At 64.2% G+C, this 54,458-nt stretch carries 58 protein-coding genes, 2 tRNA genes and 1 pseudogene (2 of these 61 cut by a window edge); 31 read left to right on the top strand and 30 right to left on the bottom strand.

The window, feature by feature from the left end; genetic code table 11:
* On the top strand, positions 1-240 hold the 3' end of the coding sequence (locus tag XH91_RS13595; protein WP_164938287.1) for a tetratricopeptide repeat protein. The gene continues 1,692 nt to the left of window position 1, outside the view; the window shows 240 of its 1,932 coding nt (coding positions 1,693-1,932); its start codon lies off the left edge, out of view; the stop codon is at positions 238-240.
* A 137-nt stretch (positions 241-377) separates the two neighbouring features.
* Here the strand turns inward: XH91_RS13595 and XH91_RS13600 are convergent, their stop codons facing one another.
* The 3 genes from XH91_RS13600 to XH91_RS13610 all read right to left on the bottom strand — a co-directional run bounded on the left by XH91_RS13600 (position 378) and on the right by XH91_RS13610 (position 3,332).
* The gene (locus XH91_RS13600; protein WP_164934200.1) at positions 378-1,004 is read right to left on the bottom strand and encodes a transglutaminase-like cysteine peptidase; all 627 of its coding nucleotides are present in this window, start codon (positions 1,002-1,004) and stop codon (positions 378-380) included.
* A gap of 330 nt (positions 1,005-1,334) precedes the next feature.
* Positions 1,335-1,946 (bottom strand): PilZ domain-containing protein, encoded by a 612-nt coding sequence (locus XH91_RS13605; RefSeq protein WP_094895511.1) that lies wholly within the window; start codon positions 1,944-1,946, stop codon positions 1,335-1,337.
* Positions 1,947-2,141: 195 nt separating this feature from the next.
* Positions 2,142-3,332 (bottom strand): MFS transporter, encoded by a 1,191-nt coding sequence (locus XH91_RS13610; protein ID WP_164938330.1) that lies wholly within the window; start codon positions 3,330-3,332, stop codon positions 2,142-2,144.
* A 184-nt stretch (positions 3,333-3,516) separates the two neighbouring features.
* Between XH91_RS13610 and XH91_RS13615 the strand changes: the two genes are divergently transcribed.
* Entirely contained in the window at positions 3,517-4,668 is a 1,152-nt protein-coding gene (locus XH91_RS13615; RefSeq protein WP_128951069.1) for a zinc-binding dehydrogenase, read from the top strand.
* A gap of 122 nt (positions 4,669-4,790) precedes the next feature.
* Complete coding sequence (locus tag XH91_RS13620; RefSeq protein ID WP_128951070.1) at positions 4,791-5,303, top strand: hypothetical protein; 513 nt, start codon at positions 4,791-4,793, stop codon at positions 5,301-5,303.
* Between the two features lie 11 nt (positions 5,304-5,314).
* Here XH91_RS13620 and XH91_RS13625 read toward each other — a convergent pair whose 3' ends face one another.
* Entirely contained in the window at positions 5,315-5,668 is a 354-nt protein-coding gene (locus XH91_RS13625) for a cupin domain-containing protein (RefSeq protein WP_128951071.1), read from the bottom strand.
* A 382-nt stretch (positions 5,669-6,050) separates the two neighbouring features.
* On the opposite strand from XH91_RS13625, the gene XH91_RS13630 reads away from it, so the two are divergent.
* Positions 6,051-8,087: a DEAD/DEAH box helicase gene (locus XH91_RS13630; RefSeq protein WP_128951072.1), complete on the top strand. Its 2,037-nt coding sequence runs from the start codon at positions 6,051-6,053 to the stop codon at positions 8,085-8,087.
* 12 nt (positions 8,088-8,099) lie between these two features.
* Here XH91_RS13630 and XH91_RS13635 read toward each other — a convergent pair whose 3' ends face one another.
* Complete coding sequence (locus tag XH91_RS13635; protein ID WP_128951073.1) at positions 8,100-8,603, bottom strand: GNAT family N-acetyltransferase; 504 nt, start codon at positions 8,601-8,603, stop codon at positions 8,100-8,102.
* 143 nt (positions 8,604-8,746) lie between these two features.
* On the opposite strand from XH91_RS13635, the gene XH91_RS13640 reads away from it, so the two are divergent.
* Positions 8,747-9,136 (top strand): COG4315 family predicted lipoprotein, encoded by a 390-nt coding sequence (locus XH91_RS13640; protein ID WP_128951074.1) that lies wholly within the window; start codon positions 8,747-8,749, stop codon positions 9,134-9,136.
* 159 nt (positions 9,137-9,295) lie between these two features.
* Here XH91_RS13640 and XH91_RS13645 read toward each other — a convergent pair whose 3' ends face one another.
* Positions 9,296-9,850, bottom strand: a complete 555-nt coding sequence (locus tag XH91_RS13645) for a PAS domain-containing protein (protein ID WP_128951075.1) — start codon at positions 9,848-9,850, stop codon at positions 9,296-9,298.
* A 466-nt stretch (positions 9,851-10,316) separates the two neighbouring features.
* Between XH91_RS13645 and XH91_RS13650 the strand changes: the two genes are divergently transcribed.
* Both XH91_RS13650 and XH91_RS13655 read left to right on the top strand, forming a co-directional pair.
* Positions 10,317-11,126: a rhomboid family intramembrane serine protease gene (locus XH91_RS13650; RefSeq protein ID WP_128951076.1), complete on the top strand. Its 810-nt coding sequence runs from the start codon at positions 10,317-10,319 to the stop codon at positions 11,124-11,126.
* Between the two features lie 188 nt (positions 11,127-11,314).
* Positions 11,315-11,743 (top strand): CBS domain-containing protein, encoded by a 429-nt coding sequence (locus XH91_RS13655; RefSeq protein ID WP_128951077.1) that lies wholly within the window; start codon positions 11,315-11,317, stop codon positions 11,741-11,743.
* A 7-nt stretch (positions 11,744-11,750) separates the two neighbouring features.
* Here XH91_RS13655 and XH91_RS13660 read toward each other — a convergent pair whose 3' ends face one another.
* Positions 11,751-12,767, bottom strand: coding sequence for a patatin-like phospholipase family protein (locus tag XH91_RS13660; RefSeq protein WP_128951078.1), 1,017 nt, complete (start codon positions 12,765-12,767; stop codon positions 11,751-11,753).
* A 232-nt stretch (positions 12,768-12,999) separates the two neighbouring features.
* On the opposite strand from XH91_RS13660, the gene XH91_RS13665 reads away from it, so the two are divergent.
* Complete coding sequence (locus XH91_RS13665) at positions 13,000-14,085, top strand: hypothetical protein (RefSeq protein WP_128951079.1); 1,086 nt, start codon at positions 13,000-13,002, stop codon at positions 14,083-14,085.
* Positions 14,086-14,511: 426 nt separating this feature from the next.
* A complete protein-coding gene (locus XH91_RS13670; protein WP_128951080.1) occupies positions 14,512-14,706 on the top strand; it encodes a hypothetical protein in 195 nt (64 codons plus the stop codon).
* Between the two features lie 16 nt (positions 14,707-14,722).
* On the opposite strand, the gene XH91_RS13675 is transcribed toward XH91_RS13670, so the two are convergent.
* Positions 14,723-15,715, bottom strand: coding sequence for a zinc-dependent alcohol dehydrogenase family protein (locus XH91_RS13675; protein ID WP_245470750.1), 993 nt, complete (start codon positions 15,713-15,715; stop codon positions 14,723-14,725).
* Positions 15,716-15,820: 105 nt separating this feature from the next.
* Here XH91_RS13675 and XH91_RS13680 point away from each other — a divergent pair, with 105 nt between their 5' ends.
* Together XH91_RS13680 and XH91_RS13690 are read left to right on the top strand one after the other, a co-directional pair.
* Positions 15,821-16,681, top strand: coding sequence for a LysR family transcriptional regulator (locus XH91_RS13680; RefSeq protein ID WP_128951081.1), 861 nt, complete (start codon positions 15,821-15,823; stop codon positions 16,679-16,681).
* A gap of 913 nt (positions 16,682-17,594) precedes the next feature.
* Entirely contained in the window at positions 17,595-20,057 is a 2,463-nt protein-coding gene (locus XH91_RS13690) for a putative bifunctional diguanylate cyclase/phosphodiesterase (RefSeq protein ID WP_128951082.1), read from the top strand.
* A gap of 58 nt (positions 20,058-20,115) precedes the next feature.
* Here the strand turns inward: XH91_RS13690 and XH91_RS13695 are convergent, their stop codons facing one another.
* The 5 genes from XH91_RS13695 to XH91_RS13715 form a co-directional block, all read right to left on the bottom strand.
* Complete coding sequence (locus XH91_RS13695; protein ID WP_128951083.1) at positions 20,116-21,372, bottom strand: serine hydrolase domain-containing protein; 1,257 nt, start codon at positions 21,370-21,372, stop codon at positions 20,116-20,118.
* A gap of 63 nt (positions 21,373-21,435) precedes the next feature.
* A complete protein-coding gene (locus tag XH91_RS13700; protein ID WP_128951084.1) occupies positions 21,436-21,999 on the bottom strand; it encodes a nitroreductase family protein in 564 nt (187 codons plus the stop codon).
* Between the two features lie 93 nt (positions 22,000-22,092).
* The gene (gene thrS, locus XH91_RS13705) at positions 22,093-24,135 is read right to left on the bottom strand and encodes a threonine--tRNA ligase (protein WP_128951085.1); all 2,043 of its coding nucleotides are present in this window, start codon (positions 24,133-24,135) and stop codon (positions 22,093-22,095) included.
* 161 nt (positions 24,136-24,296) lie between these two features.
* The gene (locus XH91_RS13710) at positions 24,297-24,542 is read right to left on the bottom strand and encodes a hypothetical protein (protein ID WP_128951086.1); all 246 of its coding nucleotides are present in this window, start codon (positions 24,540-24,542) and stop codon (positions 24,297-24,299) included.
* A 41-nt stretch (positions 24,543-24,583) separates the two neighbouring features.
* On the bottom strand, positions 24,584-26,209 hold the full coding sequence (locus tag XH91_RS13715) for a S8 family peptidase (protein WP_128951087.1): 1,626 nt from the start codon (positions 26,207-26,209) through the stop codon (positions 24,584-24,586).
* Positions 26,210-26,355: 146 nt separating this feature from the next.
* Here XH91_RS13715 and XH91_RS13720 point away from each other — a divergent pair, with 146 nt between their 5' ends.
* The gene (locus XH91_RS13720) at positions 26,356-27,543 is read left to right on the top strand and encodes an MFS transporter (protein WP_245477325.1); all 1,188 of its coding nucleotides are present in this window, start codon (positions 26,356-26,358) and stop codon (positions 27,541-27,543) included.
* 90 nt (positions 27,544-27,633) lie between these two features.
* Positions 27,634-28,032 carry a hypothetical protein gene (locus XH91_RS13725; protein ID WP_128951088.1) on the top strand — a complete coding sequence of 133 codons (399 nt, stop codon included), beginning with the start codon at positions 27,634-27,636 and terminating at the stop codon, positions 28,030-28,032.
* An 18-nt stretch (positions 28,033-28,050) separates the two neighbouring features.
* Here the strand turns inward: XH91_RS13725 and XH91_RS13730 are convergent, their stop codons facing one another.
* Positions 28,051-28,377, bottom strand: a complete 327-nt coding sequence (locus XH91_RS13730; protein WP_128951089.1) for a GrlR family regulatory protein — start codon at positions 28,375-28,377, stop codon at positions 28,051-28,053.
* Between the two features lie 168 nt (positions 28,378-28,545).
* Complete coding sequence (locus tag XH91_RS13735) at positions 28,546-29,850, bottom strand: alpha/beta hydrolase (protein ID WP_164938288.1); 1,305 nt, start codon at positions 29,848-29,850, stop codon at positions 28,546-28,548.
* 379 nt (positions 29,851-30,229) lie between these two features.
* On the opposite strand from XH91_RS13735, the gene XH91_RS13740 reads away from it, so the two are divergent.
* On the top strand, positions 30,230-31,594 hold the full coding sequence (locus XH91_RS13740) for an APC family permease (protein WP_128951091.1): 1,365 nt from the start codon (positions 30,230-30,232) through the stop codon (positions 31,592-31,594).
* A 2-nt stretch (positions 31,595-31,596) separates the two neighbouring features.
* Positions 31,597-32,811, top strand: coding sequence for a hypothetical protein (locus tag XH91_RS13745; protein WP_128951092.1), 1,215 nt, complete (start codon positions 31,597-31,599; stop codon positions 32,809-32,811).
* Here the strand turns inward: XH91_RS13745 and XH91_RS13750 are convergent, their stop codons facing one another.
* Both XH91_RS13750 and yidD read right to left on the bottom strand, forming a co-directional pair.
* Positions 32,812-33,024, bottom strand: coding sequence for a hypothetical protein (locus tag XH91_RS13750; RefSeq protein WP_128951093.1), 213 nt, complete (start codon positions 33,022-33,024; stop codon positions 32,812-32,814).
* Positions 33,025-33,115: 91 nt separating this feature from the next.
* Positions 33,116-33,454: a membrane protein insertion efficiency factor YidD gene (gene yidD / locus XH91_RS13755; RefSeq protein ID WP_128951094.1), complete on the bottom strand. Its 339-nt coding sequence runs from the start codon at positions 33,452-33,454 to the stop codon at positions 33,116-33,118.
* 229 nt (positions 33,455-33,683) lie between these two features.
* Here yidD and XH91_RS13760 point away from each other — a divergent pair, with 229 nt between their 5' ends.
* Positions 33,684-34,586, top strand: coding sequence for a COG3904 family protein (locus XH91_RS13760; RefSeq protein WP_164938290.1), 903 nt, complete (start codon positions 33,684-33,686; stop codon positions 34,584-34,586).
* 11 nt (positions 34,587-34,597) lie between these two features.
* Here the strand turns inward: XH91_RS13760 and XH91_RS13765 are convergent, their stop codons facing one another.
* Complete coding sequence (locus XH91_RS13765; protein ID WP_128951095.1) at positions 34,598-35,053, bottom strand: iron-sulfur cluster assembly scaffold protein; 456 nt, start codon at positions 35,051-35,053, stop codon at positions 34,598-34,600.
* A 242-nt stretch (positions 35,054-35,295) separates the two neighbouring features.
* Between XH91_RS13765 and folE the strand changes: the two genes are divergently transcribed.
* The 4 genes and pseudogenes from folE (at position 35,296) to XH91_RS13785 (ending at position 39,072) form a co-directional block, all read left to right on the top strand.
* A complete protein-coding gene (folE, locus tag XH91_RS13770; protein ID WP_128951096.1) occupies positions 35,296-35,988 on the top strand; it encodes a GTP cyclohydrolase I FolE in 693 nt (230 codons plus the stop codon).
* A 27-nt stretch (positions 35,989-36,015) separates the two neighbouring features.
* Positions 36,016-36,438, top strand: coding sequence for a phosphoribosyl-AMP cyclohydrolase (gene hisI, locus XH91_RS13775; RefSeq protein WP_128951097.1), 423 nt, complete (start codon positions 36,016-36,018; stop codon positions 36,436-36,438).
* 117 nt (positions 36,439-36,555) lie between these two features.
* A pseudogene (locus tag XH91_RS13780) lies at positions 36,556-37,606 on the top strand (lytic transglycosylase domain-containing protein).
* 290 nt (positions 37,607-37,896) lie between these two features.
* On the top strand, positions 37,897-39,072 hold the full coding sequence (locus XH91_RS13785) for a DUF2336 domain-containing protein (protein WP_128951099.1): 1,176 nt from the start codon (positions 37,897-37,899) through the stop codon (positions 39,070-39,072).
* Positions 39,073-39,192: 120 nt separating this feature from the next.
* Here XH91_RS13785 and XH91_RS13790 read toward each other — a convergent pair whose 3' ends face one another.
* The 3 genes from XH91_RS13790 to XH91_RS13800 all read right to left on the bottom strand — a co-directional run bounded on the left by XH91_RS13790 (position 39,193) and on the right by XH91_RS13800 (position 41,226).
* Positions 39,193-39,771: an Hpt domain-containing protein gene (locus XH91_RS13790; protein WP_128951100.1), complete on the bottom strand. Its 579-nt coding sequence runs from the start codon at positions 39,769-39,771 to the stop codon at positions 39,193-39,195.
* 30 nt (positions 39,772-39,801) lie between these two features.
* Complete coding sequence (locus XH91_RS13795) at positions 39,802-40,347, bottom strand: response regulator (protein ID WP_008133731.1); 546 nt, start codon at positions 40,345-40,347, stop codon at positions 39,802-39,804.
* Between the two features lie 99 nt (positions 40,348-40,446).
* Positions 40,447-41,226, bottom strand: a complete 780-nt coding sequence (locus XH91_RS13800; RefSeq protein WP_128951101.1) for an NAD kinase — start codon at positions 41,224-41,226, stop codon at positions 40,447-40,449.
* 245 nt (positions 41,227-41,471) lie between these two features.
* Between XH91_RS13800 and XH91_RS13805 the strand changes: the two genes are divergently transcribed.
* A complete protein-coding gene (locus XH91_RS13805; RefSeq protein ID WP_128951102.1) occupies positions 41,472-43,028 on the top strand; it encodes a S10 family peptidase in 1,557 nt (518 codons plus the stop codon).
* Here XH91_RS13805 and XH91_RS13810 read toward each other — a convergent pair.
* Positions 43,015-44,403, bottom strand: a complete 1,389-nt coding sequence (locus XH91_RS13810) for a serine hydrolase domain-containing protein (protein ID WP_128951103.1) — start codon at positions 44,401-44,403, stop codon at positions 43,015-43,017. The two genes, XH91_RS13805 and XH91_RS13810, sit on opposite strands and share 14 nt — an antisense overlap.
* Before the next feature lie 111 nt (positions 44,404-44,514).
* Positions 44,515-45,057, bottom strand: coding sequence for a tetratricopeptide repeat protein (locus tag XH91_RS13815; protein WP_128951104.1), 543 nt, complete (start codon positions 45,055-45,057; stop codon positions 44,515-44,517).
* A 252-nt stretch (positions 45,058-45,309) separates the two neighbouring features.
* Here XH91_RS13815 and XH91_RS13820 point away from each other — a divergent pair, with 252 nt between their 5' ends.
* The 4 genes from XH91_RS13820 (at position 45,310) to XH91_RS39985 (ending at position 47,938) form a co-directional block, all read left to right on the top strand.
* Positions 45,310-45,684 (top strand): His-rich protein BRANT, encoded by a 375-nt coding sequence (locus XH91_RS13820; protein ID WP_128951105.1) that lies wholly within the window; start codon positions 45,310-45,312, stop codon positions 45,682-45,684.
* A gap of 329 nt (positions 45,685-46,013) precedes the next feature.
* Complete coding sequence (locus tag XH91_RS13825; RefSeq protein ID WP_245470814.1) at positions 46,014-46,448, top strand: hypothetical protein; 435 nt, start codon at positions 46,014-46,016, stop codon at positions 46,446-46,448.
* Positions 46,449-46,735: 287 nt separating this feature from the next.
* On the top strand, positions 46,736-47,443 hold the full coding sequence (locus XH91_RS13830) for an outer membrane protein (protein ID WP_164934291.1): 708 nt from the start codon (positions 46,736-46,738) through the stop codon (positions 47,441-47,443).
* Positions 47,444-47,695: 252 nt separating this feature from the next.
* Positions 47,696-47,938: a DUF6719 family protein gene (locus tag XH91_RS39985; RefSeq protein ID WP_128951107.1), complete on the top strand. Its 243-nt coding sequence runs from the start codon at positions 47,696-47,698 to the stop codon at positions 47,936-47,938.
* A gap of 60 nt (positions 47,939-47,998) precedes the next feature.
* On the opposite strand, the gene XH91_RS13840 is transcribed toward XH91_RS39985, so the two are convergent.
* The gene (locus XH91_RS13840) at positions 47,999-48,253 is read right to left on the bottom strand and encodes a hypothetical protein (RefSeq protein WP_128951108.1); all 255 of its coding nucleotides are present in this window, start codon (positions 48,251-48,253) and stop codon (positions 47,999-48,001) included.
* 310 nt (positions 48,254-48,563) lie between these two features.
* Positions 48,564-48,965, bottom strand: coding sequence for a hypothetical protein (locus XH91_RS13845; RefSeq protein WP_128951109.1), 402 nt, complete (start codon positions 48,963-48,965; stop codon positions 48,564-48,566).
* A gap of 106 nt (positions 48,966-49,071) precedes the next feature.
* Here XH91_RS13845 and XH91_RS38820 point away from each other — a divergent pair, with 106 nt between their 5' ends.
* Complete coding sequence (locus tag XH91_RS38820; RefSeq protein ID WP_164935601.1) at positions 49,072-49,239, top strand: hypothetical protein; 168 nt, start codon at positions 49,072-49,074, stop codon at positions 49,237-49,239.
* Here the strand turns inward: XH91_RS38820 and XH91_RS13850 are convergent.
* Positions 49,236-49,427 (bottom strand): hypothetical protein, encoded by a 192-nt coding sequence (locus XH91_RS13850; RefSeq protein WP_164938291.1) that lies wholly within the window; start codon positions 49,425-49,427, stop codon positions 49,236-49,238. The two genes, XH91_RS38820 and XH91_RS13850, sit on opposite strands and share 4 nt — an antisense overlap.
* A gap of 410 nt (positions 49,428-49,837) precedes the next feature.
* Between XH91_RS13850 and XH91_RS13855 the strand changes: the two genes are divergently transcribed.
* Together XH91_RS13855 and XH91_RS13860 are read left to right on the top strand one after the other, a co-directional pair.
* Complete coding sequence (locus XH91_RS13855) at positions 49,838-50,542, top strand: class I SAM-dependent methyltransferase (RefSeq protein ID WP_128951111.1); 705 nt, start codon at positions 49,838-49,840, stop codon at positions 50,540-50,542.
* Between the two features lie 67 nt (positions 50,543-50,609).
* Positions 50,610-51,029 carry a GFA family protein gene (locus XH91_RS13860; protein WP_164938292.1) on the top strand — a complete coding sequence of 140 codons (420 nt, stop codon included), beginning with the start codon at positions 50,610-50,612 and terminating at the stop codon, positions 51,027-51,029.
* Positions 51,030-51,046: 17 nt separating this feature from the next.
* On the opposite strand, the gene XH91_RS13865 is transcribed toward XH91_RS13860, so the two are convergent.
* Positions 51,047-51,121 (bottom strand) — tRNA-Thr (locus tag XH91_RS13865).
* A gap of 168 nt (positions 51,122-51,289) precedes the next feature.
* Positions 51,290-51,742: a hypothetical protein gene (locus XH91_RS13870; protein ID WP_128951113.1), complete on the bottom strand. Its 453-nt coding sequence runs from the start codon at positions 51,740-51,742 to the stop codon at positions 51,290-51,292.
* A gap of 302 nt (positions 51,743-52,044) precedes the next feature.
* On the opposite strand from XH91_RS13870, the gene XH91_RS13875 reads away from it, so the two are divergent.
* Positions 52,045-52,530, top strand: coding sequence for a hypothetical protein (locus XH91_RS13875; RefSeq protein ID WP_128951114.1), 486 nt, complete (start codon positions 52,045-52,047; stop codon positions 52,528-52,530).
* Between the two features lie 44 nt (positions 52,531-52,574).
* The gene (locus XH91_RS13880; protein WP_128951115.1) at positions 52,575-53,069 is read left to right on the top strand and encodes a hypothetical protein; all 495 of its coding nucleotides are present in this window, start codon (positions 52,575-52,577) and stop codon (positions 53,067-53,069) included.
* A 122-nt stretch (positions 53,070-53,191) separates the two neighbouring features.
* Here the strand turns inward: XH91_RS13880 and rlmB are convergent, their stop codons facing one another.
* Positions 53,192-54,022, bottom strand: coding sequence for a 23S rRNA (guanosine(2251)-2'-O)-methyltransferase RlmB (gene rlmB / locus XH91_RS13885; protein WP_164933690.1), 831 nt, complete (start codon positions 54,020-54,022; stop codon positions 53,192-53,194).
* Between the two features lie 207 nt (positions 54,023-54,229).
* On the opposite strand from rlmB, the gene XH91_RS13890 reads away from it, so the two are divergent.
* Positions 54,230-54,315, top strand: a tRNA-Tyr gene (locus tag XH91_RS13890).
* 127 nt (positions 54,316-54,442) lie between these two features.
* Here the strand turns inward: XH91_RS13890 and XH91_RS13895 are convergent.
* On the bottom strand, positions 54,443-54,458 hold the 3' end of the coding sequence (locus tag XH91_RS13895) for a GNAT family N-acetyltransferase (protein WP_128951117.1). Its footprint extends 515 nt past the window's final position; only the last 16 of its 531 coding nucleotides appear in the window; the start codon falls outside the window, past its right edge; its stop codon occupies positions 54,443-54,445.

Here is a 54,458-nt window from a genome sequence, read left to right on the forward strand (position 1 = left end):
ATCGCGCTGTTCAAACGTTCGGTCGCGCTCAACCCGCGCTATCCGCGAGGCTGGGCCGGACTGACCGCGGCCTATGCGCTGGAAGGGGACGTGGAGGAGGCTCACCGGATGGCGGAGCGGCTCAGGATGTTCGCGCCGACGCTGGACAACAATGGCCTCGCCACGCAATTCGGCCGCCATCCCGGTTCGGCCTTGCGCGCGGGCCTGCAACTCGCTCTCGCCGCTCCGGCAGATCGCTAGAGCTTGCAACAACAAGCCTCAAAAAAGTTGCGGCCAGGCTTTGGGGGAAGCCTGGCCGCGCGCGAACCGGTCTGGGACGGGGAGGGGTGGGGATGTGACCGGGTCGCGTAACTCGTTTGTTGTCTCTGCTGGTCGAACTACTGATCTTTTGCGCTGGCGGTCGAGACCGCCGGCTTGGTATCGCCGAGCGAGACCCAGACGTTGGGATCGCTCTGCGACTGGCGCTTGACGAAGCGGTAGCCGGTCTCCGTCCAGGCAACGACGCTCTCGTTCTGATTGTCGAGAACGAACTCGCCCTTGTCGGTTTTCACCGTCAGCACCGCGTGTCCTTCGCCCTTCTTGTCGCGCACGACCGTGATGAGCAGCGCCTCGCGCGGCCAACCGGCATCCATCAGCATCTTGCGCTTCAACAGCACGTAGTCTTCACAGTCGCCGTAGCCGTCCGTCGGCAACGACCATTTCTCGACGACGCCCCAGTGCTCCTGGTCGGTCAAAGGCTTGATCGTCTCGTTGACCCAGCGATTGACCTTGGTCAGGTCGCGCCACGCGGCCTGCGACATCACGATGTCGCGCGGCTGCGTCGGTCCGCCCTGACACTGAGCGGCGTTCTCTGCACAAAACTCGACCCAGCCGATCGGCGCGCGCGTGGTGTCGCCGAGGCTTGCGTAGAGCAGACGGCCCTCGCCGGCCTGCACTGACGCGCTCATTCCGAACAGCATGGCGGCGAGCGCCAGTGCTTTCCCTTGTCCCCTGAAATCCAACATTGCGGCCCCCGTTTCTTGTTGGGACCACATTTCGCACGGAGCTTTTGAGTTGCCGCTAAGTCGGCCAAGTCAAGTCGAGACGAATGCAAGTAAAACTGGAGACAAATTCGATCTATACTTGAATAGATATCGAATAAAATTTGAGAATACTGCAATTGATTCAAATTGTAGCGATTAACGCGGAAACGCTGGCGGAACCGTTGGTTGGGTGGGTGAACAGGCCACGCGTTAACCCGCCCGCAGCCGCGGCGAGATGCGAAAAAGGCGGCGTCTGCATCGCAGAGGCCGCCTCCAGGGCTGGAAAAACAGTGGTTTTGGCGCCGTCGCGCTTTACCGCGCGGTAACGCTCTCTTCGAGAGTCTCGATCGGCTGCGCGTGCACGAACTCGAGCGCGAAGCCGTCTTCGAGGTTTCGGACCACCCGGCCCTGGACGCGGCCGAGCAGAACGGTCGATTTCAGCGGCGGGCGGTTCTCGGCGGCAATGGCCGCGCCCGACAGCGACAGGTCGATGATCCGGCAGGTCATCTTGGTGCCGTCCTCGAGCGTCAGCACCGCGATCGGGTTGCGCGGCACGATACGGTCGTGGCGGCGGTCTTCCGGCAGGTTGAGGATGTCGCGGTTGGCGAGCCAGGTCAGCTGGGCTGCCAGCTTGTCGCGCTTGCGCGGGGTGGCGCCCACCGTCATGGCGAAGCCGTTGTCGATGATCCTCGTGATCTTGCCCTCGACCCGGCCGATATGGTCGAGATAGGCGACCACGCGGTCGCCGACATTGCCGATGCCGGGGGCGAGCAGCGCGAGGCCCCCCGGCGACATGTTGATCACCTGGCAGGGGAATTCACGGCGATCCGGCAGCATGTAACGGCCGAGCAGGTGTACCTTCACCCGCTGGAAACGCCGACGCTCCTCGGCGGCCGGAAGAAATTTTTTGTTCGCCAACGCCATCTTCACTACCCGACCCCCCGCCCGGGCGGAGTCCGACACGACCCTAAGGCGCACAGGGTTAATGCCGCGTTATGATTTGGCGCGGTGGTGACGGACGGGCACGATGCGTTCAAAAAGCCACATCGGCGGCGGGCAATATCCCGGTCTTCCCCAATCGGGGGACCGCAGCCGTCCCGGCTTGCGACCGGGGCGCCGCTAGGCTTTCCTGGTCGCGCGCCCGTAAAGCAGGCACAGCAGTGCCAGCAGCACGGCGGCCGAGAGCCCCAGCGACCAGTGAATCCCGATCACGGCACCAAAGACGCCGACGGTGATGCCGCTGAATGCCCTCATGCCAAGTCCCGCCATATTATAGAGACCGACGACGCGGCCGCGGATGTCGGCCGGCGCATTCAGCTGCACCAGCGCCTGGGCCATGGTGTTGAACGACAGCTCGAAGAAGCCCGCGCAGAACAGCAGCACGATCGCGACGGGGTAGATCCGCACCGATGCAAAGCCGAGCAGCGCGACACTCCAGAGCATCGCGAGCGTGATCGCCGTGCGCGCCGTGCCCTTCAACCGCCCCCAGGATTCCAGCGCGATGCCGGCCAGCAGTGCGCCGGCGGCATCTGCGGCGAGCAGCACGCTGTAGGACACGCCGGGATCGCCATGGCCGAGATCGCCGGCAAAGCCCGGCATCTGCGCGTGATAGGCGTTGCCGATCATGAAGGAGGTGAGGCCGGCAAGCCATGTCATCGCCGTCAGCACCGGCTGGGTGCCGATGGCGCGCATCGTCAGCAGGATGTCGGCAAAGCCGCGCACGGCGTAGCGCCGCACGGCAACGCTCTTGTCGCGCAGCGGGGCCCGGAACAGCCACAGCAGCATCGGCAGATAGAACAGCGTGTTGAAGATGATGCCGCGCGATGGGCCGAGCGTCAGCATGGTCACGCCGCCCACCGCAGGCCCCACCAGGATGCCGAGATAGCGCGCCATTGCATTCAGCCGCACCGCGCTCGGAAGATCCGCAGGACCGACGAGATCGTAGAGCAGCAGCTGGTTCGGCGTCTGCCACAGCACGCCGGCACAGCCATGAATCACCAGCAGCAGCATCGCGTGCCACATCTGGATCGTGTCGGTGATGAAGAAGAACCCCCATCCCGTCGAGGCGACGATGAATAGCAGCATGCCGCACTGGATGATGCGGCGCGGATCGAGCCGGTCGGCGAGCCCGCCGACCACGACCGAGAACAGCAGGAACGGCAGCCAGTGCGACAGCACGGCAAAGCCGCCCAGCGTCGGCGAGTGGAATTTCTGGAACACCACCCAATAGCTGATCACGTGCTCGATATTGTCAGCCATCATCGCCAGCACATAGGCGATGAACTGCAGCCGGTACGGCACGGACTTCATCGCCGCGAACGAGCCGGACGCGGCCACGGGATTTTGCGGAATTTGGTTCAAACGATCACCTTGGCAGGACTGCGCCCGAGGCACCTATGATCGTTGCCGCGGTTGGCATCTCGCCGAACCTCACATACGCTCTGCCGGAGCCCGCGCCATCATTCAACACAAGACGGGCCACGAGGAAACAGCCATGGATTCAATCCGCGTATGCACCCATGCCGGACCGGGCAGCGAACCCGTGATCAAGACCGTGCCGTGGCCGAAGGTCGGCCGCAAGGGTGCGCTGATCAAGATCGGTGCGTGCGGCGTCTGCGGCACCGATCTGCACATCTTGAAAGGACATTGGCCGAAGCCGCTGCCCTGGCCGTTCACGCTCGGCCACGAGCTCGGCGGCGTCATCGTCGAATGCGGCGATGAATTCACGGAAGATTTCATGAGCAAGCCGCTCGAGGTCGGATCGAAAGTCATGATCCCGCCGCTGATGCCTTGCGGTCGCTGCTACTACTGCATTCACTATCCGCAGACCGCCAACAAATGCCTGACGCCGGTGTATTACGGTCGCTATCTCGGCTTCGACAAGGCGCCGCACATGTGGGGCGGCTGGGCCGAATATGTCTATGTCGATCTCGACATGCTGCCGGGCACCAAGATCTACAAGCTGCCCGACGACATGTCGCTGCGCCTTGGCGCTCTGTCGGAGCCGCTGACGTCGTGCATCCGCGCCTTCAAGCGCGCAAGCCGCGCCGGCGGCTTTACCTGGGGCGATACGGTGGTGATCCAGGGTTCGGGCCCAATCGGCATTTTGGCGGTCGCGGCGGCAAAAGAGATGGGAGCAGGGCGCGTCATCTGCGTCGGCGCGCCCGAGGAGCCGCGCTTAAAACTCGCGCGCGAGTTCGGCGCGGAAGCCACTGTGGACATCGAGGAGATCACATCGCCGCAACAGCGTATCGCGCGTGTCCGCGAGATCGTCGGCGGCTTTGGCGCTGATCTCGTGATGGATTGCTCGGGCCACCCCTCCGCGGGCCCCGAGGGCATCGAGATGCTGCGCGACGGCGGCACCTATGTCGAGATGGGCCAGTTCACCGATGCCGGCTCGATCGAGACCTCCTGGCACCGCATCTGCACCAAGGACCTCAACGTGCTCGGCTCCTGGGGTTTTACCGGCAACGATCTCCCGCTGGGCGTCGACATGCTCTACCGCACGGCCGGAAAATATCCCTGGCTGAAGATGCAGACGATCTACCCGTTCACGGAGGAGGGCGTCTCGCGGGCCGTGAAGGATGCGATGGCGATGAAGACGGTGAAATCGACCATCGTGCCGTGGCCGGATCTGGTGGAGTGAGAGCCTTATAAGAGCCTGAGGCCGAGCGGCGCCCCAAAAGTTCCGTCTGAAATCCCCGAGTTATTCACTCCGGGGTGAAACTTAGGCCCCAGTTCCGGCTTTCAGTTCACGGGAGAGGTACCGTGAAGCGAATCCTGAAACCCGTCACCTACGTCCTGGCGGCCGTCTACTTCCTGGTGGATGCGGTGTTCATGGCCGTGGCGCGGCCGATCTCGGCCTGGCTTGCCCGGTACTTCGAGTTCAAGCGGCTGCGCGCCTGGATCAGATCGCTGCCCCCTTATCCCTCGCTGGCGCTGTTCTCCGTGCCCGTGCTCGTTCTGGAGCCGATCAAGCCGGTGGCGGCGTACCTCGTTGCAACCGGTCAGTTTCTCAGCGGTATGGCGGCGTTCGTCGGCTGCGAGCTGCTCAAGCTCGTGCTGGTCGAGCGCCTGTTTCACCTGACGCGCGACAAGCTGATGCGGATCCCGGCCTTCGCGTGGGCCTACGGGAAATTCACCGAGATGAGGGCATGGCTGGAGGCCACCGAAGCCTGGCGCGCCATCCGCGCCTTAAGTCGCACAGCGAAGGACTTTGTCGCGCGCACGAGGGCAAGGCTCGCCGGCAGCTTCGACAGGCCGGTGACATCAAGGGATTAGAGCCGGGTTTGCTATGCGAACTTGCGTGGTGCGGCCGTGGCCTTGTCGCCTGAGTTCGGCGTGCCGGTCGGCTCGATCAGCAGCAGATGAACCTCCTCACGGGCCACCGGACGGTGCTCGACGCCTTTGGGCACGACGTAGAGCTGGCCCGGCCCGAGCGTCACGGTGCGGTCCCGCAACTCGATGTCGAGCGTGCCCTTGAGGACGAGAAAGAAATCGTCGGTGTCGTCGTGCTTGTGCCAGGTGAATTCGCCCTTCACCTTCACCACCATCACGTCGCAATCGTTGAAGGTCGTGACTGTGCGCGGCGACCAGTAATCATTGAAGGTCGCGAGCTTGTCGGCAAGCGCTATGCTGTCGGCCATGATTCACCTGTGTTTTGCTCTCTCGTGAGGCAGGATTTGGGGTGAAATGTCCGGCGCGGCAAGGCGTCCATTCGTCATTGTCCGACGGGACTTGAGGCGGTATTGAGTTCATCCACCTTGGTCGAGCCCACCATCTTTGACCGCAAAAGTCCGCCATTCCGGCCTAAAATCTCGCTCAGGGCAGGACCGAGCCTCCCAAACCCGTTCACCCTGTCGCCAATGCCATGCATCAAAGCCATGGTGATTTGGCGGCTTCTGGCGTAAAGAGCGTCCAAATCAAAATCATCATGGGTGTGAGCGTGCCTTCTGCAGCGATTGCAGCGTCAAGGCCCCTCGGCTCTTTCCGTTCCGCGCCCCCGGACCAACCAAGGTTTTCCATTCCGTGTCCTTTCCGGCCCTGACCCCGCCGCTCGCCCGTGCCCTGGCTGAGCGCAATTACGATTCTCCGACACCGGTTCAGCTCGCCGTGCTCGGCGAGGAGGCTGTCGATCGCGACCTCCTGGTGTCGGCTCAGACCGGCTCGGGCAAGACCGTTGCGTACGGGCTGGCCATGGCCAGGGACCTTCTGGGTGATACCGAGCGGTTCGCGCGTGCCGCAGCACCTCTGGCGCTGATCGTCGCGCCGACCCGCGAGCTCGCCTTGCAGGTCCAGCGCGAGCTCACCTGGCTGTATGAGCACGCCGGGGCGCGCGTCGTCTCCTGCGTCGGTGGCATGGACCCGCGCCGCGAGCAGCGCGAGCTCACCGCGGGGGCCCATATCGTCGTCGGCACGCCCGGCCGCCTGTGCGATCATCTCAGGCGCAATCGCCTCGACACCTCGGAACTGAAGGTCGTCGTGCTCGACGAGGCCGACGAGATGCTCAATCTCGGCTTTCGCGAGGACATGGAATTCATCCTCGAGACTACGCCGGAGACGCGCCGCACCCTGCTGTTCTCGGCGACCTTTCCGCGCGGCATCGTGGCACTGGCAAAACAGTACCAGCAGGATGCGTTTCGCATCGAGGTGGCAGGCGACGAGGGCGGTCACGCCGACATCGAGTATCGCGCCATCCGGGTTGCTCCCGGCGATGTCGAGCATGCGGCCGTCAATATCCTGAGATTCTACGAGGCGCCGAGCGCGCTGGTGTTCTGCAACACGCGCGACGCCGTCCGGCATTTGCAGGCGGCGCTGCTGGAGCGCGGCTTCTCCGTGGTCGCTCTGTCAGGCGAGTTGACGCAGAACGAGCGCACGATGGCTCTTCAGTCGCTCCGGGACGGGCGCGCCCGCATTTGCGTGGCGACCGACGTCGCTGCTCGCGGCATTGATCTGCCGAGCCTCGATCTCGTCATTCACGCCGATCTGCCGAACGATCCTGAAGTGATGCAGCATCGCTCGGGCCGCACCGGCCGCGCCGGCCGCAAGGGCGTCAGCGTCCTGCTGGTGCCGCCGATGCGACGGCGGCGTGCCGAGGTATTGTTGAATTTGTCCGGCATCGAGGCGAACTGGGGCACAGCGCCGCAGGCGGATGAGATTCGCAAGCTCGATCACGAACGCATGAAGGACGTGTTGTTCACCGAGGACACGTCCGCGGACGATCTCGAGCTCGCGAAGGCCTTGCTGGCCGAGCGGTCGGCGGAGGACATCGCGGCGGCACTGGCCCGGCTCTATCGCGCGCGGCTGCCGTCGCCTGAAGACATCATCGATCCCGGTGAGCGAAGCAGCCGGCCGCGCGACGATCGTCATCGCGATGATCGGGCGCCGCGTGGTGACGATCGTTCCGAGCGGCCTCGTGCCAAATCGGGGAAGGGGTCATCGAAGCACGTGATGGCGGAGCCGACGGTCTGGTTCCGGGCCGCCATCGGACGCCGCAAGAATGCCGAAGCGCGCTGGCTGCTGCCGATGATCTGCCGCCGCGGCGGCATCGACAAGCGCGACATCGGCGCGATCAAGATCAGCGACACCACCACCGAGTTCGAGATCTCCACACGCGTCGCGGAATCCTTTGCCGCCAAGGTCAAGCGTCCGGACAAGGAAGACAGCATCCGCATCGAGCTGTTGACGGGTGAGCCGCAAGCGCAGGCGCCGGCGGAGAAGCGCATCCGCGCCCCCCAGCGCGACGACGGCGACGACAGTCATGTCGTCCGCCGCAGCGACGATCCCTGGAACGAGAACGCGCCGAAGCGGCACGACCGGCCGCGGGGCAAGCCTGACGCGAAGCACCCGGGCAAGCCGCACGCCAAGAGCGACTTCAAGCCTCATGACAAGCCTTACGCCAAGCCTCATGCCAAGTCTCACGACGGCGACAAATTCGCCAAGCCGGCCTTTGGGAAGAAGAACAAGAAATTCGGAAACAAATCCGGTGACGCCAAACATGCGCCATCGGTCACCGAATGGCCGGGCGCGTCGGGCAAGAAGAACAAGAAGAAGCGCCGCGGCTGAGCGGCCGCGGCCTCATTCGGCAAGCTCGCGCAGCATGTAGGTCGCACTCGCGCCATAGGACGACAGCCTGTCGCGCAACGCCGCATCCGGCGCGACGGGGTGGAAGCCGAGACGTTCCCACAGCGCGCGCGTGCCGTAGACCGAGACCAGCGCGAGCGTCGCAATGCCTGATGTGAGCGCGAGCTGTTCGATCTCCGCAACATATGCGCGCGCGACGCCGCCGCGCGCGTCGGGCAGCACGGCGACGTCGTGTATGTAGAGGCAGTCGGCCGCGTCGGGCAATCGTTCGAGAAAGTCGTCGAGCGGCGGGACGCGGTGCTGCATCCAGGGATGCGCGAGCCCGTAGCCTGCGATCTCATGGCCTGCGACGAGCACGCGACAGCCCTCCGGAAACAGCCGCATTTTCTCCACCAGCACTTCGGGGCGCTCGGGCAGGTCTGGATGAATCCGCGCCGCGACCGCGCCGATCGCTGCGAGGTCGGCGGCGTGCGCTCGGCGCCATCGTGGCTTGCTCATCATCGCTGTTCCGTATCGTCAACCGCAATTTATTCCACGGCGGCACTGCGCGCAGCCAAAAATATCTTGGCCCGCTTGCGAGGAATAGTGCGCGGGCCGCGGCGTCCTACCTCGTGCAAACCATCTGCATGACAGGAGACATCATGACGACATCCTCGATCCGCCTCGCACTGACGCTCGCAGCAACGCTCGCGTTCGCCTCCGCGGCCTTCGCCGCACCGCCGACCAAGACCGGCAAGACCGACAAGGGCAACGTGCTCACCGACGCCAAGGGCATGTCGCTGTACACGTTCGACAAGGACACGGACGGCAAGTCGGCCTGCAATGGTCCGTGTGCGACAAATTGGCCGGCGCTGAAAGCCGAGGCCAGCGACACGCCCGGCGACGGCTACACCATCGTCACGCGTGACGACGGCTCCAAGCAGTGGGCGCACAAGGGCAAGCCGCTCTACACCTTCGCCAAGGACACCAAGCCCGGCGATATCACCGGCGACGGATTCCTGAATGGCGCATGGCATCTGGCGATGCCGTAAGTCTGAGACAAACGGTCTCGTGCCCCGGACGCAGCGCAGCGCTCCTTCAGCGGTGCGCTGCAGAGCCGGGGCCCACTCGCAGCGGATACGAGGCCTTCTGGATCCCGGCTCTGCGCAGCAACGCTGTTGCGTTGTCGCTTGTCCGGGACACGGAGAGAGTTACCGCAGCCCCTCATACACCATCAATCCACGTGCGATCTGCAGTTTGCGGATCGCGCGCGGCAGCAGTTTCTCGGGCTGGTGCAAGTAGCGCCAGGAGGTGACGGTGAACGGGCCGAGCGCGCCGCATTCGTCGGCGAACGGCGCGAGCACGCCGGTCACGCTGACCGGCGTGTGAGGGCGGGCGTTGAAGGGCAGCAACAGCAGCTCGAGATGCGCCTTGCTGCCGTCCTCGCGCTGCGCGGTGAGGCCGGCGATCGCACCTAAGGTCTCGTCGGCGACGATGGTCGTGATCTCCTCGATCTCGCGGCGGCTCGCCTCGGTGAACAGCGCGGCAAAGTCCTGATCCTTGAGATCGAGGCCTGCGAGCGCGCAAACGCGGGTGCCGGCGACGCGGAACGGGAAGCCTGCTTTCGGCTCGCAGGACAGGACGAAAATGTCGCCCAGCAGCTCGCGCACCGCGGCCGGGTCGATATCGGCCCGGTCAGGGGCCCGCGCGCTGCCGCGCTTCTCGTCCCAATACGCGAAGAATGCGCGGCTCGATGGATGTTTCATGATCGACGCTTACCCCTCGGCGCAGCCTCATGGGACAAAGCTGTCCCGCTTCAGCGCACCTGAGATCCCTTTGATGTTGTGCAGGAGGGGAATTGCAGCGTCCATGCCGCGGAGGCGTTTTTGGCAGAAGCAGCGCTGCCTTTGCGGCGTTAACGTTAAATTAACTATGCGCTTTGCGTGTCCGGCGCGCCTGCTATGGTCATGCCAGTCGCAAGCCTCGCCGCTTTCTCCAGGTTCTCGGCGGGGCCTGTACACGGGCGTCAAACAGTTTGGTCACTGGCCGCGGGGAGGGGTGGGGATACACCTTATTTTCCCGTCGCGTCGGAAAGGCCGACACGGACAGGCAGGGCTTTCCCAGGGCCCTGCCTTTTCCTTTTGTGCACTTGCGCAAGGCCGGTAAAGGCGACTATCTCCAAGTCTCTTCAAGAAGCTCGTTGCCTCGATCGCGCCTGAAAGCGAAACCGCCTTGGATTCCCCGTCACAACCCCCGTCGGACCATCCGGTCGTCGCCGAAGAGCCCCCGCGCGAGCCGATCCTGACCTTGCCGCTGCCGCTGACGGCCTATGTCCTCCTGCTGGCGCTGATCCATCTGCGGGTGCTGCTGCCGCCGGAGCTGGAGAACTGGACCATCGACGTGTTCGGCTTCATCCCGAAGCGCTACGATTCCTCACTGGTCAATCTGCAGTTCGAGGGCGGCGCGGGCGCCAAGGTCTGGACCTTCGTCACCTATTCGCTGCTGCACGCCAATCTCACCCATCTCGCCTTCAACGTGCTGTGGCTGCTGCCGTTCGGCAGCGCGCTGGCGCGGCGCTTCGGCGCGCTGCGCTTCTTTGTGTTCCTGGCGGTGACGGCCGCTGCCGGCGCGCTGGCCCATCTCGTCACCCACGAGCACGCGGTGGTGCCGATGATCGGCGCCTCGGCCTCGGTATCGGGCGCGATGGCGGCGGCGATCCGGTTCGCGTTCGTGCACGGCAGCTTCCTGTCGTTCAGCCGTTCGGACGCCGATACCGCCGCAAAAGTTCCGGCGCTGCCGCTGTTTCAGGCGCTGCGCGATCGACGGATCGTCGGATTCCTCTTCGTGTGGTTCGCGATGAACATCATCTTCGGCGTCGGCGCGATCGGCGTCGACGGCGACAGCGCGGGCGTCGCCTGGGAAGCGCATATCGGCGGCTTCTTTGCAGGCCTGTTGCTGTTCGCGCTGTTCGATCCCGTGCCGCGCGTGCGAAGCGAGGATGCTGCGGATGCGTCATCACAGGACATTTCAAACGGTATTTGAAGCGGCGCTTGCGGCGCGGCCCGAATTCATCCATCATTCCCGGGAAGAATGTTCCGAAGCAGCAAGCTCATAGAAGCTGCACTTCGCAAAGCGCTCGAGCGTGAAACCGGCGCTGAAACTGTTAGTTGAAGACTCGCGAACAAGTCCGGACCGCGCAAAGCGGACGGGTCCGATTCAGGGAGGCGACAATGACGGTACGTTCCATTCTCAATACCAAGGGCCACCAGATCATGAGCGTCGCGCCCGACGCCAAGCTCGTCGCTGCCGTCAAGCTGCTCGGCGAGAAGAAGATCGGCGCGGTGCTGGTGATGGACCAGAGCCGGCTCGAGGGCATCCTGTCCGAGCGCGACATCGTGCGCGTGCTCGGCGAGCGCGGCGCAGGCGTGCTGGATGAGCCTGTCAGTCAGGTCATGACCCGCAAGGTCGTGAGCTGCAAGGAGACCGATACGGTCGCCGAACTGATGGAGATGATGACGACAGGCAAGTTCCGCCATCTGCCTGTCGTCGACAATGGCAGGGTGGTCGGCCTCATCTCGATCGGCGACATCGTCAAGTGGCGCGTGCGCGAATACGAGTCCGAGCAGGAAGCTCTGCGCGACTACATCAAGACGGCCTAAGCCCGTCTCATTCGGCTTTCGGCGCGGCGCCTTCGGGCGCCGGCGCGAGCACCTCGATGGTTTCCTGGATCGACTCGAGCGCACGCTCGGCGGCGCGCGCGCCGTGCGCGATCAGGTCTTCGGCGCGATGAAAGTCGAACCAGCCGAACTGGCCGACCCGTGGCGTAATGAGAAGGTCGGGCGGATCGCCGGCGAGCCGCGCACGGGTGATGCGGTCCTGCATGATGTTGAAGGCATCGATCATCACCGACGAGATGCCTGGACGGCCGGCGCTGCCGAAGAACTCGCGCTTGACGGTTTTTTCCGGCGAGAAGATGCGCGGAAAACGCCGCTTGGCCGGGACCTCCTCGGCGACAGGCAGGGGTGTCGCCCCATGCGCATGGATCGTCGTCGAATGCGTGAAGATGTCCGTCGACAGATTGACCGCGATGACGATTTCGGCGCCGAGCGCCCGTGCTGCCGACACCGGCACCGGGTTCACCAGCGCGCCGTCGACCAGCCAGCGGTCGCCGATCATCACGGGCGAGAAGATGCCGGGCAGCGCATAGGAGGCGCGCATCGCCTCGACCAGACGGCCGCGCGTCAGCCAGATCTCGTGGCCGGTCCGGACCTCGGTCGCGACCGAGGCATATTTCATCGGCAGGTCCTCGATCAGGGTCTGGCCGATCGATTCCTCCAGCCGGCTTGCGAGCTTCTCGCCGCCGATCAGGCCCGAACCGTTGAGGCGGATGTCGAGATAGCCGAGGATGTTGCGCACGCCTTGCAGGCTGCGGGCCCAGTCTTCCAGCGCGTCGAGCCGGTCGGCCGCATAGGCGCCGCCGACCGCAGCGCCGATCGAGGTACCGACCACGACATCGGGCACGATGCCGTTGGCCAGCAGCGTTCTCATGATACCGATATGGGCAAATCCACGCGCCGCGCCGCCGCCGAGGGCGAGACCGATGACGGGCCGGCGGATACTGCCGAGGCCGACTTTCTCGCCATTTGCCCCGTTCAAACCGCGACCTCTCAAGATATCCAGCACCGAAACTCTCCTACCTCGGGCCGTCCTCACTCCAGAGTAGGCGCCGCGCTTCCGCTTCGCCAGAAACAGGGCAAAGCATGGTTTATAGCGTTCGGGACACAGGGGGCAGGAGTGTGGCGAGGGCCCGTTGCCTCGGATGTAATCACGCAGGCGTCAGCCGGGTTCCATAGAACCGTAATCCATGGGATTTCAGAGGCTTGAATTTGCCGCGTTTTCGGTGAAAAGCAGAGGCATGACTCCCGGGGGTGACGGCATCAGCAGATGGCGGCGCGGCGGCAGGCCGCTGCCGGCGCTTGTCGTTGCAATGTCTTTGGCCGCATGCCTCCTCGGCTTGGGCCAAAATACCGCGCACGCGCAGCTTTTCTCCGATCGTCCGCCGCCGGTGCCGCCGGCCTCGGTGCCTGATCCCGGCAATGCCGTGAGCCTGGCCCCGCCGTCCGGTCCGGGTGCCGGTCCTCCGAGCCTGCCGCCGACCCTGACGCAGCCGAATACGCCCAGCATGCCGCCGCCGGCGGTCTCGACCGTGCCCCCGTCCGCGCCGTTCAGCGCGGCCGTGCCGGGCCAGGGTGTGCTGTCGCTGACCGCGAGATACGGCAAGGATTCTCCGGCGATCAACGGCGGCCTGGTCTGGCGCGTCTTTGCTGACCGTCCCGACGAGAACGGCACCTTCAAGCTGATCAAGGAGGACCGCAGCGCGACGCCCAGCATCGTGCTGCCGCCCGGCAATTACGTCGTGCATGTCGCCTTCGGTCTCGTCAGCGCGGTGCGCACCGTCAGTCTGAAGGCCGAGACCGACCGCGAGTCCTTCGTGCTGCCGGCCGGGGGGTTGCGCATCGAGGGCCGCGTCGGCACCAGCCGCATCCCGCAGAACCAGATCTCGTTTGCGATCTACAAGGGCAGCCAGTTCGAAACCGGCGAGCGGGCCTCGCTGGTGCCGAACGTCGCCGCCGGCGACGTCGTGCTGCTGCCGGAGGGCACCTACTACATCATCTCCAATTACGGCGACGCCAATTCGGTGGTGCGCTCGGACATCCGCGTCCAGGCCGGCAAGCTCACCGACGTCACCATCACCCATCGTGCGGCCGTGATCACGCTCAAGCTCGTCAGCGACAAGGGCGGCGAGGCGCTCGCCAACACCGCCTGGTCGGTGCTGACGCCTGGCGGCGACGTCATCAAGGAATCGATCGGCGCCTTCCCGCGCGTCGTGCTCTCCGAAGGCGAATACCGCGCCATCGCCAAGAACGAGGGCAAGGTCTATGAGCGCGGCTTCAACGTGGTCAACGGCGTCGATGGCGAAGTCGAAGTCGTGGCGCGCTGAGCGCGCCGCACTTCTCATTCAGCGCACGAAAAGTCACAAGAGCCGGAGAGGATTGCTCGGCAGGATCGCTGCAGCGCGGACGCTTTGCGACCGCATCTCCAGGCGCGAGTCAGGCCCTAACATTTGTTGTGAAACGTCCCGGTGAGCGTCTGCTTACCGGGCATCCCCGCTGCGTTTCGCTTTGAATACCGCTGTCAGCGCTACCAAGACGTCTAGCCAAGAAATCAAAAACACCGGTGGCATCGGCTTATTCCAGGCTCATCGTGTCTTCGTATTACCTTTGCAAGATACGCATTTCCGATAATCAATTTCATTCGCTTTCCGTCCTGCTGGGTTATATGTCGGGCATCCGTCCGATGGGGGACGCCGGCGCAGCCTTGGTGGGCTTGCGCTGCTGGCAAGGAGCAGGGGACCAAGCGCGTCGGCATGTTCGAAGTGATCCTCACCAGACGCAAACGGTTCGGTTGGCGGTGGCAGGTCTGCGACCAGTCCGGCAAGATCTTTGCCGATGGTTTCGAGCGCTCGCGTCCATCAGCCAAATATCACGGCGAGCGCGCACTATTTTTCCTGTTGTCGCAGGCCTATCTGCGCAACCGCTCCGCGGCGTCGAGCGAGGATTAGCGGCAGATTTGCGCCGTCAGATATCGACCACCAGTTTGCCCTTGGCGGCGTGATCGCGGATCAACGCATAGGCCTCGCCAACGCTCTCCATCGTGAAGCGTCTCGCATCGAGCAGCGGCACCAGCCTGCCGGCCTCGGCGAGGCGCGTGGCTTCCGCCATGATCTCCCCGTGATGCGCACGGCCTTCGCCCGATAGCAACGGCAGCAGCGTGAACACGCCGGAATAGGTGGCGGCGCGGAACGACAGCGGTGCCAGCGCATGCGTGCCCCAGCCGAGCGCGCTGACGACATGGCCGAAGCGGCGCACCGCCGCAAAGGAGGCATCGAGCACTTTGCCGCCGACGGTGTCGTAGACGATGTCGAAGCCGCGGCCGCCGGTGTGCTCGGCGACGTAGGCCTCGACCGAGATGTCCCGGTCGATGAATACGGCGCCAAGACCTTCGATGGTCGCGCGCTGCGAGGCCGAGCCAGTCGCGTACACCTCCGCACCGAACGCGCGTGCGATCTGGATCGCGACATGGCCGACGCCGCCCGCGCCGCCATGGATCAACACCTTCTGTCCGGCCTTCAAGGCGGCGCGGTCGATCAGGCCTTCCCAGGCGGTGATGAAGATCAGCGGCAGGGCGGCGGCCTCGCGCATGCTGAGATTGGCCGGCTTCAGCGCCAGCAAGTCGGCATCAACGGCGGCGAATTCGGCGAGCGATCCCGGCACGCCGCCGACGCCGCCGGTCATGCCGTAGACCTCGTCACCAACCGTGAACCGCGAGACCTCGCGTCCGGTCTGCTCGACCACGCCGGCGAGATCGATGCCGGGGATCGCCGGCAGCGGATGGCGCGCATGCGCGGCTGCGCCGGCATGGATCTTGGTGTCGAGCGGATTGACCCCGCTTGCGCGAACGCGCACCAGCACCTCGCGCGGGCCGATCTCGGGGGTGGAGATGGTTGAGATGCGCAAGGGGGCGTTGTGGGTCTCCAGCACGGCTGCACGCATCGTCGATGCTCTGGTCATGGTCGTCGGCTCCGTTATTTGCCCTCCAATATGCCCATGATTTTTTGCATGGGAAGAAACAAGGATGTACGATATTCGTGCATTTTTGAATGGGTGGGAATTCCGATGGAATGGAGCGATCTGCGCATTTTTCTCGCGATCGCGCGCGAGGGCACGCTCGGGGCAGCCGCGCGAAAAATCGGCCAGACCCAGCCGACGATGGGGCGGCGCCTGCGCGCGCTCGAGCAGGCGCTCGGGCAGACGCTGTTCCAGCGCACCGCGGATGGCTTTGTGCTTACCGACGAAGGCGCCGCGGTGCTCGCGCATGCCGAGCGGATCGAGGAAGAAGCGCTGGCGCTGCAGCGGCAGGCGACCGGTGCCGAGACGCAACTCGACGGCATGTTGCGTCTGTCCTCGTCGGACTGGTTCGGCACGCTGATGCTGTCGCCTGTCATTGCGGCGTTCGGCAAGCGCCATCCCAGGGTCATCGTCGAGCTCCTGACCGACGCGCGGCTCTACAGCCTGCCGCGGCGCGAGGCCGACCTCGTCTTTCGCATCAAGCCATTCGATGAGCCCGAGGTCATTTCGCGAAAGCTGCTTCACATTCCCTATGCGCTCTACGGCAAGAAGGGCAGCAAGGCACCGCGGGCCGGCGATGGCAGCGGCGTCCGCGTCGTGACCATGAACGCGGAATTCGCCGAGATGCCCGACGCGGTCTGGCTGAAGCGCAATTTGCCGAACGCGGAGATCGCCGCGCGCAGCAACAATCGCCAGGCGCAGGCCGAGCTCTGCGCCGGCGGCGGCGGCCTCGCCGTGCTGCCGCGTCCGCTCGGTGATCGCGACCGCCGCTTGGTCGCGCTCGACATCGGGGTGATGCCGCCGGGCCGCGACACCTATGTCGGATACCACCGCGATCTCCGCCGGCTGGCGCGTCTGCGCGCGTTGCTGGATCTCGTGATCGAGCAACTGGCCGGGGAGGCGTCGTAGCGCTCCATCCGGGCCACGAGATCTTGCGTTGCCGGGCGGGCAAAACACCCCAGGCGCGGGGCAATGCCTTCCAACAAAAATATTCCACTTTACCGAAATTCGGAAATGACGTATGGGTTGCGCAACCCGGCCCATGGAAGAGGGGCGTATCGCGATCGTCACGACGCGGACCGGACGGCAGTGGACGGTGAGCACATCGGCGCGAAGGGTTTTGCTGGGCGGGCAACCGCGAGTGGGACTGTCGCGCGAACGACCGGTGTGATCGGCGTACGGCAAAATCGTGTGGTCCTGGCGCCCGGGTCTGTGCGTCAAGGCTCGTCATGATGCGTGTGGTCCAACCGGACCCTCGTATTGGCGATCTGCGAGCCGACGGGGATAGTGCCTCGCTCCCCGGGGAGAGCACGACATAAGCCGTCAAACCACTGCGCAGGGAAGGCCGGATGTTTCGGCTTCACCTGTACGCCGCTGTGCAGCCTCTTCTTTTAGGTATCGCACAGCGGAACCCAGGTGCCAGCCTGGCACCCGGTCTTCCCTGCGCCCTCTTTCATTGGAGGGTGAAGCGATGAAGCAAAGCTCGGGCGAGATGAGCCGCGAGGATGCGAAGGTGCGTCTGCGATGACAATACAAATTGATGGAGCGACCATGTTTCCGCACACTCCGTCGTTGCGAGCGCAGCGAAGCAATCCAGACTGCATCCGCGGAAAGATTCTGGATTGCTTCGCTGCGCTCGCAATGACGACGTGGATGCAGCTGTGCGCAATTCAAGCAACCGTCACAGTCTCTAACGCCCACTAACCAAGGCGCGACTTAAAACTGTCGTAATCGCTGATCCGCAACCAGCTCTGCGTCCTTTTTACACGCCATTAAGCAGGCCAGCCTTTGGATGCGCACGGAAAGTGCGTTGGGGACTGCAATGAGTGCCGCGAAGAAGATGCCGGGCAAACCGGCCACCGAAATGTTTGACGACATCCCGGTGCTTCAGCGCAAATGGCGTGCCGCATTGAGGCCGGGTGACCGGCTGCCGCGATATGAAGACGTGATGCTCGGCAGCCTCGGACGGCTGGCCGATCACATCGCGCTGCTCAAGGGCGACGGCACGCTCGAACTGTCGCGCAGCGGGCGCTACGTGCAGAAATGGCTCGGCGAGGAGCGCTGGGATATCCCGCTCGCGGAGCTGGCGCCGGATTGCGCCACCGCGCTGTCGGAAGTGGCGGCAAGCGCGCTCAAGAACGGGCGGCCGCACCAGGCCAGGGCCCACTGCGTGCGCGACGGCATGGTCAGGACCTACGATCTGCTGGCGCTGCCGACCGCCTCGCGCTGGGGCGCGACGCTGGTCGGCGCCTATGTCAACGAGCGCGGCGCGCAGTACAATCTGCTGGATGCGATCTTTTCGGCGACAGACGATGCCGTGGTCTCGCTGGCGACGCTGCGCGATGCGAACGGTCGGCCGTTCGATTTCCAGGTCGTGCATCACAACAAGAGCGCCGAGCTGCTGCTTGAGGTCGCGAGCGGCGGCCTGTTGTGGCGCCAGATCGGTCAGGGCACCTCGCTGCTGGCCGCGGCCGAAATCATGGAGTTCCTGCTGAAGGCGGTTTCGGGCGGCCGCGGTGAGCAGCTCGAGATCGAGAGCGATGGCCGTTATCTGCGCATGAGCGCGACCGCCTTTGCCGACGTCATTTCGCTGACGATCTCCGATGTGACCGCGATGAAGCGGCGCGACGCCTCGTTCCGCCTGCTGTTCGACAACAACCCGATGCCGATGTGGGTGTTCGACGCCGAGACCAAGCAGTTCCTCAGCGTCAACGACGCCGCGGTCCAGCATTACGGCTATAGTCGCGCCGCCTTCCTGCGCATGAAGCTGCACGAGATCTGGCCCGAGGACGAGTGGGAAAGCCACGCCGAGGCGCTCGAGCGCGTCGGCGAAACCTATCACTCCCCGCGCAACTGGCGGCACCTGCGCGCCGACGGCAGCGAGATCGAAGTGCTCACCTTTGGCCGCCGCGTCCCCTTCAACGACCGCGACGGCTATCTGGTTGCAGTGGCCGACATTACCGAGCGGCGCAAGGCGGAAGCGCGGATCGCCTATATGGCGCATCACGACGGGCTCACCGACCTTCCCAACCGGGAGTATTTCCAGGAGCGCCTGAAGCAGGCGCTCGACCAGGCCGCGGGAAAACGGGTCGGCGTGCTCTATATCGATCTCGACCTGTTCAAGAACATCAACGATTCCTTCGGGCATCCGTCCGGCGACCGCGTGTTGAAGCAAGTCGCCGAACGTCTCGCCACTGCCGTTCGCGGCGTCAATCTCGCCGCGCGGCTTGGTGGTGACGAGTTTGCCGTGATCCTCGCCGCAGACGTTTCGCCGAACGAGGCGAGCGCCTGCGCGACGCTGCTGATCGACATGCTGAAGGCGCCCTACGACATCGACGGCCAGGAAATGGTCATCGGCGCCAGCATCGGCATCGCGCTGTCGCCGGGCGACGGCACGACGTCCGAGGAACTGATGCGCAACGCCGATATGGCGCTGTACCGGGCGAAGTCCGACGGCGGCGGCGTGCACCATTTCTTCGAGCGCGACATGGACCTGCAAGCCCAGAAGCGCCGCGACATGGAGGTCGATCTGCGCCGCGCCTTCGCCAATGGCGAGTTCGAGCTGCACTATCAGCCGCTGGTGTCGATCGCGTCCGACCGCATCTCCGGCTTCGAGTCGCTGTTGCGCTGGCGTCACCCCGACAAGGGCATGATCTCGCCGGCGGAATTCATTCCCGTGGCGGAAGACATCGGCCTGATCACCCAGCTCGGCGAATGGGTGCTGCGCGAGGCCTGCCATGAAGCGGTGAAGTGGCCCTCCGACGTCAAGGTCGCGGTCAACCTGTCGCCGGCGCAATTCCGCAGCCGCAATCTGGTTCAGGTCGTGATCTCGGCGCTGGCGCAATCCGGCCTGTCGCCGAAGCGGCTCGAGCTGGAGATCACCGAATCGATCTTCCTCGCCGAGACCGATGCCAATCTGGCGATCCTGCATCAATTGCGCGAGCTCGGTGTCGGCATTTCCATGGATGATTTCGGCACGGGCTATTCGAGCCTCAGTTACTTGCGCAGCTTCCCGTTCGACAAGATCAAGATCGATCGCTCCTTCGTGAAGGATCTGGCGCGGCGGCCCGATTGCGTCGCGATCGTGCGCGCAATCTCAGGGCTGGGCCGGAGCCTCAATATCACCACGACCGCGGAGGGCGTCGAGACCGAGGATCAGCTCGACTGGCTGCGAGCCGAAGGCTGCAACGAGGTGCAGGGCTTTCTGTTCAGTGCGGCGCGCCCGGCCGCCGAGATCGCAAAGCTGCTCGCGGAGTTCGGCCAGCGCGCCTCACGGGCGGCATGAGCATGATTCGGACAAGTGCGCAGCGGTTTTCCGAACAGATCGTGCTCGAACAAATGACTTATGCGGGCGGAAAGCTGCCGTAGACCAGTTCCTTGAACGCGGGCGTGATGCGGCCGCGTTCGTTCTGGGTCTGCTCCATCAGGATGTAGACCATGTCGAGCTTGGGATCGACGCCGAAATAGGTGCCGCTGCCCGAGTCCCATTTCAATTCACCGATCGAGCCCGCAGGCGGCGGCTTGGCATTGCCGGGGTCGGTTCGGACAGCAAGGCCGTAGCCATAGCCGAAGCCATCGCCGGGGAAATAGAAATAGTCGCGTTCGACGCCGGAGCCGGGCCCGATCTGATCGCTCGTCATGGCCTTGAACGCGGCCGGGCTGAGGTAGCGCTTGCCGTCGAGTTCGCCGCCGTTGAGCAGCATTTGCGCGAAGCGCTGATAGTCGGTGATGGTCGAGAGCAGGCCGCCGCCGCCGGATTGCCATTCCGGATGGTCGAGACGTTCGCGCTCGCCATTGAGCAGGATCTGGTCGCTCGGCAGCGGTCGCGCCATCCGCTCGATCTCGTCGGGCGTCGACAGCAAGAACTTGGTGCTGGTCATGCCGAGCGGATCGAAGATGCGTTGCTTCAATGCGTCGTACAACGTCTGTCCGGTGATGATCTCGATGACGCTTCCCAGCACGTCGGTGGAATGACCGTAGCGCCACAGCGTCCCCGGCTCGCGCGCCAGCGGAAGCCGGGCGATACGGTCGGCAAATTCCCCGTTGTTGAAGTGGCCTTCGAAGATATGGGCCGCCTTGTAGGCCAGCTCGACCCATCTGCCGCCGATGTAATCGTAGGTGATGCCCGAGGTGTGCCGCATCAAATCCCTGACGGTCACCGGATGAACAGGCGGCACCATCTCGAGTGCCATCGAGCCATCGGGCTTGGTGATTTCCATTCCCACCTTGGTGGCGGCGAAGAGGGGAATGTATTTCGACACGGGGTCGGCGAGGGAGAGCTTGCCTTGGTCGATCAGCATCATCGCAGCGAGGCTGGTGATCGGCTTTGTCATCGAATGAAGCGCGAAGATCGTGTCGGGCGTCATGGACAGGCGGGTCCTGACATCGCGCACGCCGAACATCTTGAAATAGACAGACTTGCCGTGCTGGTGGATCAGCACGATCGCGCCCGGCAAACGGCCGCTGGTCACCTCATTTTCGAAGAAGGCGGTGATGGCTCGCAGCTTGTCGGGTGCCGGAGAGGGGATGTCGCCAGCGCGGCTCCGCGCCATCGTGCCGGCCAGCATGGCGGCCCCGACCAGAAATTCACGACGCTTCATCCGGGCTTCCCCCCACGCCCGGAGCAAAGCCGCAAGACGCCAAGGGCGTCAACAAAACTCCGATCAAAAACGGGTCACGATTTCGGAAAGGACCGGTCGCGGACGATCCTCGCTCGGCTTGGTCGGTTTGCCGATGTGAACGAGGCCGGCGAGTTTCTCGTCGGCCTTGAGGCCGAAGCCATCAAGCACGTCGCGATCGAAGGAGAACCAGCCGCTCAGCCAACAGGCGCCGTAGCCGAGCGCGGTTGCGGCGGTGACGATGTTCATGGCGCTGGCACCTGCCGACATCTCCTGCTCCCACGCCGGCACCTTGGGATGCGGCTTGGTGAAGCTGACGATGCCGATCACCAGCGGCGCATCGGTCAGGCGCTTGCGCTCGGTCTCGATATCGGCTGCGGAGGCGCCGGGATTCTTGCGGGCAAAGACTTTCGCGATCACCTCGCCGGCGCGCTGGCGCGCATCGCCCTCGAAAATGATGAAGCGCCAGGGGGCGAGCTTGCCGTGATCAGGCACGCGCGCGCCGATGGTGAGAATGGTCTCGAGCTCGGCCGGCGTGGGGCCAGGGCCGGTCATCTCGCGCGGCTTGACCGAGCGGCGGGTCTTCAGGAGTTCGATGGCGTCAAGCATTGCGATGGCCTCTTCGGCTGGTCGGCGGGCGTGTCATGCCGAGATAGGCATGCACGCCCGCAACCGAAAGCGAGTTTAGATCGATTTCAACGATCAGACCGCGCCGCGCGCCCGCCGGACATCCGGCGGGGTCGCCTCGTCGACGAGGGCGGCGATGGCCTCTTCCGTCGTCATCACCTTCTGGCCGTCGCTGCCGAGCCGGCGGACCGAGACCGAATGCGTCTCGGCCTCTTTCTTGCCGACCACGAGCAGCGCCGGGATCTTGGCCAGCGAGTGCTCGCGGACCTTGTAGTTGATCTTTTCGTTGCGCAGGTCGATCTCGACCCGAAGACCCGCGCGCCGCGCCTGCTCAAGCACCACCTTGGCGTATTCGTCGCCTTCCGAGGTGATGGTGGTGACCACCGCCTGCACCGGCGAGAGCCAGAGCGGGAAGTTGCCGGCATAGTGCTCGATCAGGATGCCGATATAGCGCTCCATCGAGCCGCAGATCGCACGGTGCACCATGACGGGCGGTTTCTTGCCGCCGTCGTGGTCGATGTAGAACGCACCGAACCGTTCCGGCAGGTTGAAGTCGACCTGCGTGGTGCCGCACTGCCAGTCGCGCCCAATGGCATCGCGCAGCACGTATTCGAACTTCGGCCCGTAGAAGGCGCCTTCGCCGGGATTGATCTCGGTCTTGATGTGATTGTTCTGTGCCTGGATCTCGCGCAGTACCGTCGCCATGACGCGCTCGGCGTGATCCCACATCGCATCCGTGCCGACGCGTTTGTCCGGGCGCGTCGACAGCTTCACGGTGAGATCACCGGTGAAGCCGAAGTCCGCATAGGTCGACAGGATGAGATCGTTGATCTTCAGGCACTCCTCGGCGAGCTGATCCTCGGTGCAGAAGATATGCGCGTCGTCCTGGGTGAAGCCGCGCACGCGCATCAGGCCGTGCATGGCTCCCGACGGCTCGTAGCGATGCACCACGCCGAACTCGGCGAGGCGCAAGGGCAGGTCGCGATAGCTCTTCAGGCCATGTTTGAAGATCTGGACATGGCCGGGGCAGTTCATCGGCTTGAGCGCAAACCAGCGCTTGTCCTCGGCCTCGTCGCCGGCCGACTGCGCCGCGAACATGTTCTCGCGGTACCAGCCCCAATGGCCCGAGGTCTCCCACAACGACTTGTCGAGAATCTGCGGCGCGTTGACCTCGTTGTAGTCGCCGGTCAGGCGTCGCCGCATATAGGCGATCAGCTGCTGGAAAATCGTCCAGCCCTTCGGGTGCCAGAACACGACGCCGGGACCTTCCTCTTGGAAGTGGAAGAGGTCGAGCTCGCGTCCGAGCTTGCGATGGTCGCGCTTCTCGGCTTCCTCGATCTGCTTGAGGTAAGCGTCGAGATCCTCCTGCTTGGCGAAGGCCGTGCCGTAGATGCGGGTCAGCATCGGATTGTTGCTGTCGCCGCGCCAATAGGCGCCGGCCACCTTCATCAGCTTGAAGGCATTGCCGACCTTGCCGGTCGAGGTCATGTGCGGGCCGCGGCAGAGATCGAACCAGTCGCCCTGGTAGTAGATCTTGATCGGCTCGCTGCCGGGAATGGCGTCGACCAGCTCGACCTTGAAAGCCTCGCCCTTGTCGCGGAACACCTGCTTGGTTTTCTCGCGGTCCCAGACCTCTTTCGTGAAAGGTTTGTCGCGCGCGATGATCTCGCGCATCTTTTTTTCGATCGCGGCAAAGTCTTCCGGCGTGAACGGCTCGTTGCGGAAGAAATCGTAATAGAAGCCGTTCTCGATCACCGGGCCGATGGTGACCTGCGTGCCCGGCCACAGCGATTGCACGGCTTCCGCCAGCACGTGGGCGCAGTCGTGGCGGATCAGCTCGAGCGCGCGCGGATCGTCGCGATTGACGAGCTCGATCTTCGCATCGGCTTCGATGGGATCGTTGAGATCGGCGAGCACGCCGTCGAGCGCCATCGCCACGGTGCGCTTGGCCAGCGAGGGCGAAATGCCCTTGGCGATGTCGAGGCCGGTGATGCTCTTCTCGTATTCGCGCCGGGCGCCGTCGGGGAAGGTGAGGGTGACTTTGGCTGCGGGGGTCACGGGCTTCAGGTTGCTGAGGCTATATTGGAAGCCGGATTCGGATTTGGGCTGGTCGGACATTGCTTTTCTCCTGAGGCTCACTCCTGCGAACGAGCGCAGGTAAGCGGGAACGAGCGATATATCAGGCGATTCGGCCTGTGCAATCCGGCATTTCTAGGAAAGTGGCGCAGCCGCACCGCCCGGCGGCAATCGCCCCGGCAGACCTGTTTGACCTGGCTGTCCTATCGGACCGGCGGTTTCAGGATCTTTTCGCGCGTTTTCGGCGGCGGGGTCGTGGTCTCGGCCGTCAGCTTCCAGCCCCCTGCGTCGCCGAGGGCTTTGCTGATCGCTTGCCGCGCGCCAGCGACCAGCAGCATGTTCGGCTGTTGCTCGACGATCTCCACGCCGCCGGCGCGTAGCCGTTCGGCCACGCTTTCCGAGGCCTCGGATTGGGGACCGGCACGAAAGACCACAGTGCGTTCGCTCATCGTCTGTAATCCATCAGGATGCCGGTCCTTCCGAGATGTGGCTACGGGAGAGGTAACCCGAACCCCTCATAGTCGCGGCCGAAATTCTCCGGCTTACAGCAAGCATATAGAGCGTCTTTCAGTGCGCGGGAACGGTCGGTACCGGTTTTTGGTTTTAGCGCGGCATCTTTGGCCAACAGATAGGCCGCAAATCCGGCAACGGCGGGGCAGGCCATCGAGGTTCCACTTAGGGAGCCGTGGCTGGTTCCGGGGAGGGTCGAGACGATCTCGACGCCGGGCCCAGTGGTATCGATTTCGGGGCCGAAATTGCTGAAATCGGCTACGAAATCTGTGGCAAGGGGGCTGCCCTTTGGAGAGGCGACGTCGCTGCTTCCGATCGATGTCTTCGGAAATGAGCCGATTCGTCCCATCGCCGATACCGCGACGCACTCGACGAAGGCGGCCGGAAACGAGACCGGCTGTCGATCATCATTGCCAGCGGCAGCAACGACGACAACGCCCGCCGCGATGGCGCGATCGATCGCCGCGCGCGTGAGGTCATCCTTGGGGCCGCCGCCGAGACTCATATTGATGATGTCGCATTTCTCGGCGACGGCGGTGTCGATTGCCTTGGCGATGTCGAAATTGCTGGCGCCATTGTTGAGCGGAGGTCGCGGGTGATCCGGGAATACGCGATAGCTTCGGAGCTTGACCCCAGGGGCCACGCCGCGAAACCCGCTCGCCGATCCAGAGCCGCCGACGATCCCGGCGACATGGGTACCGTGCTCGCCCTCGGTCAGGGCCGGCCGCCAATTCTGCGCGGCCGCCGGATTTCCTCGGACCTCGTCGCTCACGCAATTCAGTCCACCGGTCACATTCCGCAGATCGGGATGTGTGCCGTCGACGCCGCTGTCGATAATCCCGACGGTAACGCCCGTACCGGCATTGGCGGGGAGTTTGCCGTAGAGTTGCGTGAGGAGCAGCGTGGGGTCGCGGACGTCGATCGGCGTGAGCTTGATCTGCGCCAGTTTCGTGCCCGTCGTGTTGGCGGCATAGAATCCCCAGAAGCCGGGCGGTGCGTAGACATAGACGCGTTCGAGAGCCTGGTTTGGCGAAAGCAGCTTCAACGTTGCCTGTCCATTGGCGCCGGTCGTTGCCTCGGAGCCCTGACGCGCCGCGAAATTCGTGAACGCAACGATATGGGCGCCCCCGATCGGTCGGCCGCCCGAACTTGCCACGACCGAGACCTTGAAGCTGGTTGCGGAGACGCTCACCCCGGCGGCCAATTTCATTCGGCCTGCATCGGCTGTCTTCGCGCCTTTCTTGGCGGCCGTCTTCTTCGCTTTCTTCACGGCCACCCTCTTGCCGGCGGGGCGGGCAGGACGTTGATGGACGCGGAAGCGCTCCCACTGTCGATGATAAAATACCTCCGGGATGATCTTCAGGTGGGGCGAACTGAGACGGAGACTGAGCTCACCTTCCGGTCCCATTTCGACAAGCTTCGGACCATTCTCGTGAAGCGAATCCAGAACTCGCATTTTTGGCGCAGGAGCTGCGACGCGTGCTCGCGTGGCAAGCTTGATTGTGCCCGTGCTCGGCTGCAAGCTCGCGATATTGAGTGGGTCTGCGAGGTAGCTATCCTTGCTCATGACAATGTAACGGCGAAGACCTTCCTGATTGTTCGACATTGAAACTCCCTCAAATATGCAATTAGAAATAGTATGAGTATCATCACGAAACCCGAGAAATACAAGATGGATCGGATGGCCGCGTGCGGAATAAGGGGCGCCGCGGGTGCTTTCATTTCAGGTTGGCATCCACTACATGCACGTGCATGAAACCCATGTCTCATGCCGGCCCCGGTGCCGGCCGCTTCGCGCCCACCGCCCTGATGCTTGGCAATCTCGTCACCGGCTGCTCGGTGCTGGCGCCGGCGGGGATGCTGCCGGAATTGTCGACCGGGCTCGGCATCAGCATCCGTGCGGCTGGGCTGCTCATCACCTTCGGCGCGATCACGCTGTGCATCGGCTCGCCGCTGACGGCGTGGCTGACCAGCCGCATCGAGCGACGGCTGTTGCTCACGACCACGCTTGCGGTGCTTGCCGTGGGCAATCTCGCCTCTGCCTTTGCGCCCGACTACGCAAGCCTCCTCGTCATTCGCCTCGCGATGCTGGCGATCGGCGCGCTGTACACGCCGCAGGCCGCCGGCACGGCGGCTCTGATCGTGCCGGCGGAGCGGCGCGGCAGCACGATTGCCTATATCTTCCTCGGCTGGTCGCTTGCGGCCGCCGTCGGTCTGCCGCTGATCACCTTCATCGCCAGTCGCTACGGCTGGCGCGTCGCCTACGGCACGATCGGCGCACTCGGATGTGTGAGCTTCCTGTTGCTACTGGTGCGCTTGCCCGCCGGCTTGAAGGGCACACCTGTCGACCTGAAGACCTGGCGCCAGGTCGGCCGCAGCAGGGCTATCCTGCTGCTGCTTTTGATCACGATGCTGCAGATGTCCGGGCAGTTCGCAGTGTTCACTTTCATGGGCCCGCTGCTGAAAAAGCTGACCGACGCAAGTCCGGATGCGATCGGCATGGTGTTTGCCATCTATGGCGTCTGCGGCTTCCTCGGCGTTGTGGTGGCGAGCCGTGTCGTCGACACTTGGGGGCCGTACCGGACCTCGTTGCTGTTCACGTGCCTGTTACTGGCGGGGATCACCGGATGGGCGCTGAGCGCCGGCACGCTTGTGCTGATGGCGACCGGGGTTGCGATCTGGGGGCTGGGCTTTGCCTCGACCAATTCGATGCAGCAGGTGCGGCTGGTCGCGGCCGCTCCGGCGCTCGCGCCCGCAACCGTCGCGCTGAATACGTCGGTCCTCTATATCGGCCAGGCCATCGGCTCCGCCGTTGGAGGGCTGTTGTTTGCCCGCGACCTGCTTCACAGCACAGGCTTCGTGGCGGTCGGCTTCGTCGTCCTGGCGCTGGTCCTGGTGGTCGTGAGCCGGCCCCGGCCGGCGGCTGCGGCCTCGGCCTGATGGCTGTATTTGTCCTGCGCAAGGTGCTTGGCAAACGGCGCGGGAGAGCGCTAGAAGGCCAAGCATGGGGACCAAAGAGAGTTGACTGAAATGAGGATGATTCTGGCGGTTGCCGCGGTGCTCTATTCAGCCTCCGCGTTTGCACAAACCGATAAGCCTCCGATGGTGGGAGACAAGCCTCTGGTGCAGGTCAAGCCCAAGGGGACCAAGGGGATCGCCGCGGGGACCAAAGAGGCGGCGGCCAAGCCGGCAGCGGCGCCGAAGGGCAAGCCGCAGTCCGTCGCAGCCCGGCTGCAGGCCTGCCTCGACACCGACGATGGCACCAAGGACCGGCTCAACTGTTACGACGCCATTATCGCGCCGACGCCGAAGCCGAAGCCGGCCAAGGCCAAGGGCTACGCCGATTGCCGTTTCTTCAAGGAAGAGGACGAGCGATTGGCCTGCTTCAACGGTTTCGCCGAGAGCATTCCGAAGCTGCCGAAAAGCTGAAGGACTGTAGCCGGACGGCTAGTCGCTGATCCGACTCAACACGGCCCTGAAGGCAACGCCCGGCAATTGTAGTGCGGTGCCTTCAAACTCCGCCGTGTCGCCATCCTCGCGGCCGCCGAGTGTCAGCGTGATCCGGTCGATGCCGAACAGTGCCTTGAAGGCCGGGTCGTCGTTGTAGCGCTCGGTCGAGATCTTGACCTTGATGCTGTCGCCTTGGCCCGTATAGGTGCCGATGAAGGCGAAAGCCGAATTGCCGCCGCGCATCTTGCCTTCAGTCACGTAGAGGACGCCACAACCGGTCCCGTGAACGGTGTGGAAGTCGACCTTGTAGAGTCCCTGACGCACGCGCTGTCCCCGCAGAATTCGAACTCGATTTGGCCGGCAAATTATGATCGTGGCCAGCGGAAACAATCCGGTGGCTGCCGGGATTGTGAGCCATCAACATCACATTTTGATCATGGCCTGAGGGAATTGCAGGCAGCGCGCCGAAATGCCGGCATGCGCAATATTGGATCAACGGCTCGATGCCGAAGAGCTGGTGGCTGCGACCCGCGTCAGCGCCAGCGCCGGCGTTGCCGACATCTTCACCAGAACATCCTTGAGTGGGTACTGCGTCCACGCGCGGTTGACGTAGTCGCGATGGGTGATGCCTTCGCCGGTTTCGACAAAGACCACGCTGCCGGGACGCAAGGGGCCGTCCATGTCCTCGGAGACGCCGATACCCTTTTGCCGGAGCATGCTCATCAACTCGCGGTCACGCCGAGCCGTGTAGTGTGTGTAGGAGCTGACGAAGAAGCCGGAGCGGTGGCTCTCGATCCAGGACGCGAACTTGTCCATCTCGCCGTAAACAGCATCGAGCAATACCACGCCGCGGACGCGATCGCTGATGCCACCGACCTCGAGGCTCCAGGCGGTCGGGAGGAAGCCGCCGCTATAGCCGACGATCACGATCGGCATGTTGGCAAAGGCGCGCGCGCTGTTGGGGTCGCCGGTCAGCTGCGCAAGGTGGCTTGCCGATTCCTCCATGAAGCGTTTGAGGCCGCCGGGCTGCCAGAATTTTCCGGCGCTGGAATCCGCGGCGTCAACGGCCATCTGCGGCGCCAGCAGCACGGCATTGGCACCGGAATCGGTGATCTGCTGCGGCACAAGCTGCCGGTCGCGCACGTCGCGTTCGAGCGTCGCGCCGTTGCCGTGAAAGAACACCACGATCACGCCGGGCTTGCGCACGTCGAAATGTTCGGGGACGTGCACCAGCACGCGGCTGTCGTTATAGGTCTCGTCCTGCCAGAACACGCGCCCCGAAAAGCTGCGGTGGCCGCGGCGGTCGCCCTTGGAGATGTTGAGGAACGGTGCGTCGGAGGCAGGGTTGTTGCCGAAATAGGGGAAGGCCGAGGACTTCATGCTGACGAGGGTCGTCAGGTCCTGGCGCGGCGGACGCTGATAGGGGACTTGCGGCGCGAGCGAGGCGACCTTGTAGGGCGCCGGCTCCGGCCGTTGCTGCACGACGCGCTTGGGCGAGAAGTCCGACATCTGCCGCTGCAGGAAACTCTCGCTCGGCGAGGGAAAGCGCTCCTTGAACTGCGGGGCAGGGAAGCGATCATCGAAGGTGTCGCCGCTTGCGACCTGTTGATTGGCGGTCTGCGGGTTGCTCTTCGCAACCACCTGGACGTTGGCCTGCGAGCTCGCGGCGAGTGTTGTGGGACTGGGCGACTGGCCGCATTGAACCAGCGTGAGCGACAGTGGCACCAAGCCTGAGATCAGGGCGATCCGAAGCGCACGACCGCGCGCCCCGGACGCCTTGGTCCGGTCAGCGCGCATGTCTGCTCTCAATTTCGGAACGGCCCCGACCATCCACCCATGACCCCAAGCATGACCCCAAGCATGATCCCAAGTCACGAACCATCGGCAATCTCTAGGACAATTGAGCCGACTGGCGTTTAGGCGACGTTAAGCGTCCGGAGAAACTTCCCCACATCCGGATTGAGCGAAAAAGACCACGCAATCGTGTCGCGATTGTGGGAGAGGCAGGCGCATTTGCACGGGCGATTACGGGTTTATTGGTGCAAAGCGGGCGCAGAAGGTGGCCAATTACCTATCTTGGCCGCCTCATTTAACCCTTGTTAACCCTGCTTGAATTGACTGAGCCAATCTGCACGATGCCTCCCACGAGGCTCGACGCCTGAGGTTAAGGACCCAGATGACGGCATCAGATGCGGGAACTGCGCCCTGGACAGGGCGACTGACCGGGGGCTCCGGGGTTTCCGTTCTGGTCGCGACCGCGATCGTCGTTGCCGACATGATCGGGGTCGGTGTGTTCACCAGCCTCGGCTTCCAGGTCAAGGATATCCCCTCGGGCTTCTCGATCCTCGCGCTGTGGACGGTCGGCGGCATCGTCGCATTGTGCGGGGTGTTCTCCTACAGCGAGCTGGGTGCGATGTTTCCGCGCTCGAGCGGCGAGTACAATTTCCTCGGCCGGGCCTATCACCCGGCCTTCGGTTTTCTCGCCGGCTGGGTCTCGGCGACAGTCGGTTTCGCAGCGCCTGTGGCGCTCGCGGCCATGGCTTTCGGCGAATACGCCAAGTCGGTCATACCCGATCTCCCGCCGATCCCACTTGCCATCGGCGTGGTGTGGCTGGTCTCGATCGTGCAACTGACGGGCGTGAGGCATTCGTCGACCTTTCAGCTGATCTCGACCATCCTCAAGGTCGTGCTGATTGTCGCTTTCCTGATCGCCGGCTTCGTCATCGGTACGCCGCAGCCGATCTCCTTTGCGCCGCACGCGGGCGATCTCGCCCATATCGTGAGCGCGCCGTTCGCGATCGGGCTCGTCTTCGTGATGTACTCTTTTTCCGGCTGGAATGCCGCGACCTACATCATCGGCGAGATGAACACGCCGCAGCAGAGCCTGCCGCGCGCGCTGCTTACGGGCACGCTGATCGTGCTGGTGCTGTATGTCGCGCTCAATGCGGTGTTCCTCTACGCGACGCCAATCAGCGCGCTTGCGGGCCAGCTCGATGTCGCAAGCGTCGCCGGCAGCGCTATTTTCGGTTCACTCGGAGGCCGGATCGTCGGGGCGATGATCTGCGTCGGCCTGATCTCCTCGATCAGCGCGATGATGTGGATCGGCCCGCGCGTGATGATGACGATGGGGGAGGATATCCCGGCGCTGCGCGTGTTCTCGAAGCGATCGGTGAGCGGTGCGCCGGCCTACGCCATCCTGTTTCAGCTCGCGGTCGCCAATCTGCTGCTGTTCACGCGCAGCTTCGAGGCGGTGCTCGACTTCATCCAGTTTGCGCTCTTGTTCTGCTCGTTCTTCACGGTGGCCGGCGTGATCAAGCTGCGCATCACCGATCCTGATTTGCCGCGGCCTTACCGTGCCTGGGGATACCCGTTCACTCCGCTCATTTTCCTGCTCGTGACCGCGTTCATGATGTACTACCTGTTGACCGAGCGGCCCGTGCAGTCGCTGTCGGGAATGCTCGTCATGCTCACGGGCCTGCTGATTTATGCTGTTTTCCGCAGGCGGCCGGTCGCCGCAGCCAATTCACACAATCGCGAATAGATATGCTTCGACCCATGAGACTAGCGGCCGTCGCTCTTGCCCTGCTGGCTGCGACCATCTCGTCCGTGCGTGCGGCCGAGGTCACCTATGACGACACCGCGCGCTTCCTCGCGGGCATGCCGCCTTCGGCGGATTCGCCGCTGATGGCGCTTACCGGGGACCCATCCTGGCAGCATCACGCAAAATTCTTCGATAGCGCCTTCGCCCAGCTCGAGCAGCGGCAGCTATCGAAGATCCGGAGCTGGTCCGACGTCAATCTCGCAGCGCCGCGGCCGACCATGTTTTATTTCTTCAGCGGCCCGGACTTCCTTTACGCCAACGCGTTCTACTCAAAGGCCAGCACCTATGTGCTGGGCGCGCTCGAGCCGGTCGGCGCGGTGCCTGATTTGACCAGGCTGTCGCGCGGCTCCGTCGATGCCGCGCTGTACAATGTCGAGCGCTCGCTCGGCTCGATCCTGAGCTTTTCCTTCTTCATCACCAAGCAGATGAAGGTCGATCTGCACACGAACCAGGTCAACGGTACCTTGCCGATTCTCTACGTTTTCCTGGCGCGCTCCGGCAAAACCATCCGTAACGTCGAGATGGTCGCGCTCGACGACAAGGGCGGGGTACACATCGGCAACGACAATCCCGGGCCGAACGCCACGCGCGGCGTCCGCATCACCTACGCGGGCCCGGACGGTGAGGCGCGCACCCTGTATTATTTCTCGACCGATCTTTCCAATTCCGGGGCTCGCGTGGCCGGCTTCCTGAAATTCTGCGAGACGCTCGGGCCCGGCAACAGCCTGATCAAGAGCGCGTCCTATCTCTTGCACGCGGGCAATTTCACCGTCGCGCGCGACTGGCTGCTCGCCAACAGCGCGACCATCATCCAGGACGATTCCGGCATTCCGCTCGCCGATTACAATCCGCGGAAATGGCGTTTTTTCCCGTTCGGCCGCTATCTTGGTCCGATCAACGAATTCCCCGGCCGCTATCAGGAGCGTTACGCCGAATTGTTCACGCGCGCCCAGCCCATCGATTTCGGCGTCGGCTATCGCTGGCGCACGCATGAGTCGAATTTGCTGCTGTCGGTGAAGGTCGCGGGGAGCGATGCGCTGCCCGCCGCGGAGGACACCTCGTCCGCCGAGCCGGCGCCGAAACCGCTGCGCCCCAAGCGGCCGCGTCCACCCGAGCCGATCCCGCCGCCGCCGGGACGATTTTTCTGGTTCCGCTAGCTACCAGCGCGCGCTCTGGCTGGGCACGATGAATGCTGTCGTGCTTGGCGGCGTTGCGAGGCTTGTTGCCAGATACCACCCGGAGCCGAGGACCAGCACCAGCAGCGCGACAATCGCGATCATGTCGACGGTACGGGGATCATGATCCCTGGGATTGAAGCTAAGATGTAAGCCAGGCCTCAAATGAAAATGATGGCTGATTTTCCAGCGCATTGTTTTTTCCTCCCGCGGGAGCGTCACAACAACGCGAGGACGAAGTTCCGGTTCCGCTCAGAGCAGCGATGCGCGGAGCGCCGCAGCAAGCTTACGAAGCGTTGACACCGCGCCAGCGGCCGTAGCGCCAGGGCAAATACCAGCGCGCACCGCGCGGCGCAGCGAGGGGCACGTTGTCGATGCCTGACGTGCCGAAAGGGTTGCAGCGCAATAGCCGGGCCACCGTCATCCAGCCGCCGGCCCAGAGTCCGAAGCGCTCGATGGCCTCATCGCCGTAGACGGAGCAGGTCGGCAGATGACGGCAGTTGTAGCCGACCAGCGGCGACAGCGTATGCCGGTAGAGCCAGATCAGCGCGCGGCCGAACCTGCGCGGCAGTCGCAGCGCTTCGGCGATGGGTGCGGAGCAGTGCTCGCAGGCTGAGTGCTTCATATGCGATGTGCCGACATCCTGTGCGCGCTAATGCTCGGTTCCAACGCGGGGAACAGCGGGCTGTTGTACGCGCGCCATATTTTGCCTGCTTTCAGGGAGCAGTGCAGCAAGTACCTATGGACGATCTGTATTCCCCCGGATACCATTTTTGTGACGTTCATGTGTAGACTCGCGGGAACATGATACGGGGCTTGCCTGAATCGCTTTGGGGCTTGGGGAAGGAACCAGTTTGAAAGTTCACAGGTCGCTCAATCTTCGCGGCTGGTTGCTGGTGGGAACCGCCGCTTGTGGAGTCGTGTTGGCGGGCGCCATCGCGACCTTTGGTTCGCCAGCCAGCGCTGGCGCCTCGCTCGAAGAGCGCAAGCTCCCGATGAAGTTTGGCTGGGTGGCCTGCGAGCCCAATTGCCGCGGCTGGGTCAGCGCGGTCGGCATTATCACTGCGGATACACCGAAAGACTTCGATGACTTCGCTCGCGGCCGGCAGCTCGGCGGCGCCACAGTGGTGCTCGACTCCAGCGGCGGTTCCGTCAACGACGCGATTTCGCTTGGCCGGCGCTTCCGCAATCTCGGTCTGCTGACCACCGTCGGCATCACGCAGCAGAACGGCGGCGGGAAGGGCGCCCGTCCGACTGTCGCTTCGGAGGCCTACTGCGAGTCCATGTGCGTGTTCCTGCTTCTGGCGGGCAAGAAGCGCTACGTGCCCGATGCAGCCCATGTCCGCGTCCACCAGATCTGGATGGGCGACCGCGCCGACGACGCCAAGGCGGCAAGCTACAGTGCGCAGGATTTGATGATCGTGGAACGCGACATTGGCCGGCTGGCCAAATACACCTTCGACATGGGCGGGGCCGGGGACCTGCTGTCGCTCGCGCTGAACGTGCCGCCCTGGGAAGATCTGCATGAGCTCGATGCGTCCGAGCTGAAGCTGACCAATCTCGTGACGACCGATCTGGTGTCCGATGTGCTGCCGCATGCGGACGTCACTGCACCTGCAATGGCGGAGCTTGCACCAAAGACGCAGGCGAGGTTCGGCGAGGAGTCGGAGCCGCAGCCTGCCAAGTCGACCAAGACGGCTGAAGCGCTGGTCCCGACCGGGGGTGTGGCGACGCCGGCCGCAACGTCCCAGAAGTAAGAGCCCCAGTCTCAGGCTTGGACAGTCGCCGGCTGCTTCGTCTTGGCCTCGATCTGGCCGATCGCATCGACCACGGCATCAAAGGTCAAGAGCGTGGAGGCGTGACGCGCTTTGTAGTCGCGGACCGGCTCGAGGAATTTGATCTCTTCCCATTTGCCTTCAGGAGGAGCGCCGTTTTCCTTGAGCATCTTGCGAACGGTTTCGCGTAACTCACGGAGTTCGCTCGCAGTCGAGCCAACCACGTGACTTGCCATGATGGACGAAGAAGCCTGTCCCAGCGCGCACGCCTTCACGTCATGCGCGAAGTCGGTGACGGTGTCGCCCTCCATCTTGAGGTCGATCTTCACGGTCGAGCCGCACAGCTTGGAATGGGCAGTAGCGGTGGCGTCGGGGTCCGACAACCGTCCGAGGCGCGGAATATTCCCGGCCAGCTCGATGATCCGCTTGTTATAAATGTCGTTCAGCATGTGATGGAGTCCAGGACTTCCGGGCCGGATCGGCCTTGGCGTGCGCCGCCCACGGTCCTATATAAGGGCGGAACTGGCGGAAAAACAGTCCGGCGGCGCGTTGGCGGTGATCCAGATCTGCGCGGCCGGCGTTATTGGCAAGTAGGATTTTTCGTCAAAACTGTTCTCTTCAGGCGTCCGGCGGCTTGTCCGCCCCGTCTGCCGGTGACACCCCGGCCGCAAGGCCGTCGAACGGAGAAGATATGGACGCCGCAATCAAATCCATCCGCCCAAGCAAGCCCTCCGACCGGCAGCCCGAGAGCCGTCCGGCTGAGCTTGACCCTGCCGAATTCCTCGCGGCCGCCGTCCGCGCCGATCAGCCGCGCCCCGCGCGTGCCCAGGCGGAAGCGGCCGTGAAGACCCTGCTCGCCTATATCGGCGAGAATACCGAGCGCGAGGGCCTGCTGGACACGCCGCGTCGCGTGGTCGAGGCATTCGACGAGCTCTATCAGGGCTATCACCAGTGCCCGGCCGAGGTGCTTGACCGCACTTTCGGCGAGACGGCCGGCTACGACGACTTCGTGCTGGTGCGGGACATTGAGTTCACCTCGCAGTGCGAACACCACATGATGCCGTTCTACGGCAAGGCGCACATTGCCTATACGCCGGTGGAGCGCGTCGTCGGACTGTCCAAGCTCGCCCGCCTGACCGACATCTTCGCCCGGCGGCTCCAGACCCAGGAGCATCTGACGGCGCAGATCGCAGCCGCGATCGACGAGATCCTCAAGCCGCGGGGCGTTGCCGTCCTGATCGAGGCCGAGCATACCTGCATGTCGGTGCGTGGCGTCGCCAAGCACGGCGCCTCCACCTTCACCAGCCGCTACACCGGCATGTTCCGCGACAATCCGGCGGAGCAGGCCCGTTTCCTGTCCATGGTGCGAGGCATGACGCGCTGACCTCGCGAATAACCGGCGAGATTCGTCGTGTCCGCTCACTCCCATGAGATCGAGGAAGGTCTTGCCTTCCTTCCCAAGTTCGATGCCGCCGGCCTCGTGACCTGCGTGGCGACGGACGTTGCCACCGGCGATGTGCTGATGGTCGCGTACATGAATGACGAGGCGCTGCGCAAGACCATTGCCACGGGTGAAGTCTGGTATTTCAGCCGCTCGCGCAATGCCTTGTGGCGAAAAGGTGAGACCTCAGGTCAGACCCAGCGCGTGGTCGAGATCCGCACCGATTGCGACCAGGATGCAATCTGGCTTCGCGTCGAGCAGATCGGCGCGGCATGCCACACCGGCCGCCGGTCCTGCTTCTATCGCAAGGTCGAGGCCAAGGATGGTGGTGCGACTCTGGTGTTCGTGGATGCGGACAGGCTGTTCGATCCGAGCGCGGTTTATAAGAATTAGGAGCTTGTCATTCCGGGGCGCGCGTAGCGCGAGCCCGGAATGACTTGGGGGATGGGGCGATCCGCCAAATTAACCCCGCATTAACCATAAGTGTCCAGGGTGGATCAGGCGTCCGAATTGCCGGCGCCGCTCAACGCCACGCGGGCCGGGCACCCCCATCATGTCGGTCGACAATTCCAGTGCCTCGCAGACGGCCGCAACGGATGGTGCCCGCCGCGTCGCCGGCGCGATCAAGCAGGCCTCGAACCAGACCGGCGTCAGTTTCGAATACATGCTGACGACCGCCAAGATGGAATCGGATTTCGATCCATCGGCTGGCGCGACCACGTCGTCCGCCCACGGCCTCTATCAGTTCATCGACCAGACCTGGCTCGGCACGGTGAAGGAGGCGGGCCCCCAGCTCGGCTATGGCAATTATTCCGACGCCATTACGAAGACTTCGTCGGGCAGCTACACCGTCGACGATCCCTTTATGAAGCGGTCGATTATGAAGCTGCGCGACGATCCGCAGGCCGCGTCCAGCATGGCGGCCGCGCTGACGCAATCCAACAGCTTCAAGCTCACCGGCCTGCTCGGTCGCAGGCCGTCCGACAGCGAGCTCTATATGGCGCATTTCATGGGTGTCGGCGGCGCGGCGAAACTGATCGCCAATGCCGAGGACAATCCTCAAGCCGTCGGTGCGCGACTGTTTCCCAACGCTGCATCCGCCAACCGCTCGATCTTCTACGCCAAGGACGGCCGCGCGCGCAGCGTCTCTGAAGTCTATTCGGTGCTGAATGCGCGCTACGCCAGCGCGTCGAACGCGAAGTCGACGCGCAGCGCGATGGCGATGTATGGCGACACACCGTCGACCACACAGGTCGCCGCCACCAACGGCGTGCAGCCGATGGTCAACAGCGCCGCCTATCTTCAGACCTTTCCGGATGCGCGTAGCGTGACGCCGGTGCGCGCAACATCGTCAACCACACTCGCCGATAACTCGCCGGTCACGCCGGCCTTCCGCTCGATCTATCAGCCCGGCGACGCGACGCAGCCGGTCTCGACCACGGTGCAGAAATTGTGGGGCAACAACGCCTCGCTCACGTCAGTCGCCTCGGCGACGCCAGACGTGCGCCCGCCGCAGCCGCTCGATCTCTTCAGCGATCGCAGCGGCACATACTCGAGCTAATATCCTCGACTGTGTCCCGGACGCGCTGCAGCGTGAAACGCTGCTGCGCAGAGCCGGGACCCGATCAACAATCACCGCTCTCCAAATTATGGGCGCCGGCTCTGCGGCGCATCGCTAAGAGGCGCAGCACTGCGTCCGGGGCACGGATGCGGTGGCAATTTTGATCTTAACAAATCATCAATAAAACCAGCCAGTTATGGTGAACGCTTTGTTAAGCGTCGTGGTTTATTTTGTATTGCAGGTGACATCCAGTCACCGCCACGTTTTTCGTTGCGTAAGCCGGAAGCTCCATGATTGTTCGGCAGTTCATCAATTGGATCAGGACCGCGCCTGCGGGTGAGCGGGCGGAGGCGACGCGGGCCTTGGCCCGGGCCTGGTTGATTTCAGACCTTTCCCATGACGACCGCGTCGCCGCCGAAGGCGCGCTCTTGATGCTGCTCGACGATCCGTCGCCGCTGGTGCGGCAGGCGATGGCCGAGGCCTTTGCGCGCAGCACGGATGCGCCGGCCTCGATCGTACGGGCGTTGTCGGCGGACCAGCCGACGGTGGCGCTTCCCGTGCTCGAACATTCGCCGCTGCTGATCGATGCCGATCTCGTCGACATCGTCGCGACCGGCAACGACGAGGTGCAATGCGCGGTCGCACGTCGCATCAACCTGCCGGTCTCGGTCTGCGCTGCCGTCGCCGAGGTCGGCTGCGCGGCCGCGGCCCTCGAACTGATCGAAAATCCCCACGCAGAGCTCGCCCCGTTCTCCTGGACGCGCATCGTCGAGCGTCACGGCCATCTCGCCGCGATCCGCGAGGCGATGCTGGTGCTGGACGATATTCCGGCCGCAACGCGCGCAGCGCTCGTGGCAAAACTCTCCGATACGCTGGCCCAGTTCGTCGTCGCGCGCAACTGGCTGAGCGCCGATCGCGCCGAGCGCATGACGATCGAGGCGCGCGACCGCTCCACCATGAACATCGCGGCGCGCTCGCGCGGCGATGACATGCAGGGCCTGGTGAAGCACCTGCGTGTCACCGGTCAGCTCACCGCGGGCCTGATCCTGCGCGCGCTGCTGTCGAGCAATCTCGACCTGTTCGATGCCGCGCTGGCGGAGCTCTCCGATCTGCCGTTGGCGCGTGTCTCAGCTCTGCTGCACGATCGCGGCGGCAACAGCCTGCATGCGTTGCTCCGCCGCGCCGGATTACCCGAGGCGACCTTCGCCGCGTTCCAGGTCGCGCTCGATGCCTGCCACGAGCAGGGCTATGTCGATACCGACGACACCGCGGCACGTTTGCGCCGGCGCATGGTCGAGCGCGTGCTTACCCACTGCGAGAGCGATCGCGGCGCCACCGAGCCGCTGATGATCCTGCTGCGCCGCTTCGCCACCGAATCCGCACGCGAGGAGGCGCGGCTGTTCTGCGACGAAGTCGTCGCGGATGACGCGGTCGATCCGGCGTATGACGATCTGATCGCGGCGTAACGAGACGGCGTAGGGTGGATTAGCCGAAGGCGTAATCCACCTCTTCTTTCAAGGCGGATAGAGAAGTGGTGGGTTACGCTGCGCTAACCCGCCCCACAATCTTCGCAATGACGAGGCGAGCTACTCCGCCGGCACAATGCTCGGCGCGAGGATCACTTCGAGATGTTCGGGGCGGTCGCGGTTGACGTCGGCGAGATAGTCATCGGCGACCTTGCGCAGACGGCGGCTGAGCTCGGCGGAGACGCTGATGCTGTCGAGCTTGGTGTTCTCCTGCACGATGGCGAGGATGGCGTTGATGTGGTGCGTGAACAGCTCGGCTGGCACCTTCTCGAGATCCGGGGCATGCTCGATGACGCGGCACAGGCTCTCGGCAACTGCCGCCGCGGCCGGATAGCCGAATGTGGCGGCATCGCCCTTGATGTCGTGCGCCGCGTGGAAGAGCTCGTCGCGACGTTCCTTGGTGAAGCCATCGTTACGGATGGCTACATAGGCGGTCGCGAGCCGGTTGACCTCGGTTGTCATCCAGCTTTTGAACTCGCCGGACAGACCCGCCAGCGCCTGCTCGGCGCGGCCGACCGGATCGTCCATGTCCTTTTCCTCGACCCGGCGCAGCACTTTACGCAGCGGATTGGGCTGCGTAATCACGTGATGCGTGGCGAAGGCCTTGACCTCGATGTCCTTTGCGTTGTTCTTCGCCATGATGCCTGCCTCGCCGGATGAGACGTTGCGCTAGATGGAGGAGCGGGCCTTGTCGAGCAGCGAAGGCTGCTGGAGCACTTCGTGCTTTTCGCCGACACGGCGCTCCGGACCCATATAGGCGGAATTGGTGTTGCGGCGCCGGTCGGGGCCGAAATAGGTCTTGGTCTTGATGAAGGGCCGGGGACTGGCGACGACGTTGAGGATGCGCTGATAGAGGCCCTTTGCCGAGATAGGCTTGGCCAGAAATTCGGTGACGCCGGCATCGCGCGCGACCGTGACGCGGCGCTTTTCGGAATGTCCCGTCAGCATGATGATCGGCGCGTAGGGGTTACCCTTGGATTCCGGCTGCCGGATCATCTGCGCTAGCTCGAGCCCGTCGAAGATCGGCATCGCCCAGTCGGTGATGACGATGTCAGGCACGTAATGGCTGTACATTTCAAGCGCAGTCGCACCGTCCTCGGCCTCATAGACCTCGCGCGCGCCGAACGAATGCAGAAGCGTCCGCAGGATGCGGCGCATGTGCGGATTGTCGTCGCAGACGAGGAAGCGGAGCTTGTTGAAGTCGATACGGAACATGACGCCCGGGCCAAAGCGGTCAACCTTCGTTAACCATATCGTGGCTCGGGTTAACGAAGCGTTGCCGCCGAGCGCCCGGGCAAGAAAGGGCGGCCGGGCTCAATAGCCGAACTGCTCGCGCAGAATGCGCTCTTCCAGGCTGTGGCCGGGGTCGAACAGCATGCGCATCGAGATGGTCTTGTCGGACAGGATCTCGACGCGCCGGACCCTGCGGACCTCCTCGTGGTCGGCGACCGCCGCGACCGGGCGCTTGTCATCTTCCAGCACCTCGATCACGACATAGGCGGTGTTGGGGAGCAGGGCGCCGCGCCAGCGCCGCGGCCGGAAGGCGCTGATCGGCGTCAGCGCCAAGAGCGCAGCATTGATCGGCAGGATCGGGCCCTGGGCCGACAGGTTGTAGGCCGTCGAGCCCGCCGGCGTCGCGACGATGATGCCGTCGGCGATCAGCTCGGGCATGCGCTCGCGCTCGTCAATCAGGATTCGCAGCCGCGCCGCCTGGGAGGTCTGCCGGAACAGGTAGACCTCGTTGATGGCGTGGTGCAAATGGACGCGGTCGTTGACGTCGGTCGCGCGCATCAGCAGCGGATTGATCTCGGATTCATGCGCCGCTTCGAGTCGTGCGCGCAGATCATGCGTCGAGTACTCGTTCATCAGGAAGCCGACCGTGCCGCGGTGCATGCCGTAGATCGGCTTGCCCGAACGCATGTGGTGGTGCAGCGTCTGAAGCATCAGCCCGTCGCCGCCGAGGGCGACCACGATGTCGGCCTCGTCAGGATCGCAATTGCCGTATTGCGACGTGAGTTGGTGAAAGGCGGCCTCTGCCTCGCTGCTCGGGCTGGCGACGAAGGCGATCCGTTCGTATCGCGATGGCTTGGTCATGGCTTCCGGGCAGGTGCCGCTGGCTCGAGAAAGGTCCGCCGAGGTCGTCTATACGACCTGGACCTGTATTGTCGAGGATGACCGGCTGGCAAGGCAAACGCGGAGGTCGGCCGGGCGTCCCATTTGAGGGCAAAAAGCCGGGTTCATCAGTCCCGGATCGCCAGTCCAGGGCCCGATCCCCCAAACCGTCGCAATTTGCGGCTACATCTGTGGTCGGACAGCCCGAGCGGGCGGGGAGAACAATCATGGTCATGAGCTTGCGCCGTGCGGGACTGATGCTCGCGGTCACCGCTTTCGTGCTCGCGGGCCCGGCCCGGGCGGACGATCCGCCGCAGCCACGCAACGAGGCGGCCGCGCCCGCCGGACAGAAGGCCGGGCGCGGCGGAAATGCGCAGAATGGGGCGCAGGCTTCGCCGGCGGCTTCCGATCGTCGCCTCCCTGACGACTCGACGACCCACCAGACCCTCGACTTGCCGGGCCGAACGCTCAACTTCGCCGCGACCGCCGGCGCGATCCGGGTGTTCAACGAGAAAGGCGAGCCGCTCGCCGACATCGCCACCACGTCCTACGAGCTCGACGGCGCCGATCGCGCCACGCGCCCGGTGACATTCCTCTTCAACGGGGGACCCGGCGCATCCTCGGCGTGGCTCCAATTCGGCGCGGTCGGGCCGTGGCGGCTGCCGCTTGACGGCGAGGGACTGTCGCCGTCGGCCTCGCCCGAGGTGAAACCGAACGCGGAGACCTGGCTCGACTTCACCGATCTTGTTTTCATCGATCCCGTTGGCACCGGCTATAGCCGCGTCATCGCCAGCGGTGAGGACGCGCGCAAGCGGTTCTATTCGGTCGACGGGGATGTCAACTCGATCGCGCTCGTCATTCGCCGCTGGCTCGAGAAGCACAATCGCCTGACCTCGCCGAAATTCGTCGCCGGCGAGAGCTACGGCGGCATCCGCGGGCCGAAGGTTGTTCGCCAGCTGCAGATTCAGCATGGCGTTGGCGTCAGAGGCTTGATCCTGGTGTCACCCCTCCTGGATTTCCGCGAATTCACCGGCACGAGCCTGCTGCAATATGTCGCGAGCTTGCCGAGCTACGTGGCGGTGGCGCGCGAAGCCAAGGGACCGGTCAAGCGCGCTGATCTCGCCGACGTGGAGGCCTACGCTCGCGGGGAATTTCTGGCCGATCTCGTCAAGGGCGAGGCGGACAAGGAAGCCACCAATCGCCTCGCCGACAAGGTCGCCGAACTCACCGGCATCGACCAGACGGTAAGCCGCAGGCTCGCCGGCCGCTTCGACGTCGGCGAATTCCGCCGCGAACTCGATCGCAAGAACGGCGTGGTGACCGGACGCTACGACGGCTCGGTGCGTGGTCTCGATCCCTATCCGGATTCGAGCAGCTCACATTTCGGCGACCCCTCCGGGGATGCGCTTCAGGCGCCGCTGACGAGCGCTGCGGTCGATGTGCTCACACGAAAGCTCAACTGGCGGCCAGACGGCTCCTATGAGGTCCTCAACGGCTCGGTCGAGCACAACTGGGACTTCGGTGGCGGCATCAACCCGCCGCAATCGCTGTCGGAGTTGCGCCAGATCCTCGCCACGGATGCGAAGCTGAACGTTCTCGTCGCACACGGTCTGTTCGATCTCGCGACGCCCTATTTCGGCACGAAGCGGGCGCTCGACCAACTGCCGGCCTTCGTGACATCGCGCGTCAAGTTCGTCGTCTATCCCGGCGGCCACATGTTCTATTCGCGCGACGGCTCGCGGCAGGCGCTGCGGAGCGAGGTCGAGGCGCTCATTCGGGAGTAGGCCGGCGCTTCCGCGGCGGATAGCGCCGCGCGATCTCGCGCGCGACGACCGCCGCGGGCTTGACGTTGGCGCCCGCGATCCAGATGTCGCTGACCTTGCCGCGCTTGTCGCGGACGCGGCGCACCGGCTCACCGTGGCTGGAATAGCCGGCCGCCCAGACGAGGTTGCCGGTGTCGCGGCCGGTGACCTCGATCTCGCCGGTATCCATGAAGGGATTGTTGAACTGCGGGTTGGCGATCAGCACGCGGTTGCCGGCGGGCACAAAGTCTGTCGCGCCCCAGATCGTCCACCAGCGGCCGGTCCAGTCGCGCAAGCGTCGGTCGGGCGCGCCGCGGCTCTTGAAGACACGCAGGATCTGCATCGCGCCGTCCATCCAGAACGGTGCGGCGCCGTCGATGGAGTTGCTGAGGATGCTGATAGCGAGCTCGCATCCGGGAATCGAGCAGGTCCGCGAGATGTAGCCCTGGAAGCCGCCACCATGGCCGAACCAGTCCCAGCCGTCGGTCTTGCCGGCGTTGACGCCGAGGCCGTAATAAGCCTCGAAGCTCTGCGGCACGCGCCAATGATGCCGCGTCATCTCGCGCCGGCTCGCGCCCGACAGGACGCTCTTCTTCGCGTTGGGGGCAAGCTGGGCAAAGAATCGCGCGGTGTCCGCGGCGGTGGCAACGAAGCCAGCGGCGGACGCCATCGCATGGGCCGGATTGTCGCCTGGTATCACGCAGCGCTCTCCGAGGGGCAGCTTTCGCGTATGGCCGCGGGCAAACAGCGCACCTTTGGGAAGCGGCGCATTCGGCTCGGTTTCGCGCAACCCCGCAGGCTCGATGATCTCGCGCTTGATCCAGTCGGAGTAGGGCTCCTTCGTCACCGTTTCGATGACGAGTCCCATCAGGGCAAAGCCGTGGTTGGAATATTTGAAACGCGTGCCCGGTTCGATCGCGGTCGGCAGCTTCAGCTCGGCGAGCAGTTCCCTGGCGTTGAGATAGGGGCGGTTGTCGATGAACTGGCCGGAATCGGCGCCGTCGCGCGTCAGCCCCGCGCTGTGCGACAGCACCTGCGCGATCGTCGTCCCGGCGACACTCGGATGCAGGCCGCTGACATACTGGCCGACCGGATCGTCGAGCCGGAGCTTGCGCTGCTCGCGCAGCTTCATGATGCCGGCCGCGGTAAAGCTCTTGGAGTGCGAGGCGATGCGGAATCTGTGGCGCGGGGTCAGCTTCTCGCCGGTGTCGAGATTGGCAAGCCCAAACGCATGCTCGGCGACGACCTCGCCGCGATGCACGATGGCGAGCAAGACGCCCGGCTGCTGGAAGGTCGTCTGCTGGAATTCAATCCAGGAGCCGATGTAGTCGATCGCGGATCGCAGCCACGTGTCCATTGCGCTACCAATTTGCGAGGAGGGATGGGTGCGCGAAAGCTAGCCGAGAAAGCAGAACGGGCACAACCCGCAAAGGTCGTGCCCGTTCGCGTCATCAGAAGATGCGATATCTCAGTAGACGAGTATCGCGCCGGTCGGCTTGTCGAGCGCTGCAGCCAGCGAGCGATACTCGGAGCTGTCGGTGCCGGCGAGGGAGGCGATCTTGCTCAGGTGGTACTGCGCCTGCTCGCGGTTGCCCTGCTCGAGCTGCCAGAGGCCGTAATACTGCCAGGTGCGGACGTGGTTCGGATCGTCCTTTAGCGCGATCTCGTAATAGACCTTCGAGGACTGGTAGTCGCCGAGCTTGCGGTAGGAGTAGCCGATCAAATTGGCGACGTCGGCAACGTCGTCACGCTTGAGCTGCTTCAGCTGGCCGATCGCGTCCGTATAGTCGTGCTTGTCGTAGATCGTGGTGTACGCGGTCCGGTAGGCCGCAAGGAATTTCGGATCGGTGACGGAAGAGCTCTTCTTCTTGCCCTTCTTGGTCGACGTATCCGACTTTGGCGGCGAGGAGGGCTCGTCACTGCCGGCGGCATAGGCGCTGGTCAGGGCCGGTCCGGCCGCCAAGGTCATGGCGACAAGTCCCGGCACGAGAAGCGTTGAGAGTCTGCGCATCGAAGTTCTCCCGTATGAACGTGGCGATCCTACACGATTGCCCAAAGACCGGAACACCCGGCCGCCGAAAACATTCCCGGCCGTCGCCGGCCGTTCGGCCTTCCCGGGAAAGATAACAAACTTGTCATCCAGATGAACGGAAGCCTGCCACGCGCTTCAGAACGGGTTCAGCGCGCGCCGTCTAGGCTCTCCCCATGATCGAAGAGTTGGCGAGAGGGCGCCGCCTCAAGATCCTTCCAAGAGGAGACCACCATGTTGAAGACCATTTCCGCAGCCTTGCTCGCAGCTTCCGTCATCGCCGCCCCGGCCTTCGCCAAGGATGCCGCGAAGGATGCCACCAAGTCCACCGCGACCGCCCCGGTGATCAAGGCGGATCAGACCCAGAGCAAGGTCTCCACCACCGCGGCCAAGCCCGAAGCCAAGTCCGAAGCGAAGACGGCCGACGTCAAGTCGCCCGCCAAGGTCGACACCAAGACGAAGGCGATGAACGCCAACGCCGCGATCACGCCGGACCAGCACAAGACCGTGCGGACGCACCGTCATCACCACAAGCATCTGTCGGCCAGGAAGTCGCTGAAGACGCATTCGAGCCTCGCCAAGCCGGTGACCACCGAGAAGCGCGGCTAACGACTGATCCCGTGCGGCGGCATCCCTGGATTGCCCTGCCGCCGCGTGTGGAATGCAGGCCCGGCTCGCTCGTCACGCCGCGCGCAAACGCGAGCTGCTGACGGCGGGCCGGTGCGCCGTTTGCGCAAGGGATTCCGTGGTCTCGAGACCGCAATCAGGAATCGCGAAAACAACCCCATGCACAGTAGACGAGGGAGGATGGGGGCGAAGGACACCGGTCTGCGGATTTTGCGAATCCGTTTGACTCGTCGGGCAAAACATCTCTAGAGATGTATCATTGCACCGTTGGAGCCGGCATACTCCGGGTCGATTGAGCGACGAGCGTGACCGTGAGGCCATTGGCGAAACGTGCGGCGAGCCTGACACTGATCCTGGCCTTGCCGTTGGCGCTCGCGGCCTGTTTCGGCAGCGATGGTGACCGTCCATCCTTGATGGAAGGGGCCCAGGCCGGAGGGCCGCAGCCGTTTCCCGACAATTTCCGCAGCGACGCGCTGGCCTTGCTTCACGCCTATCTCAACAATCCGGTCGGAGTGCGCGACGCCAGCATGGCGGATCCGGTGCTGCGTGAGATCGGCGGACGGCAGTTCTACGTCAGCTGCCTGCACTTCACGCCGCGGGAGACCGACGGCAGCTACAAGGCCATGCGCGAGCGCGCCGTCGTCTACGTCAATGGCCGTGCCGACCGTGTCGTCGATCGCGCGAGCGAGCTCTGTGCCGGCGCGGTTTACGCACCCTTTCCGGAACTGGAAAAGATGGCGCGGTAGCGCAAAGGCCACCTTCATCCCGGACTGCTAGAACAAGAGCTGCCGGAGCCGCTGGATCACGTTTTGGCGAGCCTTGAACGTGGCGGTTTGGCCTTGCGACAAATCGTTACGGCTGGACATGCGCGTAGGACGAAATCTGTCGGCGGAAGCGGACGTGATGGAACAAAATCGCGATGTTGCCGCTCCGTCACAGTAACGAACGATCAACGTTCCGGCATCGCCGCGAAGCAACCCAATTCACGCCACGTTGTTTCCTGAGTGTCGTAAATGAAAGAACGGGGATGACCATGAAGACGATTTTGCTTGGTGCAGCAGCTCTGCTCGCCCTGGCCGCACCGGCGGCCGCGGCCGACATGCAGCCGCGCACCTACACCAAGGCACCGGCCTACACGCCGCCGCAGGTGATCTACAACTGGACCGGTTTCTACATCGGCGGCCATGTCGGCGGCGCATTCGCTGGCGACACCACCTTCCAGTCCAGCGACGCCCGCTTCATGGGTGGCGTGCAGGGTGGCTTCGACTACCAGTTCGCGCCGAATTGGGTGTTGGGTATCGAGGCCCAGTATTCCTGGCTGCCGACCAACAATAACGGCGTCACGTTCCCGCTCGGGACCCAGGTGACGTCGAACACGGACCAGATCGGGTCGGTCACCGGCCGCCTCGGCTACACCTGGGGCCCGGCGCTGCTTTACGCCAAGGGCGGTTATGCCTGGCGCAATGGCGGCCTCGGCGTCAACGTCGCCGGCGTGCCTCAACCCTTTACGGCCAGCGGCAACAGCAAGGACGGCTACACGGTCGGCGGCGGCCTCGAATACATGTTCGCACCGAACTGGTCGGCCAAGGCCGAGTACCAGTACTACAATTTCGGCAGCACCACGATCACCTCCGGCCCGGCAGACGTGGTCGGCGTCCGCGGCCGGGACGACGAACATACCGTCAAGGTCGGTGTAAACTATCGCTTCGGCTGGGGTGGTCCAGCGGCCTCGCGCTACTGAGCCGCCCAGCGAGCACGATCACGATCCCAGAAAGGCCGGCTACCTGCCGGCCTTTCGTTTTGCGATCCGGTTTGCTTGCCTCGTTTCCATTGCGTGAACCATCTGGCGCGTCATTTGCAAGCAAACGGTCAGGCGCGCGCTTTCTCACTGATGTCACGGGCATCGGGTAAAGCAAAAATAATTTTTGCGATTTACGGAACTCGCGCTCCGGTACGCGTATTAGGGGATTGCCGGGCTGGTGGGATGACGAAAATGCGTATCTTGACGTCAGTGGTGACAGTCGCGTGCTTTGCCGCGGTCCCGTGCTCTGCCCAAACAATCCTCAAATCCGAGCCTCTGATGTTGGCACCTTACGAGGTCGCCTTCGTCAAGGACGCGTCCTGTCCATCCGGCAAGGTGCTGAAGGTTACCGGAGCGATCCGCGGGCTGCATCGCCGCAAGGCCTGCGTGTCGGTTGCCGGTGAGCAGGCTTCGCTCGCGATCGCGACACCCTGACGCGCGCCTCGCCACCGCCTTTCGCTCAAGCGCTTTGCCCCGAAATTTCGTGGCCGGACCTCACGAGTTGAGCTGAAGCTCAATCCTGGATTCCCGTTCGGCGTCCGCCTTGTTCTTGGCGGGGTCCTCGCCCTGGGCGGCCCGGCAGGACTTGATCTCGTAGTCATTGTCGAGCACCCGGCGCGGACCGTGCCGCTCGTCGTCGGACCCGACGTCTACGACCAGCCCGCTCCGTTGCGCGAACTTCCAGACGTCAGCCTCGTCGGGATAGGCCTTGCTGATCTGGCTGTCGTTGCAGAACAGGGCGTAGGGCATGCTTCCCGCTCCCGTAAAGCGCGTTAACGGCGTCATGGGCCGAGCGGTTCCGGATTGATCACGGGGCCGTGATAGGTGCCTGGTTACGGGGAGGGGATCGCCGGGGCTTGAGTCCTTAACGAGTCCTGAATCGCCAGAAAAAGAAACCGTGGGACTCGTTTGGCGGAATCAGCGGATGTTTCCGGCCATGACGACCGACCTAAAAACCTGCTGTGGGCATATGCTGCTGCCGCTGACGCTGGCACTGATCGGCGCATGCGCAGCCAATCTCTGGCTGGTTTGGTCCTGGTTGTAGGCGGGTGGCCCGGCCCTATTTGCGAGCCGTGGGCGGCGCGCCAGCATCGCGGATGGCCGCGCGTAGCTTCGTCATTGTGGCAGCACAATATTCCTCACGCTCGCGCTCGAACCGCTCCTGATGCTTCCTGAAATTGGCGATGCGGGCCTGCATCTCGCTGCGGAAGTCGCCACCCATTCGCGGTGGGGGTACGGGCAACGGCAAGGGCTGGGGCGCCGTGGCGACCTGCGGCGGCGGATCGGCCTGCGCCGGTTCGAGCGTCACGGTCACGGCCCGGACGGCGACGACCTCCGCGGCCAGGACCGGAGGAGCTGCCGCGGTATCCAGCTGAGGGAAATCGTCCTTCTTGCCGGCAACCGATTGCACGAAGGCCAGCGTCTGCGCGATCAGAGCGTCGCGCTCCCTGATCCACTTCATGATCCACCACCCTGTTAAAGCCATTCCACCAAAGCCGGGAGGCCGAATCAAGAAGGTTGCGCGTCAGGGGATTGCATATTTTTCCCGGTCGCCTGACATTGGGCGGATGGATTCCAGGGCCGACCCGTCGGACGAGGTGCAGGGCCTGCGGCTTGTGCGCGCCTTCCTGTTGCTGCCGCCCGAGAAGCGGGCGCAGGTGATTGCGTTCGTCGAGGATCTGGTGCGCGCCCATACCCAACCAGAGGACGCCCGCGAGGTATCCCCCGATCGCTAGCGCTGGCTCGGATTGACATTCGGCACGAAGGGGGCGCCGACCACCCGGACGGGCGTCGGGCTTGCGCTCTCGATCGGCCTGCCGTCTGCAACCTGCTTTTCCGGAGCCCGCCCCAGCACAGGCTCGAGGACCGCAAGCGCGCCTGCCACGACACCACAGCACAGCGTGACCGTCGCCAGCAGGACCATGTTTCGATTGTCTTCTCTGATCCGCATGGGTCGAAAACAAGCAAGCCCCGGGATTGGTTCCGAGCGCGCTAGGGGGGCAGGGCTGCCTGACATGTGAGGAAAGCTTGCACGAAGTGCGCGCGGCCTGATCCCGCGCGATGTCCACGGTCCTGCGGCCTCGTGCCGCCGGCTCCTCGCAGATCCTATTGCAGCAAGAATGCCATCGCGATCACGAACAGGAAGGGCGTCGCAACGACGGCCGCGACGGCTCCTGCGATGGTTTTAGCGCTTTCGTGATTGGTATGAGAGGACCTGCGATACGCATGTTATCTCAAGCTGCACTCCAGTCCAATCTCTGGTGGTCAGGTTTCGGATCGATGCCTCGCGCGTATAGTATGCTTGCGACGGAATCTTGACGCGAGTCCCATTCGATGATCTCCCATCGCCCCGCCGTGCTTGCCCATGAGCGGTTCGTTGCCGACCGCGAAAATCTTGCAGGCCTCGATCTCGCCGCGCGCTTTGAGAGGATCGAGCGGACCAACCTTTGGGGAGCGGCGACGTCGGTTTCGGGCCTCGGGTCGGAGGATGTTGCCACCGCCGCGATCCGCGAAGCACTGCCCGGCCTGTTGCTTCGTCTGGGCGCGCGTTCACTTCTCGACGCGCCCTGCGGCGATGCCGGCTGGATCGGTGGCATGCGCCTCGACGTCGACTATACCGGCATCGATATCGTGCCGTCGCTGATCGCGGCCAACAGCGCGCGCGTGGCGCGAGGCGAATTGCGGGGCCGCTTTCTCGTCGCCGACATCACGCGCGATCACCTGCCGCGCTGTGATCTGATCTTGTGCCGCGACTGTCTCGTGCATCTGAGCTTCCGGAACATCGCATGCGCCCTTGCCCGCTTTCGTGCCAGCAGCGCGCAATTCCTGCTGGTCACGACGTTTCCGGAGTGGGAGGATAACGGCGATTGCGAGGACGGCGATTGGCGCGCGCTCAACATGACGAAGCCGCCGTTCGGCTGGCCGCCCCCGCGCGAATTGATCAACGAGCGCTGCGACGAGGGTGGTGGCGGCTGGCGCGACAAGAGCCTCGGACTCTGGCGGCTGGATGAGTTGCCGAAGGGTGCTGAGCACGCCTGAGACGGTCCGGCCATCGTCGCCGCGACCTGACACACATATCAAAACAATCGACGAAGGAGGGGAGTCAATGATCGACGCCAGATGCAGTTGTGGCGCGCTTGCGCTGTCGCTTCCGGGACCGACCAAATTGGTCGCGGCCTGTCACTGTCTCGAATGCCAGCGGCGGACCGGCGCGCCGTTCGGTGTCGGCGCCTTCTACCCGGTCGAAGCCGTCAAGATCTCGGGAGCGCCGAAGGAGTATGCTCGCGCCGGCGAGAGCGGCGGCAAGGTCCGCTGCTATTTTTGCCCCGAGTGCGGCTCGACGGTTTTTTGGAGGCCCGACAAGTTTCCGGCGATGATCGGCGTCGCCGTGGGCGCCATCGCCGACCCGAATTTCCCGGCGCCATCAAAATCGGTGTTCGAGCGGTCAAAGCATGCATGGGTCGACATCACGGGCAAGGACGTCGAGCACCTGCAACACGGCAGCATACCGAAGACTTCAAGCTGAGGGATGCGCATCGGCGCTGGTGCCGGCTGAGGGGATTGAACCCCCGACCTTCGGTTTACAAAACCGCTGCTCTACCGCTGAGCTAAGCCGGCGACGCGCTTGAGGAAGCGGGCAGGGGCCGGCCTCTGCCGGGCCGCCCGTCCGCGCGTCGCAATACCAGACTTGTTTGACAAGTGCCAGAACCCGCGGCGGCGTTTTACCCGGCGCGAAACAGGCGGCCCCCCGGGGGCCGCCTGAAGCGTTTCGCCTGACATCAGGCCCTACTGGCAGAGATGCTGCCGGCCGTCTTCGCCCTTGAACCAGGTGCCGGGTCTGCACACGATGCCATTGCGGGCGGCATAGGCGTTCCAGTCGCCGTACCAGCCGGGTCCCCCGCGATCATAGCTCGCGTAGGAATTGTCCCAGCCCTGGAGCGGGGCAGTGGCGACCGCTGCTGCGGTGCCGACGGCCGCGCCGGCCACCGCGCCCGCGGTGTCGAGCGGCCAGAACCCCGATTGTGTTCCCTCATCCGGATTCATCTGCCGACGCGCCATGTGCCGGCGGCGATAGGCGCGGTCGTTGGCGGAATAGCCGGGACCGACAGTCTGGCAGCTGGGATCCTGGAAGAGACCTGCGCAGCGGGCCGCATTGTCAGCCGTAGTTTGCGCCAGGGCTGGCGTTGCCAGCGCAGACGCGACGATCGCGGCCAAGCCTACTAGCTTCAGGCTCGTCATGGCACTTCCTCCACATTGTTGAGATCAGTGCTAAGTGCGACCTTCGGTCGTCGTTCCGCGCCTTTTTCGCAGCTTCTGTCACATCGACGTGAGCGCGCCCAGGATGTGCAATCCATGCCGCGCAACTGCAGGCCACCGGTGCCGCGATGCCGTTTCGCGTTAACACTTCGCTAGTGCGCCTCGCCGCATTTGAGCAGCGCGAGATCCTTACGCGTTAGGCTTACCTGAATTTGGTCAGCTGTCCTTAACCCTCTCTACGTTGCGATCGGATAGTTTGCGGTCCGGATCACCGGGACTCTTCCATGCGCGCATCCGCGCTCGCAATGTTTCTGATCGGACTGCCCGCGACGGCCTTTGCCGGCGGCGGCTTCGATATCGTCGTGCCCGGCCGTCCCGGCGTGCCCATCATCATCGACAATATCGATGCGTCCTACGCCGTGGTCGAAGGTGTCTGGGGCCTCGGCAAGAACGTCCAGGTGCAGCCCACGATCTATGGCGGGGTGTACGTCCCGGATCGGCAGCCCGACAATGTCGGCCATTATTATCCGAGCATGGGCTTGCAGCCCGGCTACGGCCGCCTCGAGGTCGAGCCGCCCGTGAACCGCAAATTGCCGAAGCCGGCGGAGACCTACCACCAAAGCTGGGGCGCATCGTCCGCGCCGCTGCCGCCGCAAATGGATGTGCCGGTCAACCCGCCGCCGGTGATCCTGGCGCCCGAGATCAACGACCAGCCGCGGCCACCACGGCCACGGCCGCGCACAGGAATGCCCGGCAGGCCGCCGGGTTAAGAAACGTCAGAATCCAACAAGACGGAAATCAACAGGAGAGAGTAATGCGTCAGATGATTTCGGGACTGGTCGCGGCGGCTGCCGTGATGTTTGTGGGCGCTGCGCCCGCCATGGCCTGCGGCTTTAACCCGTGCCAGCCGGTTGCGCCGGTCTATTCCGGCTGCAACACCGGCTGCGGCGGCTATGGCTACGGCGCTGCTTACGGTTACGGCTATGAGCGCCTCGCCGAGCCGACCTCGCAGTACTACTACGTCAACCAGGGCCCGACCTACACCGGTCCGGGCGCCTTCGCGCCGTATCCGACCTACCAGGAAGACGCGGTCGTCGCCCCCGCCAATTACGGCTATGGCTATCGCGCCGCTGCCGTTGCACCGTACGCCTATCATCACCGTCCGTACTACCGTCCGTATCGCTACGGCTACGGCCCGCGCTACGGCTATCTGCCGCGTCCGCATTACGGCTACGGTCCGCGCTATGGCTACGCGCACCGCTACGCGCCGTACTATGGCGGCCATCGCGTGCTGCGCCGCTATTACTGATCTCTGATCTGTCGAGGTGATGAAGCGCTCGTCCGCGTCATGCGGGCGAGCGTTTCGTCGTTCAGCTTGTTATTTTGACGCGTTTTCTTGACGCGAACCGGGATCCACTTGGCTCGAAAACGCTATCTCTTCATCAGGCCCAGCCTGACAGCACCGACATAAAGCGAGAGCACGGCCGCGTTCGAGACGTTGAGGCTCTTGATCTCGCCGGGCATGTCGAGTCGCGCCACGACGCTGCAGGTCTCGCGCGTCAATTGCCTGAGGCCCTTGCCCTCGGCGCCGAGCACCAAAGCGAGCGGCTCGCGCAACGTCACCTCGGAGAGATCCTCGCTGCCTTCGCTGTCGAGGCCGACGGTCTGGAAGCCGCGCTCGTTCAGGGCGGTCAGCGCACGCGCGAGGTTCTGCACTGATACCATGGGTACCAGCTCCAGCGCGCCGGAGGCGGCCTTGGCGAGCACGCCCGTCGCTTCGGGACTGTGGCGCGCAGTGGTCACGATCGCCTTGACCGCGAACGCCGCGGCCGAGCGCAGGATCGCGCCGACATTGTGCGGATCGGTGATCTGGTCGAGCACCAGCACCATGCCTTCCTGCTTCAAGGTCTCGATGTCGGGCGAGGGCAGGGGATCGGCCTCGGCGAGCAGCCCCTGATGAACGGCGTCGGGCGAGAGCAGGCGGTCGATCTCCTGGGGACGTACGATCTCGGGCGCAACAGGGGTTTGGATGTTTTCATCCGCCAGGCGCCGTGCGGCGTTCTCGGTCAGCGTCAGCTTGCGGATCCGCCGCTGCGGGTTGGCGAGCGCCATGGTGACGGTGTGCCAGCCATAGAGGATGACGGGCCCGTCACCATGCGAATCGCGCTCGCGCCAGGCCGGCCGGCCAGCCGATTTTCCGGGCCTGTTGAATGGCTTAGACCCCCCGCGGGGGCCCTTGGGGACGAATTTTCGATCCTTCATGGGCTCGCTTGTGTCACGGGTCCCCGAATATGGCAATTTGGGTGGCTTCAGGGGCGATTTTAGCTGTTCGCCTCGGTTGACTTTGCCCCACAGCTTCGCCCATAAACGCGCCCGGTCGCGCCCCCATCCGGGCTGTCGCGGCCTTCACGTTCCATGGCCGTCTTCGGTCCGCCGGCAAGGTCCGGCCCGATTGTGCTGCCGTCGAGCGGGGGAGTGTCCCGAGTGGCAAAGGGAGCTGACTGTAAATCAGCCGCCTCATGGCTTCGCAGGTTCGAGTCCTGCCTCCCCCACCAGCCTTCGCTCGCTTCGCGAGCTACGGCTGGGCAAGCCAGCCAAAGTTATCAATACGCGAAGCGAGCGAAGGCTGTCGCGCCGTAGCCCAAAGGGCGTAGGCGGACTGTATCCAAGTACAACTCCCCATCATCTGTCGCGGGAT

It is taken from the genome of Bradyrhizobium guangzhouense (assembly GCF_004114955.1).
GTDB lineage: Bacteria > Pseudomonadota > Alphaproteobacteria > Rhizobiales > Xanthobacteraceae > Bradyrhizobium > Bradyrhizobium guangzhouense.

Coding starts and splice junctions, on each gene's coding strand:
- XH91_RS13600 (WP_164934200.1), bottom strand. CDS start 1,004: ATGTTGGATTTCAGGGGACAAGGGAAAGCACTGGCGCTCGCCGCCATG.
- XH91_RS13605 (WP_094895511.1), bottom strand. CDS start 1,946: ATGGCGTTGGCGAACAAAAAATTTCTTCCGGCCGCCGAGGAGCGTCGG.
- XH91_RS13610 (WP_164938330.1), bottom strand. CDS start 3,332: ATGAAGTCCGTGCCGTACCGGCTGCAGTTCATCGCCTATGTGCTGGCG.
- XH91_RS13615 (WP_128951069.1), top strand. CDS start 3,517: ATGGATTCAATCCGCGTATGCACCCATGCCGGACCGGGCAGCGAACCC.
- XH91_RS13625 (WP_128951071.1), bottom strand. CDS start 5,668: ATGGCCGACAGCATAGCGCTTGCCGACAAGCTCGCGACCTTCAATGAT.
- XH91_RS13635 (WP_128951073.1), bottom strand. CDS start 8,603: ATGAGCAAGCCACGATGGCGCCGAGCGCACGCCGCCGACCTCGCAGCG.
- XH91_RS13640 (WP_128951074.1), top strand. CDS start 8,747: ATGACGACATCCTCGATCCGCCTCGCACTGACGCTCGCAGCAACGCTC.
- XH91_RS13645 (WP_128951075.1), bottom strand. CDS start 9,850: ATGAAACATCCATCGAGCCGCGCATTCTTCGCGTATTGGGACGAGAAG.
- XH91_RS13655 (WP_128951077.1), top strand. CDS start 11,315: ATGACGGTACGTTCCATTCTCAATACCAAGGGCCACCAGATCATGAGC.
- XH91_RS13665 (WP_128951079.1), top strand. CDS start 13,000: ATGACTCCCGGGGGTGACGGCATCAGCAGATGGCGGCGCGGCGGCAGG.
- XH91_RS13670 (WP_128951080.1), top strand. CDS start 14,512: ATGTTCGAAGTGATCCTCACCAGACGCAAACGGTTCGGTTGGCGGTGG.
- XH91_RS13675 (WP_245470750.1), bottom strand. CDS start 15,715: ATGACCAGAGCATCGACGATGCGTGCAGCCGTGCTGGAGACCCACAAC.
- XH91_RS13680 (WP_128951081.1), top strand. CDS start 15,821: ATGGAATGGAGCGATCTGCGCATTTTTCTCGCGATCGCGCGCGAGGGC.
- XH91_RS13690 (WP_128951082.1), top strand. CDS start 17,595: ATGAGTGCCGCGAAGAAGATGCCGGGCAAACCGGCCACCGAAATGTTT.
- XH91_RS13695 (WP_128951083.1), bottom strand. CDS start 21,372: ATGAAGCGTCGTGAATTTCTGGTCGGGGCCGCCATGCTGGCCGGCACG.
- XH91_RS13700 (WP_128951084.1), bottom strand. CDS start 21,999: ATGCTTGACGCCATCGAACTCCTGAAGACCCGCCGCTCGGTCAAGCCG.
- thrS (WP_128951085.1), bottom strand. CDS start 24,135: ATGTCCGACCAGCCCAAATCCGAATCCGGCTTCCAATATAGCCTCAGC.
- XH91_RS13710 (WP_128951086.1), bottom strand. CDS start 24,542: ATGAGCGAACGCACTGTGGTCTTTCGTGCCGGTCCCCAATCCGAGGCC.
- XH91_RS13715 (WP_128951087.1), bottom strand. CDS start 26,209: ATGTCGAACAATCAGGAAGGTCTTCGCCGTTACATTGTCATGAGCAAG.
- XH91_RS13720 (WP_245477325.1), top strand. CDS start 26,356: ATGAAACCCATGTCTCATGCCGGCCCCGGTGCCGGCCGCTTCGCGCCC.
- XH91_RS13725 (WP_128951088.1), top strand. CDS start 27,634: ATGAGGATGATTCTGGCGGTTGCCGCGGTGCTCTATTCAGCCTCCGCG.
- XH91_RS13735 (WP_164938288.1), bottom strand. CDS start 29,850: ATGCGCGCTGACCGGACCAAGGCGTCCGGGGCGCGCGGTCGTGCGCTT.
- XH91_RS13740 (WP_128951091.1), top strand. CDS start 30,230: ATGACGGCATCAGATGCGGGAACTGCGCCCTGGACAGGGCGACTGACC.
- XH91_RS13745 (WP_128951092.1), top strand. CDS start 31,597: ATGCTTCGACCCATGAGACTAGCGGCCGTCGCTCTTGCCCTGCTGGCT.
- XH91_RS13750 (WP_128951093.1), bottom strand. CDS start 33,024: ATGCGCTGGAAAATCAGCCATCATTTTCATTTGAGGCCTGGCTTACAT.
- yidD (WP_128951094.1), bottom strand. CDS start 33,454: ATGAAGCACTCAGCCTGCGAGCACTGCTCCGCACCCATCGCCGAAGCG.
- XH91_RS13765 (WP_128951095.1), bottom strand. CDS start 35,053: ATGCTGAACGACATTTATAACAAGCGGATCATCGAGCTGGCCGGGAAT.
- folE (WP_128951096.1), top strand. CDS start 35,296: ATGGACGCCGCAATCAAATCCATCCGCCCAAGCAAGCCCTCCGACCGG.
- XH91_RS13785 (WP_128951099.1), top strand. CDS start 37,897: ATGATTGTTCGGCAGTTCATCAATTGGATCAGGACCGCGCCTGCGGGT.
- XH91_RS13790 (WP_128951100.1), bottom strand. CDS start 39,771: ATGGCGAAGAACAACGCAAAGGACATCGAGGTCAAGGCCTTCGCCACG.
- XH91_RS13795 (WP_008133731.1), bottom strand. CDS start 40,347: ATGTTCCGTATCGACTTCAACAAGCTCCGCTTCCTCGTCTGCGACGAC.
- XH91_RS13800 (WP_128951101.1), bottom strand. CDS start 41,226: ATGACCAAGCCATCGCGATACGAACGGATCGCCTTCGTCGCCAGCCCG.
- XH91_RS13805 (WP_128951102.1), top strand. CDS start 41,472: ATGGTCATGAGCTTGCGCCGTGCGGGACTGATGCTCGCGGTCACCGCT.
- XH91_RS13810 (WP_128951103.1), bottom strand. CDS start 44,403: ATGGACACGTGGCTGCGATCCGCGATCGACTACATCGGCTCCTGGATT.
- XH91_RS13815 (WP_128951104.1), bottom strand. CDS start 45,057: ATGCGCAGACTCTCAACGCTTCTCGTGCCGGGACTTGTCGCCATGACC.
- XH91_RS13820 (WP_128951105.1), top strand. CDS start 45,310: ATGTTGAAGACCATTTCCGCAGCCTTGCTCGCAGCTTCCGTCATCGCC.
- XH91_RS13830 (WP_164934291.1), top strand. CDS start 46,736: ATGAAGACGATTTTGCTTGGTGCAGCAGCTCTGCTCGCCCTGGCCGCA.
- XH91_RS39985 (WP_128951107.1), top strand. CDS start 47,696: ATGCGTATCTTGACGTCAGTGGTGACAGTCGCGTGCTTTGCCGCGGTC.
- XH91_RS13840 (WP_128951108.1), bottom strand. CDS start 48,253: ATGCCCTACGCCCTGTTCTGCAACGACAGCCAGATCAGCAAGGCCTAT.
- XH91_RS13845 (WP_128951109.1), bottom strand. CDS start 48,965: ATGAAGTGGATCAGGGAGCGCGACGCTCTGATCGCGCAGACGCTGGCC.
- XH91_RS38820 (WP_164935601.1), top strand. CDS start 49,072: ATGGATTCCAGGGCCGACCCGTCGGACGAGGTGCAGGGCCTGCGGCTT.
- XH91_RS13850 (WP_164938291.1), bottom strand. CDS start 49,427: ATGGTCCTGCTGGCGACGGTCACGCTGTGCTGTGGTGTCGTGGCAGGC.
- XH91_RS13855 (WP_128951111.1), top strand. CDS start 49,838: ATGATCTCCCATCGCCCCGCCGTGCTTGCCCATGAGCGGTTCGTTGCC.
- XH91_RS13860 (WP_164938292.1), top strand. CDS start 50,610: ATGATCGACGCCAGATGCAGTTGTGGCGCGCTTGCGCTGTCGCTTCCG.
- XH91_RS13870 (WP_128951113.1), bottom strand. CDS start 51,742: ATGACGAGCCTGAAGCTAGTAGGCTTGGCCGCGATCGTCGCGTCTGCG.
- XH91_RS13875 (WP_128951114.1), top strand. CDS start 52,045: ATGCGCGCATCCGCGCTCGCAATGTTTCTGATCGGACTGCCCGCGACG.
- XH91_RS13880 (WP_128951115.1), top strand. CDS start 52,575: ATGCGTCAGATGATTTCGGGACTGGTCGCGGCGGCTGCCGTGATGTTT.
- rlmB (WP_164933690.1), bottom strand. CDS start 54,022: ATGAAGGATCGAAAATTCGTCCCCAAGGGCCCCCGCGGGGGGTCTAAG.